The sequence below is a fragment of the Flavobacterium sp. KY-23415 genome (assembly GCF_055384985.1).
Genome location: NZ_AP044001.1, coordinates 2,595,217 through 2,652,887 on the forward strand (window position 1 = coordinate 2,595,217; position 57,671 = coordinate 2,652,887).

Below are 57,671 nucleotides of genomic sequence, written 5' to 3' on the forward strand. Positions count from 1 at the left end.
GTATGTTATTCTGGATGATTTCTTATATTTTGACAATACTACAAACGATATTACATACTTAAATGTCAAACCGTTTCAACTTGATAAAACAATCACCTATGCGTCTGTAAAAGCTTCAAAAGAGATTAAGTTTTGGAAATTCGCCTTAGACAATACAATTTTATATCAAAATGTTGAAAACTCAGATAAAAAATTAAATGTTCCTCAAATTGTAACAAGGAATTCATTTTATTTTTCTGAATATGTATTTAAAAAAGCTATGTTTCTTCAAACGGGAATAATTTTTAATTATTTTACAGCATATCATGCCAATGATTACAACCCCTTATTGGGCGAATTTTACACACAAAGCGAACGAAAAATTGGTGGCTTTCCTTTAATAGATTTTTTTGTGAATGCTAAAGTGAAGCAGGCTAGACTTTTTTTAAAAGCGGAACATTTTAATTCGTCAATGACAGGCTATAATTTTTATGCAGCTCCTAACTATCCTTATAGAGATTTTATTGTTCGTTTTGGAATCGTTTGGAACTTTTTTAAATAATTCTATTTTCTTCAAAAAAGTAACATAAAATAAATAGGTAATTATTTGAAACGATTGTAAGAGCCTTTCGGCTATTCATGTACTTGTTGTTCGTTATAGTTTCTGAAACAAGTTCTGAAAGGGACTACTTCCATTTGGTGTATAGAGTTGTTTATTTTCTTTTTTGTATTCATAATATTCAACCTATCTTTGCACTTAATATTCTGATTTTTAAATTCTGATTTATAAAATGAAATACGCAAAAAACATATTGGAAACTATTGGGAATACACCTTTAGTGAAAATAAATAAGTTGACTAAAGATATAGATAGCTTAGTCTTAGCAAAAGTAGAAACATTTAATCCAGGTAATTCTGTAAAAGACAGAATGGCTGTTAAAATGATTGAAGATGCTGAAGCAGATGGAAGATTAAAGCCTGGTGGTACAATTATTGAAGGAACTTCTGGAAATACAGGAATGGGTCTCGCTTTAGCCGCAATTGTTAAAGGATATAAGTTAATTTGTGTAATTTCAGACAAACAATCTAAAGAAAAAATGGATATTCTTCGCGCTGTTGGTGCAAGAGTAGTTGTTTGTCCTACAGATGTAGAGCCTACAGATCCAAGATCTTATTACTCTGTCTCTAAACGATTAGCTGAAGAAACCGAAAACTCTTGGTATGTTAATCAATACGATAATCCGAGTAATGCACTCGCTCATTATGAACAAACAGGTCCTGAGCTTTGGGAACAAACAGAAGGAAAGATTACACATTTTGTAGTTGGTGTTGGTACAGGAGGGACTATCTCAGGTGTTGCGAAATACCTAAAAGAAAAGAATCCTAATGTAAAAGTGTGGGGGATAGACACCTATGGATCTGTTTTTAAAAAATATCATGAAACAGGTATTTTCGATGAAAATGAAATCTATTCTTATATCACAGAAGGAATTGGGGAAGATATTTTACCTAAAAATGTAGATTTCTCTTTAATAGATGGTTTTACAAAAGTAACAGATAAAGATGCGGCAGTTTATACTAGAAAATTAGCCTTAGAAGAAGGTATTTTTGTGGGGAATTCTGCTGGTGCTGCAATAAAAGGACTATTGCAATTAAAAGATAACTTTAAACCAGACGACGTAGTAGTAGTTTTATTTCATGATTCAGGGAGTAGATATGTTGGTAAAATGTTTAATGATGACTGGATGCGTGAAAGAGGGTTTTTAGACGAAGAAGTTGCTAAAGCAGTAGATTTGATCAAAGATCATCAAGACAAACCATTAATTGTTGTTAGGACTGAAGAGTTAGTTTCTCATGCAATTGAAAGATTAAAAAAATACAAAATCTCTCAGATACCTGTAATAGACACTTCTGGTTTTGTAGGTAGTATCGATGAAACAGACTTATTTAGAAGTTATGTTGAGGATAAAAATATCGCAGAAAAACCTATAAAAGATATTATGGGGAAACCATATCCAGTTGTTAAATCAACAGCTTCATTAGAAGATATTTCTAAATTAATAACGAAAGATAATCAAGCAGTGTTGGTAGAATTAGAAAATGGCAAACACCATATTATTACAAAACACGATGTGATTAGTTCTATAAAATAAAAAAAAACATTTTTTTAACAAAAGTCGTAACACCCTAAGTTATGACTTTTGTTTTTTTGTATATATTTGTATTCTATTATAAGCCAATTAATTATTACAAGCCATAAAATGAAAGAAGATTTTTTACACCATGTTTGGTTGCATAAAAAACTTGATGTAACCCAATTGTTTACTACAAAAAACGAAAAAATTGAAATTTTAAATTTCGGAGAATACTTGCAAAAAGCAGGTCCAGATTTTTTTAATGCACAACTCATAATTGCAAATCAAAAATGGGCTGGGAATATAGAAATTCATGTTAAATCTTCAGATTGGTATTTGCATAATCATGAAAAAGATTCAAATTATAACAATGTGATTTTACATGTAGTTTGGGAACATGACATTGAAATCTATAGAAGTAACAATACAGAAATACCTGTTCTAGAATTAAAGCGCTATTTAAAACATTCCGAAGTCAATAAATACTTAAGTTTATTTAAAACGAAGAGATGGATAAATTGTGAAAATCAAATTCATCAAGTGGATAGTTTTAAATGGTCTAATTGGAAAGAAAGGTTGTTTTTGGAAAGATTAGAGCGAAAAGCTGAATTTATTTCTAAATTACTACACGAAACAAAGAACGATTGGGAAGCAACCCTTTTTTGTTTATTAGCTAAAAATTTTGGATTAAATATTAATGGAGAATGTTTTCTCGAAATAGCTCAAAATATTCCTTTCTCTATAATAAGGAAAGAAAAAGACAAAATTGAAAATTTAGAAGCAATCCTTTTCGGAATGGCAAATTTATTACATTCAGAATTTCAAGAAGAGCATTGTAATAATTTAAAAAAGAATTGGGAGTACTTAAAATCTAAGTATGGATTGGATAGAAAACCTTTACAAAATGTCCAGTTTTTTAAGCTTAGACCAGATAATTTTCCAACGATTCGCCTGTCTCAATTAGCAATGTTGTATCACCTAAAGGAGAACCTTTTTTTTAAATGTATTGAAGCGAAAACTGTGGAAGATATATATACTTTATTTACGGTTAATGCTTCAAGTTATTGGGATTATCATTACAATTTGGATAAAGAAAGTACTTTTAAAACAAAAAAGATATCAAAATCTTTCGTCGATTTAATAATTCTAAATACTATTATGCCTTTAAAATTTATGTATGCTAATTTTCTTGGAAATGAAAATTTTGAAGAACTTATAGAATTATCAAAAGAAATTCAACCAGAATCAAACACAATAATAAAAACATTTAAAAGAATGAGTTTGAATATAGAAAATGCTTTCGATTCACAAAGTTTAATACAATTGAAAAATGAATACTGTGATAAAAATAAATGTTTAAATTGTGCAATTGGGATAAGCTTAATGAAAAATTAATTATTTTTGAAAATAATAAGATATAGAAATGTATAGAATACTTCATTTTTTCGATAAACATGGTTTTTTTGTTGCTTCTAGATTAGCAGATAAACTTGGAATGAGAGCTACCAATGTGAGATTGTTTTTTATTTACATATCATTTGTGACTGCAGGCTTGGGCTTTGGAGTTTATTTGACACTTGCTTTTCTTTTGAAGTTGAAAGACATGATTTACACAAAACGATCTTCTGTTTTTGATTTGTAATGTTGAATTTCAATGTATTAACTTTTCTTTGTTTTTTCGATAGTTTTCTTATCTTTGGGAAATTAACAACCAATAAATTAATATGTCAACAAAAACAGAATCTTGGGGTTCTAGGGTAGGACTCATCTTGGCAATGGCTGGAAATGCTGTTGGACTAGGTAATTTTCTTCGCTTTCCCGTTCAAGCAGTTCAAAATGGAGGTGGAGCTTTTATAATTCCATATTTAATATGTTTCTTAGTAATGGGGATACCATTATTATTTATAGAATGGTCCTCAGGGCGTTTTGGTGGTCGATCAGGTAATCATAGTACACCTTATATTTTAGATTCTATGGCAAAAGGAAGATTGTGGAAATACATTGGTGTTTTCGGGATTTTTACAAATATTGCAGTTGCTGCATATTATTGTTATATAGAATCATGGACAATGTCTTATGTTTATCATTCAGTTGTTGGAACTTTTAACAACATGAGTCAGGCACAAGTCGCAGGATTTTTTGAATCCTATACTAATATTTCAGAAACAACTACTGGTATTCCTTATGAAGCAGTAATTTTTTATATAATTTGTTTGCTTTTAAACACATTCATTTTATCTAAAGGTTTAGGAGGTATAGAAAAAGTGGCAAAAATAGGTATGCCATTGTTGATAACATTTGGTGTGATACTCGCAATTAGAGGTTTAACACTTGGTACAACAGGTGCTTCAGATATTTTTCCAGATGCAAATGCTTGGGATGGATTAAACTTTTTGTGGACTCCACAGTTTGATTCTTTAACAAATCCGAAAGTATGGTTGGCAGCAGCAGGACAAATTTTCTTCACACTTTCTGTAGGTATGGGAACAATTCATTGCTATGCAGCTTACTTAAAATCTAAAGATGATATTGCATTAAACGCTGTATCTGCTGGTTTTATGAATGAATTCGTAGAAGTTGTTCTAGGAAGTTTAATTGTAGTGCCAATTGCAGCAGGTTATTTAGGATTGGATTGGGTAATCCAAAACGCTGGGTTTGGTATGGCTTTCCAAACAATGCCTTATTTGTTTCAACAATGGGGAAGTGCCTTGGCTATTGTAGCTGGTGTATGTTGGTTTGGTCTATTGTTTTTTGCAGGAATTACTTCTTCTTTAGCTATGGGAACTCCTTGGATGGGATTCATGAAAGATGAATTTAATTGGTCTAAAAATAAAGGTGCATGGTCGTTTGGAGGACTGGTATTAATAATGGGGCTTCCAACTGTAATTTTCTACAAAGAAGGATTGTTCGATCAATATGATTATTGGGCAGGAACAGTGAGTTTAGTAGTTTTTGCATTTTTAGAAACCGTCTTGTTTTCCTATATTTTTGGAATTAAGAAAGGTTGGGCAGAAATTAATAGTGGAGCAGATATTAAAATTCCAGGTTTTTATAAATATATTATTTTAATTGTAACGCCATTATTATTAGCATGCGTCTTAGTGTCAAGCGTTCCAGATTGGATAGAAAAAGTGAAAGATAGTGATACTAATAATAAAGAGTGGTTTAGTAATGAGTTTCATGCTGAAAACTTTGATTCCGAAGGGTTGAAAGCAGGGACTGTTGAAGAAGTAGGGGTAAATTCAGTTAAGTTTTCTTTTGAAGATACAAAGAAAGTGTTTGATAGAGAAACAGAAACTGTAAAAATAGTTACATTTACTAATTATAAAGAATACAGCTTTAAAGCTGATAAAAACCAAGTGGTAATTGTTGAAAAAGGAGATGTAGTAAAGCCGAACGATGTTATTGCTACAGGAGATTTTACGAATAATACATTATATAAATTCATAGGTAGAATGCTGTTGTTTTCACTGTTTGCTTTGATATGTTTAATCGTGTATTTTGCATATAAGAAAAGAGTAAAAGAAGGAAGAGCAACATTATAATCTTTAATAAAAACTAAAAATGAACACATCAGCCTTAATAACAATGCTAATAGCTCAAGGAATAGTGGTTTCTTTTGCAAGTTATTTTTTCTATAAAGTATTAACCACTCCACCAAAACAAGAACCAGATTCTTACAGTGAGAATGATGATGAAATGGTTAGACAAAATGATTGATTTATTATATATAACATCTGCTGTAGAATAATATTTTGAAAAAACAGATGAAAAATGTAAAATCCTACTTTCTATTTTCGAGAGAACATAGAAGTGGGATTTTTTTGTTGATAGGTATAATTTTGTTAGTACAGCTCATGGTTTTTATTTATAAAAGTAATGCGCATGAAGATGCTATGAAGCTTGATGAAGACATGAATTGGTTAGCAATGCAAAATGAAATTGATAGTTTAAAAAGTATTTCTCAAGATAAAAAATATGTAATTCAGCCATTTAACCCAAATTATATTTCTGATTATAAAGGATATATGTTAGGAATGTCAATTGAGGAAATAGATAGATTGCATAAATTTCGAGAAGAGAATAACTTTGTGAATTCAGCAAATGAGTTTCAAAAAATAACAATGGTTTCAAATGAACTATTAGCGAAAATAGAACCTTATTTTAAATTCCCTGACTGGATTAATAATAAAAAAACAAAAAGCAATTTTGTTAGTTTTGAAAAAAAAACAACCGAAAAAATTATTGCGATAGATCTAAACCAAGCTTCTAAAGAAGATTTAATGAAAGTTTATGGAGTAGGTGATAAGATTTCAGATATTATTATTAACGAAAAAAATAAATTTGGTGTTTTCGCAAGTATTGATCAATTGCAATTTATTTGGGGTATATCTCCAGATGTTTTTGAAAATTGTAAAAAGAGATTTTTTGTAGTAGAAAATCAAGAAATAAAAAAGATAAAAATCAATCAAGCTTCTATAAAGGAGCTCATTAAGTTTCCTTATTTTAACTATAGTTTTGCAAAAGAAATTGTTACTCATCGGAGTATGAATGGCGATTTTAGAAGTATTGATGATTTAGCAAAAATTAACAATTGTCCTTTAGAAAAATTAAAAATAATAGCCTTATATTTGAGCTTTGATTAGAAAAAATCAATATAAATATAAAAAATACAATTCAAAACTATATGAATTCATTATACTTCACAGAAGAGCATCAATTATTTAGAGAGAGCCTGCGAGATTTTTTAAACAAAGAAGTTGTTCCTCATATTGAAAAATGGGAAAAAACAGGTACAATAGAACGTTTTATATGGAGAAAATTTGGAGAAATGGGTTTTTTCGGAATCCGTTATCCTGAAGCATATGGAGGTCTAAATCTAGATTTGTTTTATACTGTTGTTTTTTTAGAAGAGTTACAAAAAATTAAATCTGCTGGTTTTGCGGCCGCTATGTGGGCACATTCCTATCTTGCAATGACACATCTTAATGCAGAAGGGGATGAAAGAATAAAACAAGATTATTTAGCACCAAGTATATTGGGAGAAAAAATTGGTGGTTTGTGTATTACAGAGCCTTTTGGAGGTAGCGATGTTGCAGGAATGAGAACAACAGCTATTAAAAAAGGAGATAAATATATAATTAACGGTTCCAAAACATTTATTACAAATGGAGTTTATGCAGATTATTATGTTGTGGCAGCGAAAACAAATCCAGAGCTTGGAAATAAAGGGATAAGCATCTTTCTAATGGATAGTAACTCAAAAGGGGTTTCTGCTACAAAATTAGATAAATTAGGGTGGAGAGCTTCGGATACTGCAGAAATTGCTTTTGATAACGTAGAAATTCCAGAAGAAAACTTGATGGGAGAGGAAGGTAAAGGATTTCCATACATTATGCAACATTTCGCATTGGAGCGTTTAATTATGGCAATTAATGCACATGCAAGAGCAGAATATGCTATTGAATACACAATAGAATACATGTCGCAAAGAGAGGCATTTGGTAAGACAATAAATAAATTTCAAGCCTTAAGGCATACTATAGTGGAGCACGCAACAGATGTTGAACATTGTAAATTGTTTAATTATGCTGCGGTAGCAAGGTTAGATAAAGGAGAGTATGTTGTTAAAGAAGCAACAATGGCTAAATTAAAATCAACAAAAGTAGCAGACGAAACAATTTATAGTTGTTTGCAAATGCTTGGAGGATACGGTTATATGGAGGAGTATCCATTGGCTAGACTTTTACGTGATAGTAGATTAGGCCCTATTGGTGGTGGAACTTCGGAAATTTTAAAAGAAATTTTATCAAAAATGATAATAGACAACAAAGATTATAAACCAGCTGTTACACATTAATTTTTTTTTTTTTTTGGAAGCTTTTCCAGCTATCGCCTTTATCTTTTAATTGTTTTCAATAGAACAATTAAAAGGATATCGTCTCTATCTGGGCTATAAAGCATATTACAAAAACCTGTAAAAAGAAATAAAAAGAAAATTTAGTTGGGATATAAATAAAAAAATACTACTTTTGCAGTCTAAATGAAAGGGGGTGCCTAAATTATGTTAATTATACCGATTAAAGACGGAGAAAATATCGATAAAGCGTTAAAGCGTTATAAAAGAAAATTTGATAAAACTGGAACTGTTCGTCAATTGAGATCACGTCAAGCTTTTCATAAGCCATCAATTGTTAAAAGAGCTCAGATTCAAAAAGCAGCTTATATTCAAAGATTGAAAGATTCATTAGAGTCTTAATAATTTTTAGAATTATATTATAGAACCGTTAGGTAATAAAGTGTAACTTTGTTCCTAGCGGTTTTTTTGTTTGATTATGGATGAGAATTTAAAAGCATATCAAGATTATTTGATAAAGGAGAAGAATTATTCTTTGCTTACTGTGAAAGCATATCTTGCTGATATTAATGAGTTTGGTGTTTTTTTGTCGGAGCATCATGAAAATATTGCGTTTGTTGCTGTTAATTATTCGTTAATAAGGTCTTGGGTTGTTGATTTAGTGGAGTCGGGTGTGGTAAATAAGACAGTTAACAGAAAGATTTCTTCACTAAAATCATTTTATTTGTTTTTGTTAAAGATTAAAGAAATTAGGGTTAATCCATTGTCGAAACATAAATCGCTTAAGGTTTCGAAGAAAATTCAAGTCCCTTTTTCTGAAAAAGAAATTAAAGATGTCTTTAAGGTTAATCATTTTTCAGAAGATTTTAATGGGCTTAGAGATCAATTAGTGTTAGAGTTGTTGTATGTGACAGGGATTCGGCGAGCTGAATTGATAAATTTAAAGCTTAAAAACGTTGATTTTTATGCTAAAACAATTAAAGTTCTCGGAAAAAGGAATAAAGAGCGTGTTTTGCCGCTTTTAGAGTGTACGGAAGTGTTGTTGTTGAAATACATTGAGTTAAGGAAGGTTCGTGTTCAAGATGGTTTTGAAGACTTGTTAATTTTGTCAAAAAAAGGAAATAAAATAGGGGAATCATTTGTCTATCGTTTAATTAATGATTACTTTAGTAGTGTGTCTCTTAAGGTTAAAAAGAGTCCTCACGTTCTTAGGCACTCGTTTGCAACGCACTTGTTGAATAATGGGGCCGATTTAAATTCTGTAAAGGAATTATTAGGGCATGCTAGTTTGTCGTCTACGCAAATTTATACAAACAGTAGTTTGGGTGAATTGAAAAAAGTATATAAAAATGCACATCCTAGAGGTTTGTAATAATTCATTTGTCTAACCATAAAATAAATAATTTAGAGTATGAAGGTAAATGTTCAGGCAGTTAATTTTAATATTGACAAAAAATTAGTCAATTTTATTCAAGAGAAATTAGATAAACTTGAAAAATACTATGATAGGGTGGTTTCTTCTGATGTTTTCTTAAAATTAGAAAATACGAGTGATAAAGAAAATAAAACAGTGGAGGTAAAAATAAATGTTCCGGGTGATGAGTTTGTGGTAAAAAAGACTTGTAAGTCTTTTGAAGAGGCAGTTGATGTTTCTGTGGAATCCCTAGAAAGAGTGTTAGTTAAGTACAAGGAAAAAATAAGAGCGCATGTTTAATGAAAAAAAAAAGTGAAAAATAATTTTGATTAAAAAATAAATTTTATACATTTGCAGTCCGTTAGAAATAGCGGACTTTTTATTATCAAGTTGCCGGTGTAGCTCAGCTGGCTAGAGCAGCTGATTTGTAATCAGCAGGTCGTGGGTTCGAGTCCCTCCATCGGCTCAAAGTTTGAAGCAACTAAAAATAATGAAAATGGCTAGGGGAGATACTCAAGCGGCCAACGAGGGCAGACTGTAAATCTGCTGTGAAAACTTCGCAGGTTCGAATCCTGCTCTCCCCACAAAGAAAACAATCCTGCTATTGTAGGTCTTCGGCCGGTGTAGCTCAGGGGTAGAGTGCTTCCTTGGTAAGGAAGAGGTCACGGGTTCAAATCCCGTCATTGGCTCTCAGGTTGTTTTTTTAAATATTTGAACACTAATTAAATAACTAAGATTAAATTATTAAATCATGGCAAAAGGAAATTTTGATCGTTCCAAACCACACTTAAACATTGGTACTATTGGGCACGTAGATCACGGTAAAACAACTTTAACAGCAGCGATTACAAAAGTATTAGCTGATGCAGGTTTTTCTGAAGCGAAATCGTTTGATCAAATCGATAATGCACCAGAAGAAAAAGAAAGAGGTATTACTATTAATACTTCACACGTAGAATATGCAACTGCTAACCGTCACTACGCTCACGTTGACTGTCCAGGTCACGCGGATTACGTTAAGAACATGGTTACTGGAGCTGCGCAAATGGACGGAGCTATCTTAGTAGTTGCTGCTACAGATGGTCCAATGCCACAAACTCGTGAGCACATCCTTTTAGGTCGTCAAGTAGGTGTTCCAAGAATGGTTGTATTCATGAATAAAGTGGATATGGTTGATGATGCTGAGTTATTAGAGCTAGTTGAAATGGAAATCAGAGATTTGTTATCTTTCTATCAATATGATGGTGATAACGGACCAGTTGTTCAAGGTTCTGCTTTAGGGGCATTAAACGGAGAGCAAAAATGGGTTGATACAGTTTTGGCTTTAATGGAAGCTGTTGATAACTGGATTGAATTACCTGCTCGTGATATCGATAAGCCATTCTTAATGCCAGTAGAAGATGTGTTTACAATTACAGGTCGTGGAACTGTTGCTACAGGTCGTATCGAAACTGGTATTGCTAATACAGGAGATCCAGTTGAGATCGTTGGTATGGGTGCTGAAAAATTAACTTCAACTATTACAGGTATTGAGATGTTCCGTCAAATCCTTGATAGAGGTGAGGCTGGAGATAATGCAGGTATCTTATTAAGAGGTATAGCAAAAGAAGATATTAAAAGAGGAATGGTTATTGTTAAGCCAGGATCTGTAAAACCACACGCTCATTTCAAAGCAGAGGTTTATATCTTGAAAAAAGAAGAAGGTGGACGTCATACTCCATTCCATAATAACTATCGTCCACAGTTTTATGTTCGTACAACGGATGTAACAGGTACAATTACTTTACCTGCAGGAGTAGAGATGGTTATGCCAGGTGATAACTTAACTATTGAAGTTCAATTATTAAGTCCAATCGCATTATCAGTTGGTTTACGTTTCGCAGTTCGTGAAGGTGGTAGAACAGTTGGTGCTGGTCAGGTAACTGAAATATTAGACTAATTATTTAGTTTATTATAAATAAAAAAAAAACCAGTTCGGTTTTGTAAACTGAACTGGTTTGAATAAACGGGCGTAGTACAAGGGCTAGTATAGTGGTCTCCAAAACCATTGATGGGGGTTCGAATCCCTCCGCCCGTGCAAATTATATAAAGTAATGACAAAATTCGTTAATTATATTTCGGAAGCATTTCAAGAATTGAAAGCTAATGTGACTTGGCCTGAATGGCAAGAAGTTCAAAGATTAACAATAATAGTAGCTCTTTTTTCAGTTATTTTCGCGCTTTTGACATATGGTGTAGATCAATTATTTGTGAAAGCATTAGAGGGATTCTTTAATTTACTAAAATAATTCCCAATGGCAGATAGTAGTGTAAAGAAGTGGTATGTTGTAAGAGCTGTAAGTGGTCAGGAAAATAAAGTAAAAGCTTATATAGAAACTGAAACTGTAAGATTAGGAATGGAGGACTATGTTTCTCAGGTTCTTGTTCCTACAGAAAAAGTTGTGCAGGTAAAAGATGGAAAAAAAATAGCTAAGGAAAAAGTTTATTTCCCTGGCTATATTATGATTGAGGCTAATTTAACAGGTGAAGTTCCGCATATAATAAAGTCTATTCCAGGAGTTATTGGATTTCTAGGAGAAACCAAAGGAGGTGAACCTGTGCCTTTAAGGATGTCAGAGGTGAATAGAATGTTAGGGAAAGTAGATGAGTTATCTGTTAAGATAGACAATGTTGCTATTCCTTTTTCTGTAGGAGAAACAATCAAAGTTATTGATGGTCCTTTTAATGGCTTTAACGGAACTATAGAAAAAGTTAATGATGAGAAGCGTAAACTTGAAGTGATGGTGAAAATTTTTGGAAGAAAAACACCTTTAGAATTAAGTTTTATGCAGGTTGAAAAAGTATAATATTAGTTACATATAAAAACACATCAATCGCTTCCAATTGATAGATGTGCTAAATTTTTTTTAAAATGGCAAAAGAAGTTAGTAAAGTAGTTAAACTACAAGTTAAGGGAGGTGCAGCGAATCCATCGCCACCGGTTGGACCTGCTTTGGGGGCTGCTGGGGTTAACATCATGGAGTTCTGTAAGCAATTTAATGCAAGAACACAAGATAAACCTGGCAAAGTTTTACCAGTACAAATTACTGTGTACAAAGACAAATCATTTGACTTTGTTGTTAAAACTCCACCAGCTGCAATTCAAATTTTAGAAGCAGCTAAAGCTAAGTCTGGTTCAGGAGAACCAAATCGTAAAAAAGTAGCGAATGTTACTTGGGATCAAATCAGAACTATTGCTGAAGACAAGATGCCAGATTTAAATGCTTTTACAATTGAGAAAGCAATGAGTATGGTAGCGGGTACAGCTAGATCTATGGGTATAACAGTATCAGGAGACGCTCCTTTTTAATCGTTGAAAAGAATTAGACATGGCAAAATTGACAAAAAAGCAAAAAGAGGCTATTTCAAAAATTGAAAAGAATAGACAATATTCTTTAAGAGATGCAGCTGCATTAATTAAAGAAGTTTCTTCTGCAAAATTTGATGAGTCTGTAGATATCGCAGTTCGTCTTGGAGTAGATCCAAGAAAAGCGAATCAAATGGTAAGAGGTGTAGTAACGTTACCTCACGGAACAGGTAAAGATGTTCGTGTTTTAGCACTTGTAACTCCTGATAAAGAAGCAGAAGCTAAAGAAGCAGGTGCAGATTTCGTAGGGTTAGATGATTATTTACAAAAAATTAAAGACGGTTGGACAGACGTAGATGTAATCATCACGATGCCTGCTGTTATGGGTAAATTAGGACCATTAGGACGTATTTTAGGACCAAGAGGTTTGATGCCAAATCCTAAAACAGGTACTGTAACTATGGACGTTGCTAAAGCGGTACAAGAAGTAAAAGCTGGTAAAATTGACTTTAAAGTAGATAAAACTGGAATTGTACATGCAGGAATAGGTAAAGTATCTTTTGATGCTAATAAAATCTATGACAATGCTCACGAAATTATTCAAACATTAATAAAATTAAAACCAACTGCAGCTAAAGGTACTTATATTAAGTCTATACACTTATCTTGTACAATGAGTCCTGCTATTGCTTTAGATCCTAAGGCAGTATAATTTGGTAGTTAAAAATTTTTAGTATGACTAGAGAAGAAAAATCAATCGCTATTGAAGATTTAACTGCAAAGTTAGCGGGTGTGAATGTTATTTATTTAGCTGACACTTCAGGACTAGATGCAGATACTACTTCAAACTTAAGAAGAGCTTGCTTTAAAGCAGGTATTAAATTAGAAGTTGTTAAGAATACATTGCTAGAAAAAGCAATGGAAGCTTCTGATACTGATTTTGGTGATTTGCCATCTGTTTTAAAAGGTAATACTTCTGTAATGATTGCTGAAGTAGCTAATGCTCCAGCGAAAATTATTAAAGAATTTCGTAAAAAAGGGCAAAAACCAATCTTAAAAGGAGCATATATTACAGAGGATGTATATATTGGTGATGAAAACTTAGAAAAACTTGCAGCTATCAAATCTAGAGCTGAAGTTATTGGAGAAATCATCGGATTATTACAATCTCCAGCTCAAAGAGTTATTTCTGCACTTCAAAACCAAGAAGGTAAAGAAGAAGGAGCTGAATAATAGAACGCACTATAAAACAAATATATTTTTTTACAAAACATTTTAAAAGATAGAAAAAATGGCAGATTTGAAACAATTCGCAGAGCAATTAGTTAACTTAACAGTTAAAGAAGTTAACGAATTAGCAACAATATTAAAAGATGATTACGGTATCGAACCAGCTGCTGCTGCAGTTGTTGTTTCTGGTGACGGTGGTGGTGCTGCTGCTGCTGAGCAAACAGAATTTACAGTTGTATTAAAAGAAGCTGGTGCTTCTAAATTAGCAGTTGTGAAAGCAGTTAAAGAATTAACAGGTTTAGGTCTTAAAGAAGCTAAAGATATGGTTGATTCTGCTCCAACTAATGTAAAAGAAGGAGTATCTAAAGATGAGGCTGAAGGTCTTAAAAAATCTTTAGAAGAAGCTGGAGCTGTAGTTGAGCTTAAATAAGCTAAACTTAGTTTACAAAGCAGGTTTAGGTCTTGGGATTGTCTCTCAAAGACCTAAACCATTTTGCGTATATTATCGTTTATACGTTTTTAATTTTTTTCTAAATAAAAATTTGTCCATTGATGATTGCTAATCAGACTGAAAGATTAAATTTTGCTTCTACTAAAAACATACCTAATTATCCAGATTTCTTGGATATTCAGGTGAAGTCTTTTAAAGATTTTTTCCAATTGGAGACTAAATCTGATGAAAGAGGCAACGAAGGTCTCTATAATACCTTCATGGAAAATTTCCCAATAACGGATACGAGAAATCAATTCGTTTTAGAATTCCTTGATTATTTTATAGATCCACCAAGATATACCATTGAAGAATGTATTGATAGAGGGTTAACATATAGTGTGCCTTTAAAAGCTAGGTTGAAACTATATTGTACAGATCCAGAACATGAAGATTTTGAAACTATTGTTCAGGATGTGTATTTAGGTACTATACCTTATATGACACCAAGTGGAACGTTTGTTATTAATGGTGCTGAACGTGTTGTTGTATCTCAATTACACAGATCTCCTGGTGTGTTCTTTGGTCAATCTTTCCATGCTAATGGAACTAAGTTATATTCTGCAAGAGTAATTCCTTTTAAAGGATCTTGGATAGAATTCGCAACAGATATCAATAGCGTTATGTATGCTTATATTGATAGAAAGAAAAAGTTACCAGTTACTACTTTATTTAGAGCTATTGGATTTGAAAGAGATAAAGATATCTTAGAAATTTTCGACTTAGCTGAAGAAATTAAAGTATCAAAGACAGGTATAAAGAAATATATTGGAAGAAGACTTGCTGCACGTGTTTTGAATACATGGCATGAAGATTTCGTAGATGAAGATACAGGTGAAGTTGTATCAATTGAACGTAATGAAATTATTTTAGATCGTGATACAATATTAGATAAAGATAATGTAGAGGAAATTATTGATGCTGATGTAAAATTAATTCTTTTACATAAAGAAGATAATAATGCAGCTGATTACACGATTATTCATAATACGCTACAAAAAGACCCTACAAATTCTGAAAAAGAAGCTGTAGAGCATATATATCGTCAACTGCGTAATGCAGAACCGCCTGATGAAGAAACTGCTCGCGGTATTATAGATAAATTATTCTTCTCTGATCAACGTTATAACTTAGGTGAAGTTGGTCGTTATAGAATGAATAAAAAATTACAGTTAGATATCCCAATGGAAAAGCAAGTCTTGACTAAGGAGGATATTATAACTATTGTTAAATATTTGATTGAATTAATTAACTCTAAAGCTGAGATTGATGATATTGATCACTTATCAAATCGTCGTGTAAGAACAGTTGGTGAACAATTGTCTTCACAATTTGGGGTTGGTTTAGCTCGTATGGCAAGAACAATCCGAGAAAGAATGAACGTTAGAGATAACGAGGTGTTTACACCAATTGACTTGATTAATGCAAAAACATTATCATCTGTTATTAACTCTTTCTTTGGAACAAATCAGTTATCTCAGTTTATGGATCAAACAAATCCATTAGCAGAGATTACTCACAAACGTCGTTTATCTGCACTTGGACCTGGAGGTTTATCTAGAGAAAGAGCTGGTTTTGAGGTTCGAGATGTTCATTATACACATTACGGTCGTTTATGTCCAATTGAAACTCCAGAGGGACCAAATATTGGTTTGATTTCCTCTTTAGGGGTTTATGCAAAAGTAAATGGAATGGGATTCATCGAAACACCTTATCGTAAAGTTACAGATGGTGTTATAGATATTCATAGTGAGCCAATTTATTTAAGTGCAGAAGAGGAAGAAGGCAAATTGATCTCTCAAGCTAATATTGAGATTGACGAGAATGGAAAAATTCTTCCTGATAATGTAATTGCGAGAGAAGAGGGCGATTTCCCTGTAGTTGAGCCAAGTAAAATTGATTATGCCGATGTGGCACCAAATCAAATTGCTTCAATTTCAGCATCTTTAATTCCTTTCTTAGAACATGATGATGCGAACCGTGCGTTGATGGGATCAAACATGATGCGTCAAGCAGTTCCATTATTAAGACCAGAAGCTCCAATCGTAGGAACTGGATTAGAAAGACAAGTAGCATCAGATTCAAGAGTATTGATAAATGCTGAAGGAGATGGAGTTGTGGCTTATGTAGATTCTAATAAAATTACAATAAAATACGATAGAACTGAAGATGAAAGATTAGTGAGTTTTGATGATGACGACAAGACTTATCAATTAATTAAATTTAGAAAGACAAACCAAAGCACTTGTATTAATCTAAAACCTATCGTAAGAAAAGGTGATAGAGTAACTAAAGGTCAAGTTCTTTGTGAAGGATACGCAACTCAAAATGGAGAATTAGCAATCGGTAGAAACTTGAAAGTGGCCTTCATGCCATGGAAAGGATATAACTTCGAGGATGCAATTGTAATCTCTGAAAAAGTTGTGCGCGATGATATTTTTACATCTATCCATATTGATGATTATTCGTTAGAAGTTAGAGATACAAAATTAGGTAATGAAGAATTAACTAATGATATTCCTAATGTTTCTGAAGAAGCAACTAAAGATTTAGATGAAAACGGAATGATTAGAATTGGTGCAGAGGTTAAACCTGGCGATATTCTTATTGGTAAAATTACTCCAAAAGGAGAATCAGATCCAACTCCGGAAGAAAAATTATTACGTGCTATCTTTGGTGATAAAGCGGGAGATGTTAAAGATGCTTCTTTAAAGGCTTCTCCATCATTACATGGTGTTGTTTTAGATAAGAAATTATTTGCTAAAGCAGTAAAAGATAAGCGTAAGCGTTCAAAAGATAAAGAAGATATCGATAAATTAGACATTGAGTTTGAAGTGAAATTCAATGAGTTAAAAGATAAATTAATTGAGAAATTATTCTTAATCATTGATGGTAAAACATCTCAAGGTGTTATGAATGATTTAGGTGAAGAGGTCTTACCGAAAGGGAAAAAATTCACTAAAAAGATGTTACAATCTGTAGATGATTTTGCACACTTAACAAAAGGGCAATGGACTACAGATGAGGCAACTAATAAATTAGTAAATGACCTTGTTCATAATTATAAGATTAAATTAAATGACTTACAAGGATGGTTAAGAAGAGAAAAATTCACCATCACTGTAGGTGATGAACTTCCATCTGGAATTTTAAAATTAGCTAAAGTTTATATCGCTAAGAAACGTAAACTTAAAGTGGGTGATAAAATGGCAGGTCGTCACGGTAACAAAGGTATTGTGGCAAGAATTGTTCGTCATGAAGATATGCCATTCTTAGAAGATGGAACTCCAGTAGATATCGTGTTGAATCCACTTGGTGTACCTTCTCGTATGAATATTGGTCAGATTTATGAAACAGTATTAGGATGGGCAGGAATGAATTTAGGTAGAAAGTTTGCTACACCAATTTTTGATGGAGCAACTTTAGATCAAATCAATGAATTAACAGACGAAGCTGGAGTACCAAGATTTGGTCATACGCATTTATATGACGGTGGAACAGGAGAAAGATTCCATCAAGCAGCAACGGTAGGTGTGATCTATATGTTGAAACTTGGGCACATGGTTGATGATAAAATGCATGCTCGTTCTATAGGTCCTTACTCTTTAATTACACAACAACCATTAGGAGGTAAGGCTCAGTTTGGTGGTCAACGTTTTGGAGAGATGGAGGTTTGGGCTCTAGAAGCTTATGGTGCATCTAGTACTTTAAGAGAAATCTTAACAGTGAAATCGGATGACGTAATTGGAAGAGCTAAAACTTACGAAGCTATCGTAAAAGGAGAGACAATGCCAGAGCCAGGATTACCAGAATCGTTCAATGTATTAATGCATGAGCTTAAAGGTCTTGGTTTAGACATCAGATTAGAAGAATAAATAAACAGTAACAGTCTCAGTCGCAGTAATCAGTTTTGCGACTGAAAACTGGGACTGAAAGCTGTATAACTGTACAAAAGTTTTTTACAAAAATCGAGAGGAATCATATCATGACAAGATTAAAAGATAAAAACACCGTTAAAAGATTTAACAGAATTACGATAGGATTGGCATCTCCAGAGTCAATTCTGGCAGAGTCAAGAGGAGAGGTTTTAAAACCTGAAACTATCAACTATCGTACACACAAACCAGAAAGAGATGGTCTTTTCTGTGAGCGTATTTTCGGTCCAGTTAAAGATTATGAATGTGCTTGTGGAAAGTATAAAAGAATACGTTACAAAGGTATTGTTTGTGATCGATGTGGTGTTGAAGTAACAGAGAAAAAAGTACGTAGAGATAGAGTAGGACACATAAATCTTGTTGTTCCTATCGCTCATATATGGTATTTCCGTTCGTTACCAAATAAAATTGGTTACATTTTAGGGTTGCCGTCTAAGAAATTAGATATGATTATTTACTACGAAAGATATGTAGTAATTCAACCAGGTATAGCACAAGGTTTAGAAGGAGAAACACTTAATAAATTAGATTTCTTAACTGAAGAAGAGTATTTAAATATATTAGATACACTTCCTATGGAAAATCAATATTTAGATGATAATGACCCTAATAAATTTATCGCTAAAATGGGAGCTGAATGTATTATGGATTTATTATCTAGAATAGATTTAGATTCATTGTCATTCCAGTTACGTCATGCTGCTAATACAGAAACTTCAAAACAACGTAAAACAGAAGCTTTAAAACGCTTAAATGTTGTTGAATCTTTCCGCGAGGCTAACAATAACAGAGAAAATCTTCCTGAATGGATGATTTTAAAAGTAATTCCAGTTATTCCACCAGAATTACGTCCATTAGTTCCACTAGATGGAGGTCGTTTTGCAACATCAGATTTAAATGATTTATACAGAAGAGTAATCATTCGTAACAATCGTTTAAAAAGATTAATGGAAATTAAAGCTCCAGAAGTAATCTTACGTAATGAAAAACGTATGCTTCAAGAAGCAGTAGATTCATTATTTGATAACACAAGAAAAGCTTCTGCTGTTAAAACAGAATCAAACAGACCATTAAAATCGTTATCAGATTCATTAAAAGGAAAACAAGGACGTTTCCGTCAAAACTTATTAGGTAAACGTGTAGATTATTCTGCTCGTTCGGTAATTGTTGTTGGGCCTGAAATGAAATTATTCGAATGTGGTTTGCCAAAAGATATGGCTGCTGAACTATATAAACCATTCGTTATTCGTAAGTTAATCGAAAGAGGGATTGTTAAAACAGTTAAGTCGGCTAAGAAAATCATAGACAAAAAAGAACCAGTAGTATGGGATATTCTTGAAAATGTAATTAAAGGACATCCAGTATTATTGAATCGTGCTCCTACGCTTCATAGATTAGGAATTCAAGCGTTTCAGCCTAAGTTAATTGAGGGTAAAGCAATCCAATTACACCCATTAGTATGTACGGCCTTCAATGCCGATTTCGATGGTGACCAGATGGCTGTTCATTTACCTTTAGGACCAGAAGCTATTCTTGAAGCACAATTGTTGATGTTAGCGTCACATAATATCCTTAACCCTGCTAATGGTGCTCCGATTACTGTACCTTCTCAGGATATGGTTTTGGGTCTATATTATATGACCAAAGAACGTTTGTCTACTCCAGAAAAGAAAATTTTAGGAGAAGGATTGACTTTCTACTCTTCTGAAGAAGTGAATATCGCAATTAATGAAGGTAGAGTTGAGTTAAATGCTCGTATTAGAGTTAGAGCTAAAGATTTTAATGAAGAAGGAGAGTTAGTAACAAAAATTATCCAAACTACTGCGGGTAGAGTATTATTTAATGAAGTGGTTCCAGAAGCAGCAGGATTTATTAATGAGGTTTTAACTAAAAAATCACTTCGTGATATTATTGGTAGAATCTTAGGTGTAACTGATGTTCCAACAACAGCTGCTTTCTTAGATGATATGAAGAATATGGGATATAAATTTGCCTTCCAAGGTGGATTATCTTTCTCATTAGGTGATATTAGAATTCCAGATCAAAAAGAGAAGTTAATTGCTGATGCTCGTGTTCAAGTTGATGCAATATCATTGAATTATAACATGGGTCTTATTACTAATAATGAGCGTTATAATCAGGTTATTGATATCTGGACTTCTGCAAATGCTGAATTAACAGAGTTAGCAATGAAAAATATTAGAGAAGATCAACAAGGATTTAACTCTGTATTTATGATGCTTGATTCTGGAGCAAGGGGATCTAAAGAGCAAATTCGTCAGTTAACAGGAATGCGTGGTTTGATGGCTAAGCCTAAAAAATCGACTGCAGGTGGTGGAGAAATTATTGAAAACCCGATTCTTTCTAACTTTAAGGAAGGTCTTTCAATCTTAGAATATTTTATCTCTACGCACGGTGCTCGTAAAGGTCTTGCCGATACCGCTCTTAAAACTGCCGATGCAGGTTACTTAACAAGAAGGTTACATGATGTATCGCAAGATGTTATTGTAAACTCTGTTGACTGTGGAACATTGAGAGGAATTGAGGTTACAGCATTAAAGAAAAATGAAGAAATCGTTGAGTCTTTAGGAGAAAGAATTCTTGGTCGTGTAACGCTTCAAGATATTATTGATCCATTAACTTCTGATGTTATAGTGCATGCAGGAGAACAAATTACTGAAGCATTAGTTAAGAAGATAGACGCATCTCCTATTGAAAAAGTTGAAGTTCGTTCACCGTTAACATGTGAGGCAACTCAAGGTATTTGTGCAAAATGTTACGGAAGAAACTTGGCAACTGGTAAAATGACTCAAAAAGGAGAGGCTGTTGGTGTAATTGCTGCACAGTCGATTGGAGAGCCAGGTACACAGTTAACACTTCGTACTTTCCACGTTGGGGGGGTTGCAGGAGGACTATCTGAAGAATCTAGTATCATTACTAAATTCAAAGGACGTTTAGAAGTTGAAGATTTAAAAACTGTTAAAGGAGAAGATGCAGACGGAAATGCTGTCGATATTGTAATTTCTCGTTCTACAGAATTAAAATTAATTGACGAAAAAACAGGTATTGTTCTAAATACACATAACATTCCTTATGGTTCTACAATATATGTAAAAGATGGAGAAGTAGTAGATAGAGGAGCTTTAATCTGTAAATGGGATCCATATAATGGAGTAATTATTTCTGAATTTACAGGTAAAGTAGAATATGAAGATATTAAGCAGGGTGAAACTTTCTTAGTAGAAATTGATGAGCAAACAGGTTTCCAAGAAAAAGTAATTTCTGAAGCACGTAATAAAAAATTAATTCCAACTTTACACATTTATGGAAAAGACGGTGAATTAATACGTTCATATAACTTACCAGTAGGATCTCACCTTATGGTAGATGATGGAGAGAAAATTAAAGCAGGAAAAATTCTTGTAAAAATTCCTCGTCGTTCATCTAAAGCGGGTGATATTACAGGAGGTTTACCTAGAATTACAGAGTTGTTAGAGGCTCGTAATCCTTCAAACCCAGCTGTTGTGTCGGAGATTGATGGAGTTGTAACATTTGGAAAAATTAAAAGAGGTAACCGTGAGTTAGCTATTGAATCTAAATTTGGAGAAGTAAAGAAATATTTAGTTAAACTTTCAAATCAAATATTAGTTCAAGAAAATGACTACGTGAAAGCAGGTACGCCTCTTTCTGATGGAGCAATTACACCAGAAGATATATTAAGAATTAAAGGGCCATCTGCTGTACAACAGTACTTGGTAAATGAAATTCAGGAAGTATATCGTCTTCAAGGGGTGAAAATTAATGATAAGCACTTTGAAGTAGTAATTCGTCAAATGATGCGTAAAGTAAGAATTGTTGATCCAGGAGATACTTTATTCTTAGAAGATCAATTGGTTCATACAAGAGACTTTATCGTTGAAAATGATAAGCTGTATGGAATGAAAGTAGTGGAATCTGCTGGAGATTCTGTTAATATTAAAGAGGGACAAATAATTACTCCACGTCAATTACGTGATGAAAATTCATTGTTAAAACGTGAAGATAAGAATTTAGTTGAAGCAAGAGACATTGTTACTGCTACTGCTACACCAATCCTTCAAGGTATTACTAGAGCTTCGCTACAAACGAAATCATTTATTTCTGCGGCATCGTTCCAGGAAACAACTAAAGTATTAAATGAGGCTGCAGTTGCAGGTAAAATAGATACTTTAGAAGGTCTAAAAGAAAATGTTATTGTAGGACATAGAATTCCAGCTGGTACTGGTATGAGAGAGTACGATAATACAATAGTAGGATCTAAAGATGAATACAATGAGTTAATGGCTGCTAAAGAAGAATTTAATTATTAGTGGTTGATACTTTTTAAAAATAACCTAAAAACCTAACAGATTTATTCTGTTAGGTTTTTTTTAAATTAAAAAATATGGATAATAACAACAGTAACCAACAAGGACAAATTAATATTGAATTAGATGAGAAAACGGCAGAAGGAATCTATTCTAATTTAGCAATTATTAATCATTCTAACAGTGAATTTGTTTTAGATTTTATTGCTATTATGCCAGGTGTGCCTAAAGCAAAAGTGAAGTCGAGAATTGTTTTGACACCGCAGCATGCGAAAAGATTATTAAAAGCTTTAGCTGAAAATATTCAAAGGTTTGAAGCAGCACATGGAAAAATTGAAGAAGGGGAACAGCCACATATTCCTCTTAATTTTGGACCAACTGGTCAAGCTTAAAATGTAAAATCTCATTGAAAAATGAGATTTTTTTTCTTTTAGTCGAGTTATTTTGTTATTTATCGAATAAAAACCAAAGTATTCTGATTGTTATTTGTTTTTATTTAAATTGCATTGCTATTAAAAAATTTTCACTCTAAAATGTGTAGTTAAATAAAATGCTATTAGCCTTTTTTGTGTTTCTTCTTAGTAGATAAAACTATTAAGATTTATTTTTTAATATGCTTATTCTCGTAAAAAACAATTTGAATAAGTTTTTTTTGAGTTATTAGTATCTAATATTAAATGCATATTGTAAATTTACAGTATGCATTTTTTTTATTATGATTAGACAAATTAAAATATCCGAATTATCAATAATTCAAGATTTAGCCAAAACAATTTGGCCTGTAGCCTACAAAGCAATTTTATCTAAGGAACAACTTGATTACATGTTGAATCGTTTCTACTCTTTAGAAGCTTTGAAAGAACAGTTGGAAATAAAAAAACATAGCTTCTATATTGTTGAAGATGAAAACAAGAAACCACTAGGTTTTGTTTCATACGAATTAGATTGCGAACCACAGAAAACTAAAATTCATAAAATTTATGTATTGCCTGAAACGCAAGGAACTGGAATAGGAAAAAAACTATTTCAATTAGTGAAAAATCAGGCAAAAATAGCTAATCAAAGCGCTATTTTTCTTAACGTAAATAAGTATAATAATGCAAAAGAATTTTATCAAAAACTTAATTTCTCAATTGTTAGAGAAGAAGTGATTGATATTGGAAATGATTATGTTATGGACGATTACGTTATGGAAGTGTCTCTTTAAATAATTTTTATTTTTTTAGGAGTTTTTATAACCTACAAATGAAAATGTAATACAGAATTCCGAAAAAAATGAAAGTTAACAGTATAGGTATAATAATATTAAACAGGCGTTGTCTTCTATATTTTTTTCTAATTTGAGCTAATAATTCTGGTGTAGCCTTAATGTGATCTTCAGTTGGAACATCTTTAGCACCAACATAATCTCTCCAATCAGTTGGTTTGCGTTCCGTTCTGCGTTGTACTTTATTATTCTTCATCACCGAAGCAGGTGATCCATAATATCCTCCCATATTGTTAGGTTTAGTCGTTGTTATTAAAAAAAATATTTTGAAAAATAATGATTAAATATTGAGAAAATTATAACAATGGCGATTAAAAAAATAGTGGTTTTAATTATTTTTTTTCTAAGATATAATTTGTTCTCCGCTTGTAATTTTTCCCTTATTTCAGCTAGCATTTCTGGTGTTGCTGTATTATGATCAATAAATTCAGATTGACCATTAGTGGTAGTGTTTATAAACTTTTCTAGTCTTGACGACTTGTTTCTTTTGTTGTTTTTTAAGCTAGAATTTGCGCTCATCATAAAACCTTCACCTGCCATAACTGTAAATTTTCTTTACTTTTCTTTTGAAGTAAAATTTTTAAAAAAAAGTGTTTGTTTATAGTTGTACGTAAGAAATCTTGAAAAAGTTACAAAAAAGGCACATTTTATTCATTTATAATCATTTTATTATCAGAAATAATCTGCGTAAATTTGCATTCTCAATTTTTTGACAACGATTTCATTGATTGAGATAGAATATGGAAAACAAGAAAAAAGTAGCCTTTTATACTTTAGGCTGTAAATTGAATTTCTCTGAAACTTCTACAATTGCTAGAAATTTTCAAGACGAAGGGTTTGAACGTGTCGATTTTGAAGAAGTAGCAGACATGTATGTAATTAATACTTGTTCAGTAACCGAAAATGCCGACAAGCAATTCAAACAAATTGTAAAAAAAGCAATGAAGCTAAACGATAAAGCTTTTGTTGCGGCAGTTGGGTGCTATGCACAATTGAAACCAGAAGAATTGGCGGCTGTAGATGGAGTTGATTTGGTTTTAGGAGCTACTGAAAAATTTAAAATTACCGATTATATTAATGATTTGGCAAAAAATGACATGGGAGAGGTGCATTCTTGTGAAATTGAAGATGCCGATTTCTATGTGGGTAGTTATTCTATTGGAGACCGAACTCGCGCATTTTTGAAAGTGCAAGACGGTTGTGATTATAAATGTACCTATTGCACGATTCCATTAGCTAGAGGAATTTCTAGAAGTGATACTATGGAAGGGGTTTTAAAAAATGCAAAAGAAATTTCGGAGAGAGGTATTAAAGAAATTGTATTAACAGGAGTAAATATTGGAGATTATGGTAAAGGTGAATTTGGAAATAAAAAACACGAACACACCTTTCTAGACTTAGTTACAGAATTAGATAAAGTAGAAGGCATCGAACGTTTGCGTATCTCTTCTATAGAACCAAATTTATTAAAAAATGAGACTATAGATTTGGTTTCGAAATCTAGAGCATTTGTGCCTCATTTTCATATTCCATTGCAAAGTGGTAGCAACGATATTTTGAAGAAAATGAAACGACGCTATATGAAAGAACTTTATGTGGATAGAGTTACTAAAATTAGAGAAGTAATGCCACATGCTTGTATTGGTGTTGATGTAATTGTTGGTTTTCCTGGAGAAACAGACGAACATTTCCTAGAAACGTATAATTTCCTAAATGAGTTAGACATATCCTATTTGCATGTTTTTACCTATTCGGAAAGAGATAATACAGAAGCGGCAGAAATGGACGGAATTGTGCCTTCAAATGTGCGCTCTAAGCGAAGTAAAATGCTTAGAGGACTTTCGGTTAAGAAAAGAAGAGCGTTTTATGAAAACCAAATTGGAACTAAGAGAACGGTTTTGTTTGAAAGTGAAAACAAAGAAGGATACATTCATGGTTTTACCGAAAATTATGTGAAAGTAAAAACACCTTGGAATCCAGAATTTGTAAATACGCTACATGATGTTCAATTAACAAAAATTGATGAAGACGGAATGGTGCGTTTTGACTTTTTAGAGGTAACAGCTTAAAAAAAGATTATCAATAAAAAAATCCCTATGAATAAATACATTTTCAGAGGGATTTTTATTATTAATATTTATCTCAGTAAATATTAATTCACTGTTTCGGCCAGTCTAATAAATTCTGATCTATAACCATCTTGATCGTTAGCCAAACCAGATTTAGCTAGTTTTATTATTGCGTTAGTGGAAGAATTGCTAATCAATTTAGATTCTCTCAACTTTAATCCGAACCAAGCAACAGCAGTACAAAATTTGAAATCGGCAGAGCTAATGTCTAATGGGATTGATTTGTTTTCAACAGTTTTTACCATCTCGATACTCTTTTCTCCATCAGGTTTTTTATATCTAAATTTTATCGTTGCCAATTCATTCGCATAATTGGTTACTTCACTATTTGTTTTTGTATATTTTAAATTTGAAGCAACATAGTTACTTTCAATACCAGTTGGGATAATTTCATACAGAGCAGTTACAGCATGATTACTCCCTAATTCTCCCGCATCTATAGCATCATTTTTAAAATCTTCGGCTTTTAATTTTCTGTTTTCATAACCAATTAATCGATAAGCTTGAACATGTTTTGGATTAAATTCTACTTGAATTTTAACATCTTTTGCAATAGCAAACATGGAACCTTTGAATTCTTTGCCTAAAAAACGATTCGCTTCTTGAATATTGTCAATATAGGCATAATTTCCATTTCCTTTATTGGCTAAAATCTCCATTTTACTGTCTTTATAATTTCCCATGCCAAAACCTAAAACAGTTAAATAAACACCCGATTTTCTTTTCTCTTCAATTAAATCTTCCATTTCAGAATCGGAAGAAATTCCAACATTAAAATCGCCATCAGTTGCCAAAATGATGCGATTGTTTCCCTCTTTTATAAAGTTTTGTTCTGCTAATTTATAGGCTAATATAATTCCTTCTCCACCAGAGGTGCTTCCTCCTGCATTTAAATCATCAAAAGCATCCATGATTTTTTCTTTTTCATTTCCTGATGTCGGTTCTAGAACAACTCCTGCCGAACCAGCATAGACTACTATTGAAACTTTGTCTTTTTCACGAAGCTCTTTAACCAATATCTTCATCGATTCTTTTAAAAGAGGAAGTTTGTTAGCTTCGTTCATTGATCCAGAAACATCGATTAGGAACACAAAATTAGAATGCGGTAAATTGGTCATCGGAATATCTTTTCCTTGTAGTCCAATTTTTAATAATTTATGATTTTCATTCCACGGACTTTGGCTATATTCTGTGTTAATTGAAAAAGGATGAGCGTCTTTAGGTTGTGGATAGGAATATTTGAAAAAGTTCATCATTTCTTCCACTCTAACAGCATCTTTAGGGACTTTTTGACCCTCATTAATAAAACGTCTAATGTTAGTATAGGAAGCATTATCTACATCAATTGAGAAAGTGGAAAGCGGACTTTTATTTGGCGATTCAAATGGATTTTCTTCTAGTTCGGCATAACTTTCTGTGTTTGTTTCTGAAATTGTTTGCTCTTCTTCAAGAATCATGGGTTCATAGTTTTCTAGAGCTTCTACAGCTGCTTCAATGTTGTAATTCTTAGACTCAGAGTTGTTTTTGCAATTTGTTAGCAATAGAACTAGAAAGAGGTTGAGGATAAAATGATGTTTTTTCATGGAATAATTTTAAAATGGTTATTGAATTTTTTAGCGATTTAGCAGCTGTATTGCGATTTATAGGTTATATAAATTATCAAATAGCTACGCTCAATTTTAATGCCAATAACATTGTTAGTAGGAGGGTAACATTCTTTTTTAGAAAAATTTAACTAAAAAGTAAAATTATTATTTAAGAAAAGACATAAAAAAAGTCCACTAAAAGATTTAGCAGACTTTTTAATGTGTTCATGAAAAAACTTCCTTAATCACCTATTTTTTGTTTTATAACTTCCTGAAAATTTTCAACCGCACTAAGCCTTGTTTCTAGTTGATCAATTAATTTCATAAAAGGCTTGAATTCTTTTTCTTGAATTTCGATTTTTTGTTTTAAAGCTAGAATAATTTCATCTTTTAAAGCTACTGTTTCTTTCAAAGAAGCATAGTTTTCTGTTAATTTAATACTGGCTTCAGATTTATAGGCTTCACGAGAATCGCTTAGGTCTCTATTTTTTGCACTGCTAGCACGTAAATAGCTATCATCACCAGTAAGAAGCCAATGAATATTAATATCCTCAAATCTTTTAGAAATATCCAACAAAATTTCTACAGAAGGTTTGTTTTTATCGTCCTTTAAACGGTTCAATTTACTCGAACTTTCATATTTTAAGCCATTCAATGCAAAATCATTGATGTTTTTAAATCCTTGAGATTCAACAATATGTAATAATCTTTTGAAAAAAGTTTGCATTTTTATAAAAATAGGGTTGTATAATCAAAACTTGTTTGTATATTAGCTACATCAAAACGAATCAAAAGCAACTTGAAAGCGAATTGATATTAAAAGCGAATATAGTAAAAAAAAAACTATAGGAGTAAGACTATAGGATGAAAATATTTGTAAGACATAATCAATTTGATTAAAGTGATGTTTACTAAAGAGTTGTGAATTAAAAAAGAGGATTGTAATGCTCTTATTCGTTATCAAATAAACAAATAAATAAAACAAAATTAATGACAGCAACAATTCAAAAAATCCCCATTTAAGAGTTAGAACGTTTTTGAAAAAGATTCGTTTATTGAAACATGTTTGCAGGAATTAGTATAAGCAAGCAATTTAAATGAGCAAACAATTTAAATTTAATAATATAGAAAAAAATAAAAAATCAAAATTCGTTTGTGCATTATTTGTTTCTAAACATCAATCGCATCAAAAACCGTACTTTAATCCACTTCCGAAATTCAGTTCATATGTGTAAAAAAGCATTTGGTCGACTATTTACAGGGAATCATTGTGAAAGTGAAAAATATATGAAAAAAATAGAGTAAGTTAGTGTAATTAAAGCTTTATACATTTGTTCATAGTAGTTGAGCTATTCTATAAAAGAGTGGAAAATAGTAGTATAGCTTGAATTACTTTTATTAACACTTAATATTAATATTACTATGTATTCAACTCACGAAATTGGCAAAATATTAGATAGAGCATCAAGTATTGATGACTTTTTATCCATTCAAATTGAAATATTAGAAAATGTTGAAGGCTATTTGAAACAGTTCACCTCAGATTATTTTAATTTTATTGGTGAATTTTGTATGAAAGCTGTTCCTGCATTAATAAAAGAAGTTGTAAATCAAATGGATAAATTGGCTTCGTTTCACTTCATGACGATGCTTTTCTTTGATTTTGAAAAGTTTTATAAAAATGGAGGAGCTATATATTTTAAAAATAGTGTTGCAACAATTGAAGAAAAACTTAAAAAAACTGTGAAAACAGGTGAATAAGTTGTGTTTTTTGTTTGGTTATTAATTAATGAATTCTAGAGTGTTTGGTTTTGCTTTTTATAAAAATATAAACGATAAAAAGTGAGTTATGATTAAGCCATTAGAAAAAGAAATAATCGTTAAATACTTAGGAAAACAACCTAGTAAGAAGATTATCCCAATTTTAAACAAAAAAAGAATCTTAAATGCAAGAGGGAGATCGTTTTCACCAAAATCTATTCAAGATATTATTAATGGTAAAACCGAAAACCTTAGAGTAGAAACTCAAATTATTAAAATTGTTGAAGCTGCTAGAAGAAAAGAGAAAAGAATGGAAACATTAAAAAATCATGTCTTTAGCTAATTTTAATGTATTGGAGATTCATTGCTATTAACCCAAAAATATCTCATAATTTCTAATTTTATTTGGTTTTTTTAGAAATTAGACAATACTTCGTTTTCTTGTGAGGCAAATTCAGAAGTAACAAGATTTTTTGAAAAATACTTTAAATAAAAACCTCAATTCATATTAATATAATTGAGGTTTTTTATTTTGTAGTAAAAATTATATGTTTTTATGATTTTTAAATTTGATATTTCTCAACAAGACGCACTTTTCCTATAAAGTATTTTTTTGAATACTTTACGCTGCTAGTTGTGTTTGATTTTTGTAAATTCTTCTTCCTATTTCTTTAGCATTAGCTGTATGTATTCCGAAAAAAATCCAAAGCATTTCACTTTTCTTGGTTCTAGCTTTTATCTTTCGTAAATTATAGTGCTCTTTTTCTTTGCCAAAACTACCTTCTAATCGAGTAGCTCTTTCTTTTTTAATTTCTGAGGCTAGCTTCTTTCTATGCTCTTCGTGTTTTCCAGCTTTTCCTTTTCTAACAAAGTCTGTTTGTATGTTATTTGTGGACGAAAAAGTTCTGTTTTTATTTGTGGCATAAATAGCATCAGCTCCAGTAATTCTTACTTTAGTTTTAGTTAGATTTTGTGCGCAAAATATACTGTTTTGAAATCGAGTTCCTTCGTTAAAGGCACGGTATTCTATATGTTCTATAAAATTGATTCCATCAATTTGAATTTTATTTACTTTTGCTCCAAATTCTACTTGTTTTACTTCTTTACCACGCACAATTGGGCGAATATAACTTTTATTTATGCTAACAATTCTATCGGGAACGCTTTTTCCTGTTGCAAAAATTTTTGATTGTTGTTGGTAAATAAGACGGATTATTCTGCGTTGTTTGCTGTATTTTGTGGTTGGCTCAAAGGAATATTGATTTTCAATTTTACTCAATTCTCCATTAAGTTTATATAATAATTTCAGAAGACCACGAGTCATTTTTGTTCGTTGCTTTGCTGTTTTTTTTCTTTTTCTAGAATACTCATTGTAGCGTTTACACCAATCAATATATTTGGTTCTTGGAAGTTTTATTTTTAAAATGCCACATAATGATTTCATTTGATTATAATTCCACACAATACATTCCCAAAGTAGTTTCTCATTGGTAGGAAAACGCAACTCACTCTCATAACAAGTGGCATCTATCAAGACTTTGTCTAAATCATTCATATAAGGTAGCCAGCTTTTAGCTAATGTTTCTTGAACTTTTCGAACATCTAATTTTTTGGCTAATTCCATTCTTATTTGGCTAACTATTTTAAAATTTGTAAGCGGGGAATCTAGAGGTAATACAATATCACAAAAGTATTGCATGTAAACATTTCCGTTTAACAACTCGATTAGTTTAGCATCAGAACAACCATAATAGTTTTTTAGCATCATCAAGGCAATCTTACCTTTAGTACTAAAAATGCAATCTGGACCTTTTTTGCACGCTTTCAATTTAAAACTTTGAGAAAGTTCTGAAAAAGGTGTAGCTAGATGAATTTTACCTAAATCAGACTTTAGAAATTGCTCATAAAAAACATTAAAATCTTCATTGATAATATTTAAAGGCAATTTGTGCTGAAATTCACTTATTCGTATTATTTTTGACATACATATTTAAAAGAAAACCCCGTTTTTGACTCTTTTTGAGCATTCTCGGGGTTTGTTTCTTCTAAAATACAAATTAAATAACTGATAAGCAAGTATTTATTTAATTGTGAATGTGCCTTGTGAAACGAGGTATTGTTTTTTTTAGTCACAGTTTTATGTTTCAATTATTTTTCAAGAATATGCCTATAGGTCCAAGCTTTCATTGCTTTTAAAAGAGGTGCTAAAGATTTTCCTTTTTCAGTTAAACGATATTCAACTTTGGGCGGGATTACAGGGTAAGATTTTCTAGTAATTACGCCTAATTGTTCCAAATCTTTCAGTTGATTTGATAACATTTTCTGGCTAATTCCTTTTATTGTTTTGTCTAACTCGTTAAAACGCATCACTTCATGATCTAATAATAGCCAAACAATAACAGGCTTCCATTTACCACCAATTTTTTCCATAAAAATTGTAATGGGGCATTCTTCTGCATTGATGTATTTTTCTTTAATTTTTTTTATGTCAATTTCCATAAGAATTATAATATTCCGAATTAAAAGTCAGTTACTTACCTTTTGGTAAGTACTTGTTTCAAAGTTAGTAATAATCTAGTTTTGTTCAAAAATAAATATAAAATGAATAAAATAATTGTCATTACAGGAGGAACAAGCGGAATCGGATTGGCTTGTGCAAAATATTTAATTTCGAAAAACTATCAAGTAATTATTACTGGTAGAAATCGAGAAAATTTGCAAAAGGCACTAAATGAGCTGGGCGAAAAAGCAGCCGGATATATTTCGGATACAAGTATTTTAAGCGATATTGATATCTTGGTGAATCAGATTAGAGAAAAACATGGCACAATTGACGGTTTGTTTGTAAATGCAGGAATATTTAAATCGATTTCATTTGAAGATACTAATGAGGTATTGTTTGATGAAACCATGAATAGTAATTTTAAAGGTGCTTTCTTTACAGTGCAAAAGTTTATTCCGTTGCTTAAAAATCCTTCAAGTGTTGTTTTGAATACCTCTATAGCTGTTTTTAAAGCTTTTCCCAACGCAAGTATCTATTCGGCAAGCAAAGCTGCATTAGAAGCAATTGCAAAGGTGTTAAACCTTGAATTAGCTCAGAAAGGAATTCGGGTAAATGTCGTTAGTCCTGGAGTAACACATACGCCTATTCAGAAGAAATCGGGAATGACAGACGAAGCTATTGATGGATTATTACAACATTTTTCAGAAACATCTCCGATAGGTAGAGTAGTGCTGCCTGAAGATATTGCACCAGTAGTGGAATTTTTAGTTTCTGATAATTCTTTAGTGCTACGAAATGAAAAAATTGTAGTTGATGGAGGATCTACCTTGTAGGGTTTAGAAGTAAACTCTTCTTTGAAATTTTAAAAGAAGGGTTTGCTTTTATGAGATTTATTCTCTTTTATTATAGCCATACGTTCTTCTTTTGGGATTCATTGTCAAATAAAAGATTTGGTTTCTCTTGTAACCACAATTTAAAATCTCGTTTTCTATTTGATCTAAAAAAGCTTTTGGTGTGTTTTTATCGGTATGTAATAATACTTTTAATTTTTTGTCATAATGACTTCCATAGTCTAGAAAGCTTCTTATATCTTTCAAATTGCTGATGCGTTCGTTTAATTGTATATAATAATCTCTAATATTGTTTTCTTTATAAGAGTTTAGAGTGTCTTTTTTTAATTTTCCAATATAAATATGAATGTTATAGCTATGGTTGTAATCTTTATAATCATAATCAAATTCAGTAGTGTTAGTTTCAAAAGGATGAATGTTTACTAAAAGTCCCGCTGAAAAATCGGAAATAAATGTTTGTTCGTTATCTTCTTGTTTAATCCAATAGACGGAATCATTTACGATAAGTTTGTTGTTTTTTATTGAAAAATCATTAGTAAAAATAATTTACATCAATTGCAATTTCGTCTTTTTGTATCTCGACACCTCTTTTTATTGGATAACCTGCTCCATGAGTTTCTATGTCAATTGAATAGGAGCTATCAGTAATTTTATGGCAACTTATATAGTCTGGATTACCAACTTCATATTCATGCCAATGACCAATAAGTTGTTCTTCTTTGCTTTGGCAGGAAAACAAACTAATTGTAAGTAAAAATAAAAAGCTTCTTGTTGTTATAGTTTTTTCCATCCTGTTATTGTTTTTTTATAGAAATACGTTTGGTGTAAACCCGTTCCGCAATATAAGGGTGTTTTGTAAAAATAAACATCTAAGATGGCTACTTTTGAAGTAGCATTATAGATAGGATAAGAGACATTGTATAAAAAGTTGTCCTTAAAACGAGTTTGCCATTCCTTTTTTCTCTTATCAATTTCGTTCTGCTTACGATTTTCATTTGCAAAAAAATAATCATATTCTTTGCTATCAAAAGCGACTATATTTTTTAATTTCTCAGTTTTCCAATAGGCTTTAGTAAAAACAGGAAAAGGAAGCTCTTTATGATGAGGAATTACTGGGATTTCATCAAAACTCACCATTGTATATTCGATTGAAGAACCAACTAATTGGCTGTTGTTCCAAAGAACAGGTTTGTCTTTTTGGTCTGCAATAAAAGTGTTTACCACTGAGTAAGCATTGTCTTCGGTAAAGAGATTTGATTTTTCTTTGTGTTGACAACTTAAGGAAAAATTCAGTAAAAGTAATGATAGAGCTATTTTCTTCAAGGTTTGTTTTTTATTTAAAGCATAAAAATAAGAAGATAAATGGTGTTTTCTATGAAGATTGAGTAGAAACAAAAAAACGTTAAGCGAACTTAACGTTTTTTTAGTGACCTCGACAGGATTCAAACCTGTAACCTTCTGAGCCGTAATCAGATGCGCTATTCAGTTGCGCCACGAGGCCGATTTTTTAACAAGTATAAAGATTATACCTTTGTTATTGAGGGTGCAAATATAGTTATAATTGTATTAAATGCAAATAGAAATATAAAAAAATTAGCTTAAAAAAATAAGTAGTAAATTATCTCTATGATTTTCAGTGTTTTCCAATGAGTTTTTTTGTTTTATTTTTTGAAAAAAAAATAAAACAAATATTCATTAGTGTTGCTATTGTTAGTATTTATGTAGATTCTTGTATAAGAAAGTAGAGATTAAAAAGATAAAAATCAGGTATAAAGGGAGGTTTCTTCAATTTTTTTAAAGAATTGTAATAGAAAAAAATGTAAAGAGATTTTTACGCTATAACTAATCTAATGATTTAATGGTAATATAATAACGATATGCTAAAATAGCCTTCTGCCATTTTTTAGCTTTGGTAATGTCTAATCGTTGTTTTGTAAAACTTGGTAATAACAGTTTGTTGAGTTTTGCAAGAAATTTATACATCACTTATTTTTTTGACAAATATAGATAAAAAAACATCTCGAAATTTCGAGATGTTTTTGTGTTATTCTTTTTTTTGTTTTTCAATTTCTTTTAGTCTATGCTTTTCTGCTTTTTCTTCGGCTAATTGTCTTCTCTGTTCTTCCTTCTTCATTTCTAAAATTTGTTTCCTTTTTTCAATTGCTTCTCTCTCTTTGTTTTTTCTTTCTTCAATGAATGCTTTTCTTTCCTCGATTAAGGCTTTCACTTTTTCTTTTTTTATATCGTTTTCAGGAGTGATATTCTTTTCAGATTCTTTATAACTAATAATTTTAACGATATTTCTATCATTATTGAAATAGATGTCTTTAATGAAGTTGAGGTTTTTTTGTTCGAAGAATTGGGCTTTATTAGTAATCTTTTTACCGTCTAATTCAATATCTAAATCTTCTAAATCTAAAGCAGGATAGCTAGGAATTTTTATGAGACCATTTATAATATAGATTTTTTTATCATTATCTAGGGTGATTATTGTGGATTCAGATTTTTTAACTTCTTGACTCACTTCAATGGTTTCTTGATTGTTCCATTCGGCAGCATTTTCAACTACATCTCCAGTAATATAAATAATTCCGTCTTTTTCTTCAATTTTGTTATTTCCGTCGTTGTATAGCCACCAATTTTTGTTTTTTAGAGTAGTATAGTCATATTTCTTATTGTTTATGATATATGTTTTGTCTTCCTCGAATTCTAGTTTGATATTTTTTGGTTCTACATTTGTCACTGCTTTAGATATAACATGAATTACATCTTTTTTGCCTTCAGAAATTGTTGCTTTGCCTTTAAAAAGTATTACACCATTTTTTCCTTTGTCTCCATATTTTTGTTGTGCTTCTTCATTAGAGTAGTGAATAATTGTTCCGTCTAGAGTTACTTTTTTTTCTTTTAAATCACTACTGCTGTATTCTTTTCCATTAATAATATATAGCTGATTAACTGGGTCGCGTTTCACAACGGTAAATTCGTAAGCTCCATTTTTTCCAATGGCTCCATATTTCTTAACAGCTTCTCTTTCGTTCAGTTCTCTAGAATTTGTTACTTCTACCGTATAATCAAATTTAATGTTTGAGCCTGTGCTTTGTTTGACATTGTTAACCACAAAGAGTACAGGGGTTTTGTCTAATTTATTTTGTTCGATTTTCCAACCGTGATAATTAACCGTATTGATTTCATTGTTGATTATGCTTGTGCTTGTTGGTGTTTTTTGGGCGTTTATATCGTTTGGTCTAATAAAGTTAACGGTTTTTTCGTTATTGTCGTTTTCATTAGCGATAATTGTAAATGGAGTGATGCCTTCATTTTCGTCTATTTCAATGACCGAATTATAAGTTTCACCTGTGCTGGCTGTTGCTTTAATGCGAACTATTTCATTTTGTTTGTTTCTTTTTATATTGTCGAACTCTAATTGAATACCAAATGTTTTTTGTAATGAGTTACTAATTTTTTGCAGTTCTTCATCGGAAGTGTTTTTATTAATTGTAATCTCTGTTTTTGTTGTGGTTCGCGTGGAAGAAATGGTGTTAGTGTTTTCTTCTGTTTCTTTTATTTGTGCAATAGTTTCGTGTTGGAAAAAGAAAATAAAAGCGACTAAAAAAGGAACTACTATGGAATATTTCCATAACTTTTTTTTCTGGGATTGATTTGTGTTTAACATAACGATTCGTTTTTTGATTAATGATTGATAAAACTGATTAGTGATTGATAATTGATTCTTATTGATGATTGCTTTTAATAATGTTTTTTGATATTGATATAAATTAGTGGTGTTTTTAGCGGTTTTTGCATCTGCAATAAACTCTAAATTTTCTAACATTGCTTTTTTATAGAGCCAAACAATAGGGTTAATCCAGAATAAAACACAAAGTATTTTGGCAATTAAAACATCAAGACTGTGTTTTTCTTTAATGTGTATTGTTTCGTGTATGAAAATGTATTTTAATTCTTCTTCGGTGAAATTGGATTTGTTATAGACAAGGTAATTGAAAAAGGAAAAAGGACTTTGGTTTTCTTTTAAAGCGATCAATTTTATTTTGTTTTCAATGCTTTTTCCCCCTTGGTTTATTATTCTAAAGAGCGAAAAGAATTCTAGAACTAACTTTAATAAAAAGTAGGAACTAATAAGAATATAGAGGATGCCGAAAAATAAACTCCAGTTAAAAGACTCTTCCATAACTTTAACGCTACTAGTTATTGGAGTATTTGTAGGAACTATTACAGAAGAATATGTTATAACAGGTTGTGGTGCAATCCAAACAATTGTTGTAAATAGTAAAGACGGAATGATGAATGCACTTGCTATTCCTAGTAATAAAAACCAGCGATTACCTTGAAAAAAAGTTTCTTTGCGAAGTAAAAAATGATAAGCTAAAAAGAAGACTATCAATATACTATTTACTTTTAACAGATAGAGAAGAAAATTTTCCATGACTATTTCTTTTTTTCGATGATGTCTAAAATTTCTCGAAGTTCCGCTGCTGATATTTTTTCTTCTTCTGCAAAAAAGGAAACTAAATTTTTGTAGGAGCTATTAAAATAATTATCAATAGCAATGTTCATGAATTTTTTTCGATACTCCTCTATGGTAACAATCGGGAAGTATTGGTGCGTTTTTCCGTAGGCGGTATAGCCAACATATTTTTTTTCCTCTAAGTTTCTTACAATTGTAGATAAAGTATTATAGTGAGGTCTATCTTCTGTAATCTCTTCAAGAATATCTTTTATGAAAGCTTTCTTTAACTTCCATAAAATTTGCATAATTTCTTCTTCTTTATTCGTGAGCTTTTGCATAACTTTTAATTTGTTATGACGAATGCATAACTATTTTTTTAGTTACACAACTATAAATATAGTTATTTAACTAGTTTTTAAGTTTTGACTTATTTTTCTGCTCATTTTTTACCATAATATAAACCCAAAAACTTAATAGTGCTCCAATTAATCCTAGTGTACCCATAAATGCCCAATTGAATTGATAACCAGTTAATGGATATTCAAAAAAATGAACACCTTTTGTTTGAATGTTTGACATTCCTGTTTTTGCAGAAAAAATATGGGCTAAGCTATAGCTCATTGTAAAAATAGCCATGTAACGACCTTGATGACCTTTCGGAGCACGACTCATAGCAAAAGAGTTTGCAAAAGGAAAAACAAGCATTTCGCCAAATGTTATAATAAACATCATTAACCATAAAATACCTTCCCATTTGTCGAACAATAATAAAAACATACAGCAACCCATAATGAGTGTTCCTATAGCGACTACTTTTGCTTTATTAAATTGTCTTTTTTCAATGTAACTCACAATTGGCATTTCCATTATAAAGATGATAACCCCATTAAATGTCAATAGAAGGCCTGTTCTAAACTCGGTCAAGTTGAATTGTTCTTTATGATAGAGTGGAAGCGTGGTAAAAAGTTGAAAAAAGAGTATTCCAGTAATTAAACAAGTAGTTAGAAAAACCCAAAAAGGAAGGTCTTTAAAAACAGAAGCATTGAGTATTTCTCCTGGGTTTTTAGCATCTAGATAGCTCGATTTTTGTTTTTCTTTAACTAGTTTCCAAAATATAAGGATAGCTAAAACACAAGTAGCTCCATCTACCCAGAACAAACCTTTATAGCCAATATTCATAATGATTAGGCCTCCCAAGGCTGGTCCTGCAGCAAACCCCAAATTAATAGCTAAACGCACTAAAGTAAGTGCTCTTGTTCTGTTTTCTGGTTTAGCATAAGCAGCTAAAGAAACAAACATGGCTGGTCTAAACATGTCGGCGATTACCATGATCAAGAAAATAGCAACCATTAAACCTTCAAAAGTAGTAATGTGTTGTAGTCCAAAAAACATGAGTCCGCTGGTAAGTAAACTAAAAACCATGATCTTATAGAAACCAATTTTGTCTGATAATTTACCTCCAAGCCAAGAGCCTACCATGGAACCGCAACCAAAGCTTACCATTATCCAACCCACTTGGTCATAACTAAATCCTAAATCTTCTTTTAAGTATTTAGAAAGAAACGGGAGAACCATTGTTCCAGCTCGGTTAATAAAGGTGATAAGGGTTAAAATCCAAATTTCTTTAGAAAATCCTTTAAAGTTGTTGATGTAATTTTGAAAGGCTCTTTTTAACATGATTTCGCTTAAATTCCAAAGGTACGAAATCGAATAGTCTAAATTAGGAAGTTGCGAAATAAAAATATCTTAAAGAGCCATAATTTTATTGCCTATTATAAGAACTATTCAGTAAAATAAACACTTTTCATCGCTTTTAAAATAGATCTAATTAATGTAACTTGCAGGTCTATATAAATGAGAAAATAATGGGAGATAATAAAACGCTAAACTATATAAAAGATGTAATAAATAACAGTCCAGCAGATTGGTTAAATTTAACAACACATCGTTTAGATATATATGAAGAGAAATTAGCGAAAACTCAATTCTTAGAACAGTTTGAAAGCCTTTTTAAAACCAATAATTTTCAAACATCTGCATTAAAAGAATTACCAACAGCATACGATTATATTCGATTAGGACATCCATTGTCTTGTGTGTTAGAATGGACAATTGCTAAATTGAACAATTTAAAACCAGAAAATGTAGTTAGTTTTTCCTCTAAGACAACACCAATTTTAGCTATTTTAAGAAAAAATCTATTCGAGAAGAAACACACACAAATCCTATATTCTGATGCATTGCCAAAATATTTTGATGTTGAGGTGCTACAATCCGTTTATGGTTATCAGTTTGAATTGAAGAAGGTAGCAAGTTTAGAAGAAGTGCAGGATTTTGATGGAAGTACGGTTTTTGTTTCAGAAAAAGAACAAATTACTAATATAAACGTATCATCTGCTGTAGATTTTTTTATTCATCTTCATGCAAATTTAGGAAGTGTTTTAGTTGTAAATGGAGAAGAAAATGAAAGCTATGTTTCAGAAATTCAACATGTGCGAAGAAGAGAAACAATTGCGATGACGCCTTCTAACTGTCTTAAAGTTTTAAAAACTTTAGTCGAGAAGTCTCCATTAAATAAAGCCGAAAGTAATCTTGAAAACAATAAAAAAGAAGTGTTGCAATCTATTGCTACCATTACCAATGCCCCCACAAAAGCACTGGTAGGTTCTAGTGGATTATCAATTCAATATGCTATCATGATGGGTTTAATTGATTATGCACAAGAAAATCATCATGGAAAAGCAATTAAGTTTGTTGTTCCTCCCAATTGTTATGGTGGAACAAATGATCAAGCAAGACGTGTAGCAGCTTGTTTAGAGAATGTAGAAGTGGTAGATTTACCAGTAGATGGTGGTAATGATATGGTGAAAAGTATTGATGTGGTCTTGACTAAAATTGCTGAAGAGGATGCAATTCCTTATATTATTGCTGAAATTCCAACCAATCCAAGAGTGGAAGTGCCAGATTTGCTACAATTAAAAGATGCTTTAAGTCAAGAACGTAAAACAGCAACTGGAGAAATAGCAATTGATCCTGTTTTTATTTTAGATCAAACATTTTGTCCTAATGTGCACTTTTTAGGGGAAGAAGATATACTTTCTACCGTTAGAACTATTTCATTTGCAAGCGGATCTAAATTTCCAAGTGGAGGGCTTTGTACTGCGGGTTATTGTGTTGGAAATAAAAAAACAGAAGCTTTAATGGAAAAAATTGAAAAGCACCTATTACTTTGTGATAATGAAGCTACTGATTTTCAATATGAAATATTGGCTAAACAATTACCGTCAATGAATCAAAGAATTATTGATGCCTATAAAAACACACGTGAGTTTGTGAACTTTATTCATGAAGTATTGCCAACAGCAAAAATCAATTTTGTTTCAGAATCTCTGGCAGCACAAGGATTTACACCTTCTGTTTTTTCGTTAGATCTTCCAACAAAAGGAAATACAGACGAAGAAAGAGAAACCTATAAAAGAGCATTAAACCTCAAGTTAATTAACTTAATGATTACTGAAATTCCAAATGAAAGTAAATATTGCGTGAGTTACGGACAGTTGAAAGGGTGCTATTGGACAATCCCAGCAACTTCTACACAAGGAACTACGAAAGAAGGCGATAAAGATTATATTGCTCGTGTGGCACTTTCTGCTAATATGGATTTAGAACGCCACAAAAAGGTGTTTTTAGATTTTGTAGCAGCTATTTAAATGTATTAGGAGGTGAAAGCCTCCTAAATTTTTTATTGTGATTAATTTATTTTTTTTTTAATATTATTTTTGCTTATTTGTTGATTTGTTGTTAAGTAAATGAATGTTTAGATTTGTCTAGAGAATCGAAATAAGTTATTATATAAAATAGGAAGACTATAAATGTCTTTTATTAATGTTAATGAATTTTAAAATTAAACAAAAAACAGCACTTGTATAAATGATTTTAGATACGAATACAAATTCAATATTTAAAGAAATTACAATTACAGAAAATTTTTTACAAAGAAAAATTGTGAAAAATTTTGCTTTATTATTTCCAGAGTACAAAATAATTTCTAATGAATACAAATTACAAGGTGATGTTAGGAAATTTGGAATAAGTGGAAGGATTGATATTTTTGCATTAAACTTAAATGAAAGTAGATTAGCTGTTTTTGAATTAAAAAGAGAGAACAATAAAAATATTCTTTTTCAAGCAATAGATTATACTGATTTTATAAGTGAAAATTATAATCTTATTGTCTTAAGTTCTGAAAATTTAAGTTTAGAAGAAAAAGATTTACTTTTAAAAAACAAAAAGAAGCCAGAAATAATTCTGATAGCTAAAAATTTTAATCACCCAACTATTAGAAGAATTGAAAAAATTGAAAATAAAATAAAACTTTTTGAATACAAAGCTTTTGAAAATAATTTAATTTATTTAGAAGTGGTATGCAGTAAAAAAGATGATAGACTTGTGTTTTATAAAGAGGAGGAATACAATGTAAAAGAAATTGACTCTACAAATGTTAATCTTTTAATTAAAGAAATTATTAGAAATCTCGATGAATCATTTTACTTAATTGAATCAAATATTTTAGTTGTAAATCCAACAGTTTTATATAATTCTTTTAAAGAAATTGCACCAAGTTTTAATTTGGTGCATCTAACAAAAGGAAAGTTTTTAAAACTAATTCGACAATCCAATTATTATGTCGAAGAAAGGAAAACAATGAGGTTTAAAAAGTTTAATACAAGTGTAATAATTGTAAATTTATAAGTGAAACTAATTTCTAGCTCATTCAAAAAAGATTATAGTAATCAGACTTACTTAAAGATTAAATTAAATGATTAAATCTTTCAAGTGATTTTAGGAAGAACCATTCAAAATAACTCAAGAATAAGTTAGAAATTCTTTTTATCTGTCAGATGGCTTAGTAGCTCTTATTGTGTTTTCTACAAATAATTTTCAAGATTTAGCAGTTGTTGTTAGCAGTATTCAGAAAACTGTTTTTAATAGTCCAAAACTTGTTTGTGGGTATAAATGATTTAAGATGAGACTGTCTAAAAGATAAGTATTTTGTCATTTTAAACCCAAGGGAGAAAATCATTTCGACTTCGTAGTGTGACTTCTCTTGTTGTTGAATTTGCCTCGCTAAATATTAAGTCATAACTTTTGGACAGACTCCTAATTGGTTGATTTAGTTTTTTATAAATAGGAAATATTGCCTAAATAGTTTTGTATTTGCTTGTTTGTTTTCTTTTTCTAAAAGAGAGAATAATTAAGCTAATGAATAAAAGAAAAGTAACAATAGTAGCTATCCCGAAACCAATTTTCAAATTGATGTCTTTTGGTATGGTTGAGTTGTCGCTTTATATTGATAAGCTTTAGAAATAAAATAGGAAGGAAGTAAAATAACACTAAACACTATAGCTAAATAGTTAGGATTAGTATATTTTGTAACCATTGCATTTACAGTTGGTGCAATTAATGTTTCTGCTAAACTTAAAAACATGAAATTTAGGGAAATAAAATATATTTTGTCTTCATTTGGAATTTTTGGAAAAAATAAAAATAACCCAATTCCAATTTTTGTGAGTAGAAATCCTACTGTAATTTTTGTTATTTGTTTTATGTTGAAAAAATACCATAAGACGGATAATAAAATACAGCATAAGCCAATAAAAATTGCGTTGTATTTGTTAAAGGTTTCAAATAAACTATTTTCTGTTAATTGTGTTATTTGGTCATAGAATAAAGTCATGTTTTGTTCATAGATGAACCAATAAATACTTGCTAGTGTGGTAGCAATAATGACTATCAGTACTCTTTTAGGTAATTGAAAAGTCCGATTTTTGATAATTGCTATTTTTTTATCATTAGAGGAAAGCAACGATAGGAACCCGGCTAAAAAAAAGAGTATAGAGGTTAAAACTAAAGCATATTTGAAATTTATTTCTGAAATATAGCCAAGGGCTAATATTCCAATAAATGAACCTAGATTTGTAAGCGCATATAAAAATGTAAACGCACTGTCTATTATGGATGGTTGGTTGGTGAATTCTTTACCAAAACTAGCAGTTAAATTTGTGGAATACAAACCACCACCAATTAATATCAAAAGAGTACCAATCAATAGAAAGTATAAAGAATCATTCCAAAAAAATAAAACCCCTAAAGCCTGAAGGAAAGCACCAATTATTATAGCTTTTTTATTTCCAATTGCCAAATCACCAATACATGCACCAATAATTTTTGAGAATAGAAGCGCAATAGAAAACACTCCTAGGTATTCATATATTTTCACTAGTGTTAGGTCAGCAATGAGGCTTTCAGATAAATGAAGAATAATTATAGCTCTAAACCCATAATAGGCTGCTTTTTCAAAAAGTAAAGAAAAGCCATAGAGAATAGCATTTTTTGTGTAGGTGGTGTTTTGTTTTGTCTTCATTGCTTTTGTATTAGTACTTTGTAAAACTAAAAAAAAAACCGTTTAACTAATGTGTTGTTAAACGATTTTTTGTAATTTTTATTTTACGTTTTAATACATTGCATTAATTGCTGCTTTGTCACCAGCAGATAAATAAGAGCGTTGGGCATTCCATGTAGTACCATCTTTTTTAGTCATAGCAGGAATACTAGTGTTGTAAACAACAGAACTTCCAGCTCTAGCTCCGTAAAGCATAATAGAATTAAAATCGAAAGAGCCATTTGCAGTACAACCCGAACATTTGTCATATTGCGATTTCCAATTTGGTCTAATGTTAGAATAATTTACAGTAATATAAGTGTCTCTATCGGGTCTTTTTTGTTCGTGGATTAAGCCAACAGCATGTCCAATTTCATGAATAACACTACCTGTGCTATAGGAATTGGGATCCACGCTAATAATTTGTTGTCCACCGTTTCTACCAATACTGGTGCTATACGCAGAGCCATTACTGTTTTCTTGGACTAAAATGTAATCTCCAGATGTTCCTGTAATTTGTGTAAAGGTAAAACCTAACTCGTTCTTCCAAGAGTTTGTTGCAGCTGCCCATTTGTTTTTTAGATTTTGAGATACTCCATTGTCATATTTCCAACGAACAGTTCGGTTGGGCCAAATACCACCATCATAAACGCCTTTGTTTGTAGCTGCTTCGTTAGGAAGTAAAAAGTCGTTTCTATTGAGAAGAACGTCTCCATCATAAAGATATTTTCCATTTTCAATCTCTAGAAGTTGCACCATTTTTCCTCGATAGACAGCGTCTATTAAATCTCCACTAGATTTAGCGTTGTAAATTTCATCAGTTACAAAACTTAATTCTTGTGTTGAATAGCTACTTTCTTCGTTTTTTTCACACGAAGCCATGCCCAATGCGAAAATCGCTATTACTGCGAATTTTCTAAAATTGTTTTTTGTCATAAAAATTGATAGTTAAATGTTTGTTGCAAACATATACTTTAAATTAACAATTTGATTACATTAAAATAACGTATTTTGTTAAATTTTGTATATTAAGTTTTTAAGGTGAACGCTATAACGTGATTTGGAGATAAAGGAGCATAAAAAAACCGCTTACAAATTAATGTATGCGGTTGGTTTAAGATGTTTTTGTTTTTTTAATACTTAGCGTTAATAGCTGCTTTGTCTCCAGAAGACAAGTAAGAACGTTGTGCATTCCACGTAGAACCGTTCTTTTTGGTCATGGCAGGAATACTAGTGTTATATACAACAGAACTACTAGCTCTTGCACCGTAAAGCATAATAGAATTAAAATCGAAAGTACCATTAGAAGTACAACCCGAACATTTGTCATATTGCGATTTCCAATTCGGTCTAATGTTAGCGTAATTCACAGTAATATAATTATCTCTGTCTCGTCTTTTTTGTTCGTGAATTAATCCAACAGCATGTCCAATTTCATGAATCATACTTCCAGTGCTAAAATATCTTGGATCCATACTAATAATTTGTTGACCACCTCTTCTTCCAATACTAGTACTATAGGCAGAACCATTACTGTTTTCTTGTACTAAAATATAATCTCCAGAACTACCCGAAATTTGTACAAAAGTAAAACCTAATTCATTTCTCCAAGTGTTGGTTGCAGATGCCCATTTGTCTTTTAAACTTTGAGAAACTCCACTAGCATATTTCCACCTGACGGTTCTGTTTGGCCATGTTCCACCGCCATAAACTCCTTTTTCGGTAGCTATTTCACCAGGTAATAAGAAATCGCTTCTTTCAAGAACCACATCTCCATCAAAAAGATACTTTCCGTTTTCAATTTCTAGTAATTGAACAGTGTTTCCTTGATAAATAGCTTCAATTAGGTCTCCTGTTGTTTTGGTGTTGTAAATCTCATCAGTAAGAATACTTAATTCTTGTGCAGAATTGTTGTTTTCTTCGTTTTTTTCACACGAAGTTAAACCTAAAGCGAAAACTGCTAAGAAAGCAAATTTTCCAAAATTGATTTTTTTCATAATTAAAAGTTAAGTGTTTGATGTTTACAAACTTATAATTATAATTTACAATTTCTTTACATTAAATTTACCTTTTTTGTTAAAATTTAAATTATTGTATTCTTTTTGGTTTTTTTTAGTGTTTTTTTTGCGTTAAATGCAATAAAAAAATCTTTGTTTAACTCTTTATAATATCGAAAATTTCAAACTTTTTTTTGTATTCTAATTTGATGTAAGATGCGGTATTGTTCTTAATCACATCGATGTTACTATTGGTAATATCAAATGAAATATCAGTAATCCATCGATTGGAAACATTAGAAAAATTAGACTCAATTTCTCTTGTATCAGAATGTAATTGTAATGCTATGATGTCATTATTCATGAAGTTTAAAATACAGCCATTAAAATTTTTCATATTATTAGCACCAATAACAGTAATGTTCATATACTCATAGCCTGCTAATTCTTGAAAACTGATCCAAATTCCACCATTATTTTTAGAACTTGCAATTTTTGTTCCTTCTGTAGTGTTTATTTTTTCTTCAGTATATGTGTCGATATGGTTTGATTCAGAAGTATCAATACCTCCTAATTTTGTAACGATAGTTTTAAATAGATTTAACATTTTTAGTTTTTTGTCAAGTTTAAAATTCAAAAATATAAAAAAAACCTGCAAATTTTAACTTGCAGGTTTATGTCTATTCTCTATTCTCTATTTTCTTTCTTCTTAGCGAAGCGTTTCAAAACTACGTTTTACGAAAGAAGTTAGTTCTTCTCCTTTTAGTAGTCCTTGAGAAAGTTTTGCTAAGTCTAAGGCTTGTTTTACTAGTGCTTTTTTAGCGTCTTCGTTTTCTGTACTCAAAATAGAAGTAGCCAAATCAGAATTAGTGTTAACCACTAAATTATACATTTCTGGCATATTGCCCATTCCGAACATTCCACCACCACCAGACTGACTCATTTCTTTCATTCTTCTCATGAATTCTGGTTGAGTAATCATGAATGGAGATAATTTACTATCCATTGCTTCCAATTGAACCGTGTAAGTTTCTTTTGGAACAATAGTTTCTAAAACACCTTTTAATGTTTCTTTTTCTTCGTCTGAAAGTTTTGAAATTTGAGTTTCTTCTTTTGCAATCAATTTGTCTAAATGATCGGCATCTACACGGGCAAAAGTTAGATTTTCATTGTCTGCTTCTAATTTTTGAATTAAATGCGAAACAATTGGAGAATCTAATAAAAGTACTTCATAGCCTCTTTCTTTTGCAATGTCAATATAACTGTGCTGTGCGTCTTTGTTAGAAGCATAAAGAACAACTAGTTTACCATCTTTATCAGTTTGGTTAGCGGCTAATGCTTCTTTTAGTTCTGTTAAGGTGAAGAATTTTCCATCTGTAGTTGGATACAACATGAAATCTCCAGCTTTTTCATAGAATTTAGCTTCAGAAAGCATTCCGTATTCTAAAACAATTTTAATATCGTTCCATTTCTTTTCAAATTCTTCGCGATTTTCGTTGAATAACGATTTTAATTTATCAGAAACTTTACGCGTAATATAGTTAGAAATTTTCTTAACATTTCCATCAGCTTGTAAGTAAGAACGCGAAACATTTAAAGGAATATCTGGAGAATCAATTACTCCTTTTAGCATTGTTAAAAACTCAGGTACAATTCCCTCTACATTATCTGTAACAAATACTTGATTTTGATATAATTGAATCTTATCTTTTTGAATTTGTAAATCGGCAGCCAATTTTGGGAAATATAAAATGCCTGTTAGGTTGAAAGGGTAATCTACATTTAAATGAATATTGAATAAAGGCTCTTCGAATTGCATTGGATATAATTCTCTATAAAAGCTTTTGTAATCTTCATCTTTTAAATCGGCAGGTTGTTTTGTCCAAGCAGGGTTTGGATTGTTAATGATGTTATCAACCTCTTTATATTCTGTTTTGTAGTCTTCTGGAGCGTCTTCTGGTTTTGGTAAGGCTTCTTGCTTTGTTCCAAATTTAATTGGAATAGGCATGAATTTATTATACTTAATTAGCAAGCCTTTAATTTTGCTTTCTTCTAAAAATTCTAGAGAATCTTCTGCAATATGAAGAATGATTTCTGTTCCACGATCTGTTTTATCATGAGCAACTAATGTGAATTCTGGGCTTCCATCACATGTCCAATGAGCAGCTGGTTCGTCTTTGAAAGATTTTGTGATAATTTCTACTTTTGAAGCCACCATAAAAGCAGAATAAAAACCTAAACCAAAATGACCAATAACACCTGAATCTTTGGCAGAGTCTTTGTATTTTTCTAAAAATTCTTCTGCACCTGAAAATGCAATTTGATTGATGTATTTTTCAACTTCTTCTGTAGTCATTCCTAGACCTTGGTCAATAATGTGAAGTTGTTTGTTTTCTTTATCTATTTTAATCTCAATTTTTGGATCACCATAGGCTATATTAGCCTCTCCAATACTGGTTAAATGCTTTAATTTTAAGGTAGCATCGGTTGCATTTGAAATTAATTCACGAAGGAAAATTTCGTGATCACTATATAAAAACTTTTTAATTAAAGGAAAGATGTTTTCTACTGATACATTAATTTTTCCACTTGACATATTTTAAAACTATTTTAAGATTAAACATTTTAGAATCTAATAGTCAAAAGGAGTACCAATGTTTAAAAACTGACAAATTGACGTTTTGTCGTTGTTTTAGAGAATGTGAAAAATATTTCATTTTCTAATGTTGTAAAAAGAACCAAATATGATTTAACTTTGTACTATAAAAACACTTAAATTATGAAGAAAATCGTTTTACTATTTGCAGCAATGGTAATGCTTTTTGCATGCAAATCTCAATCTGTTACAGGTACTAAGTTAGACATGAAAAAAGAAATCGCTCTCAAAGGTGATTGGGTAATTGCATCTGTGAATTATCCTGGTTCAGAATATATTAAAGTAACTTCTTTTAATATTGAAGACTCTAATTGTTTTGTTGGTAGCGAATGGCGTTTTATTTCCAACAATAATAAAGGAGAAATGAAATTAACAAAGGAGAAATGTAGTGGTTATAGTACACCAATTACTTGGTACATAAACAAAGAAGAGAAATTTGTGATTAAATTTCTAGAAGGTGTGAAAGCAAAAAACATGAATGCAGGTTATGTTTTGAATATCGATAATATTACTGAAAATACATTTCAATTGGTTGATTATGTTAACGTTGGTGGGAAAAGCACAAAAGTAGTATATCAATTTAATAGAAAATAAAAGACAATTCAATAAAGAAAAAAAATATCATGAAAAAATCATTTGTAAAAATAGTTTTGGCTTCTTTTTTATTAGGAACCACATTAAATAGTTGTAATGCAGTAAAAAACACAAATAATACCCAAAGAGGAGCTGCAATAGGAGCAGTAGGAGGGGCAATTATTGGAGGTGTTTTAGGTAATAATTTAGGAAAAGGAGGCAACGGAGCATTGGGTGCTGTTATTGGAGGTGTTGTTGGAGGTGTTGCTGGTGGTGTTATTGGTAATAAAATGGACAAGCAAGCACGAGAAATTAGAGAAGCATTGCCTGGAGCAGAAGTGGAAAGAGTAGGAGAAGGGATTAAGTTAGTATTAGGAGAGAATTCAGTGAATTTCGATTTTAATAAAGCAACTTTAACTGCAAAAGCCAAGCAAAATTTAGATAAGTTAGTTCCTGTATTTAAAGAGTATGCAGACACTAATATTAAAATTTATGGTTATACAGATAGTAAAGGAGCAGATGAGTATAATTTAAATTTATCTAATCAGAGGGCAATGGCAGTTAAAACCTATTTGGCAAGTAAAGGATTGGTAAATGCTCGTTTTGTTACTGAAGGAATGGGTGAAGCAGACCCAATTGCAGATAATGAGACCGATGCAGGAAGAAGTAAAAATAGACGTGTAGAATTTGCGATTGTTGCAAATGAAAAAATGATTCAAGACGCTCAAAAAGAAGCAGGGAAATAAAAGAAATAACAAAAATGCAAAGGAGGCTGCCTAAAAGGGCAGTCTCCTTTGTTTATAAGTAAGGCTGATTTATTGTATTAACAATAGACAAAAAAATAATTGTTTTGTAAATTTGTTTAAATTAAAAATAAAAAAATGCTAACAGTTTTCAAAAGTAATTTTTCATATAAAGATGAACCAACTTTGAAAAATATAAGTTTTAAGGTTGCAAAGGGAACAAATTTGGCTCTAATAGGTGAAAGTGGATGCGGGAAAAGTACACTTTTGAAAATAATTTATGGGTTGTATGATCTAGATGAAGGAGAGATTTTTTGGAATAATGAGCAAGTACTTGGTCCAAAACATCATTTGGTTCCTGGAATGCCTTTTATGAAATATTTAGCTCAAGATTTTGACTTGATGCCTTTTATTACCGTTGCGGAAAATGTAGGGAAGTATTTGTCTAACTTCTATCCAGAAGAGAAAAAACAACGAATTATTGAATTACTAGAAGTTGTTGAGATGACAGATTTTGCCAATGAAAAAGTGAAATATTTGAGTGGCGGACAAATGCAACGTGTTGCTTTGGCAAAAGCTTTGGCATTAGCTCCAGAGTTACTCTTGTTAGATGAGCCGTTTAGTCATATAGATAATTTTTTAAAAAATAGTTTACGACGAAAAATATTTAAGTATTTAAAGGAAAAAGAAATTACATGCATAATAGCCACTCATGATGCAAATGATGTGTTATCATTTAGTGATGAGGTTTTGGTTTTGCGAAACGGAGAAATATTGGATATAGGAAACACTAAGGAAATTTATTCGTATCCAGGCTCGTTTTATGTGGCATCTTTGTTTGGAGAGGTTAATGAAATTAAATGGGAAGACAACGTGCTTTATGTGTATCCACATCAATTGGAAGTTGCTGAAAATTCAACTTTTGAAGTAGAGGTGAAAGAGACCTATTTTAGAGGGAGTAATTATTTAGTTGAAGCCATTTTTAACAATCAAACTGTTTTTTTTGAAAGTAGATATGATATTCCTCTACAAAGCAGTGTCGGACTTCAAATAAAGTTAGATTTATAAAGTTATTAGTGATACCCAAATAATAAAAATAAAAGAGTTTGTCCTAAAAGTAAAAATCGATACCTATTTATCACTCCGACGAAAGGAGGAGTCTCATAATCAGTGTTATGTGATTTCTTCCTTTGGCCGAAATGACAAGATGACTTTTAGGACAGCTTCTTTATCATATATACAAATATTGCATATAGCCATGCTATTTGAGTTAAAAAACAATTGTTTCAACAGTGCAAAATTTAACCCGCTTTAGACACTAATAAATTTAACTGATAAAAAATGTTATAGTAATACGATATAGGTAACTGCACCAGCAAGATAACCAATCAATGCAAAAAAACTAATTTTCTTTAAATACCAAAAGAAATTAATGTTTTCTAGTCCCATTGCCGCTACACCAGCAGCAGAACCAATAATTAAAATACTACCGCCAGTTCCTGCACAATAAGCGATAAGTTCCCAAAAATAATGATCAGTAGGGAAGGTTTGTAAATCATACATTCCCATTGTAGCAGCCACTAAAGGCACATTATCTATTATTGATGACAAAACACCTAATGAAATTGCAATGACTTTCAAGTTGCCTACATTCTCACTTAGGGAAGTGGCTAAAGATGAAAGAATGTTTGTGGATTGAAGTGCTGCGACAGCCATTAATATTCCTAAAAAAAACAAGATACTTGGTGTGTCAATTTTTTTTAGCGCTGTTGTTACAGATATTTTTTCTTCTACCTCTTTTTTTCTATGTAAATATTCAGTGACAATCCATAGAACAGATAATCCAATTAAAATCCCCATAAAAGGAGGTAAATGAGTTAAAGTTTTGAAAATAGGTACAAAGACAAGTGCACCAATACCCAAATAAAAGACAATGTTTTTTTCTTTATTTGAAATTCCAGAGGCAAATTCTACTGTTGTTTTTTCAAATTTTCCTTTTACCATTGCCGCAATAAAAAACATAGGAATTAACATGCTTATTAAACTAGGTAAGAATAATTTTTGAATAATGTTTATAGAAGTAATTTGTCCGCCAATCCATAGCATTGTTGTAGTTACATCTCCAATGGGCGTCCAAGCACCACCAGAATTTGCTGCAATAATTACCATTCCAGAAAATAACCATCGATCATTCTTGTCGTGTATTAATTTTTTGATTAAAGTAATCATTACAATAGTAGTCGTTAGATTGTCTAACACGGCAGAGAGGAAAAAAGTAGTAAAACTCAATATAATGAGCAACTTCTTTTTGTCGTTTGTTTTAATCTGTTTGTTAATAACATCGAAACCGTGATAGGAGTCAATGAGTTCAACAATCGTCATTGCACCAATTAGGAAAAAGATAATTTGAGAAATATCACCAATGTGTTCAATTAATTCATGGTTAATAATCTCAGGATTTGTTGGAGAAAATGTATAGGTTGTCCAACAAATAACCCCCGTAAAAAGAGCTATTGCCGCTTTGTTGATGTGGGTCTTGTGTTCTAGTGTTATTAGTATGTAACCTAGAATAAAAACAATAATTAAAGTAGTATTCATTGTGTTGTATTTTTACAACAAATTTTGTACTTTTTTTGTTTTAAAAAAGAGCGTTTTATATAATTTTATTTTAAAAACAAAACTATTTTTTTTGTATATGCATTTTTATGTGAAAATGTCTTTTTAGTGCGAATTTTCATTAAAAAAATACCATCTGTTACAATCATTTATGGTAAATGAAAGCGACAAATGGTATTGCATTGTGTTTCTTTTTGATAAAACTAAATTGAGATGCTTTTATCTAAATCTGTTTTCTCAATGGTTTTGTTAATTATTTAATTTTTTAAATGTTTTTCTAAGAATTGATCTTGTTCCCATAATAAATGAAGAATGTTCTCTTCGGCAACATAACCATGGCTTTCTTTTGGAAGAAGCACCATTCTAACAGGAGCTCCTAAACCTTTTAAAGCTTGAAAGTAACGTTCTGTTTGCAGTGTAAATGTTCCAGGATTATTGTCTGCTTCTCCATGTACCAAAAGTAATGGTGTTTTCATTTTTGATGCGTTCATAAATGGAGACATGGTGTTGTATATTTCTGGAACATCCCAATAATTTCTTTGCTCACTTTGAAAACCAAAAGGAGTTAACGTCCTATTATAAGCTCCACTTCTTGCAATTCCACAGGCAAACAAGTTAGAATGCGTCAATAAATTAGCAGTCATAAAAGCACCATAGGAATGACCTCCAACAGCCACTTTATTTTTGTTAATATAGCCTAAATTGTCAACTGCATTTATTGCAGCCTCAGCATTAGCAACCAATTGAGGAATGAATGTGTCGTTTGGTTCTGTTGTTCCTTCTCCAATAATAGGGAAAGAAGCATCGTCTAAGACAGCATAACCTCTCGTTACCCAATACACAAAAGAACCATAATATGGAAACGTAAATTCATTAGGGTTTTGAGTAGTCTGACCTGCACTGTTTTTGTCTTTAAACTCTTCTGGATATGCCCAAATTAATAAAGGAAGTTTTTGGTCTTTTTTATTTCGATCATAATTTGCAGGAAGGTATAATGTTCCAGAAAGTGTTACGCCATCATTTCTTTTATAGGTAATCACTTCTTTATAAACATTATTTAAACTTTCAAAAGGATTCTTAAACGCAGTGATTGGAGTGATTTTTTTACTTTTTAAGTTTCTAAAATAATAATTTGGATACTCATTTTTAGACTGAATCATAACCAGTAAATCCCCTTTCTTAATGTCTTCAATAGAAAGTAAATCTTCTTTTTTATCGGTCAATTTAGATTCATATAAACGTTTTGTTTTTAATGTCTTTAAACTAAACTCGTCTATAAAAGGAAACTGACCGTCTTTAGTGAAACCGTCTCCTAACAGATACATTTTGTCTTTTTCGATAGCTAAAACATAACTACCAAAAGCGTTTTTCTTAGTTTCAAAATTTCCAGGATCGCTATATTTATCTTGATAATTTCTGTCCCAAATTAATTGTGGAGCAGCACCTTCAACAGAAGGGTTAATTAAAAAAGTTTTACTATTTCTTGTGTCATACCAATAATCGCTTAGAATTGCTGTAGTTTCATTACCCCATTGAATCCCAGCGAAACGTTGTTTTGTTTTTACTAACGATGTAGGGTTTTTTGTAAAAGGAGCTTCCCAAAGAAAAACTTCATCTCTAAAGGCAACTTCTGTAGCAGGATCTCCTTCATCTAAAGCCTCTACAAAATATAGCGTAGCAGGTACATCTCTTCTCCAAGACATATTTCTCTTCCCTTTTCTAGTAGCCATAAACCCTTTTGGCATAATTTCGTTTAAAGGAACTTCATTAACGGTTTTAATAGCTTTTCCAGTTGCATCATATATAATTGTGGTTTGAGGAAAACGATTCAAAGGAACAATATAGGAGTAAGGTTTTTCAATAGTGGTAATCATAATGTAATTTCCATCAGGAGAAAAAGACTCGTTTGAATATAAAGCAGCCGATTTGAAAAGTTTTTTCGTGCCAGACAAATTAACAGTATATAGTTCAGAGGTTACTAACGATTCAAAGTTCGCTTCATCTGTTTTGTTTTTTAACAAATCTTGATACGTTCTGTTTTGAGAAACCTTCCCTTCACTTTCAGAAACAGTTGGACCAGTCGGAATGTCTTTTTTAGCATCTATCAGTGATGGTCTGTTGCTTGGAAGTGTTCTAATTAGTAAGGTTTGACTATCTTTAAACCAACTAGTAGGATTTCCCATGTTTGCATTTAAGTTGTCTTCGGTTATTTTTTTAGCGCTGGCATTAGCAACATCTAAAAGCCATAATTCAACACCTTTATTTGTAGTGTGTGTAAAAGAAATGTATTTTTCATCTGGTGACCAAGAAAGATTTGCGATTTTTGGATTTTTTGGCAAACCACTCACTTGAATTTCTTCTGTTTCCTTAATCTTTCTAATTTTTAAATTATTCAAATAAGTAATAGTACTTGAAATATTCGTAATAGGGTTAATGCGAAGTCCACCCAAACGCATTTCTTCTTGGTTTAAATCGTCAAGACTTTTGTAAGTATTTCTATAGCTTAAAAGCATGTACTCTTTTTTGGTGTCCATAGAAACACTCGGAGCTCTTTCATAATCTGCTAAATCTAAAATTTCTTTGGGTGGTTTTTGATACCCTAAATTTTCTTGAGCGTTTAAGTGAAAACTTAACAAAAGTAGACCTAAACAAGTAAAGATATTTTTCATTGATGGTGTTTGTTAAAAAATTTGCTACCAAAAATATCGATTTAAAAATGGTAATTTCTGTAAATTTTGTTAAAATGTTTGCTAAAAATGTTTAGTTTTGAGAGTAATGAAAATAATAGGTTTTGCAATGAGTATAAAATGAGAATTTATTAAATTTGCCCACCTTAAAATATAAATATAGCAAGATGTATCATTCAAAAATAACAGGATTAGGATATTATGTTCCAGAGAACATTGTAACAAATGACGATTTATCAAAAGTAATGGATACAAATGATGAATGGATTCAGGAACGTACAGGTATTAAAGAGAGAAGACATGTCGTTAGAGGAGAAGACACCACAACGTCCATGGGGGTTAAAGCTGCTGAAATAGCTATTGAAAGAGCAAAAATTGACAAAGCCGATATTGATTTTGTAATTTTTGCTACCTTGAGTCCCGATTATTATTTTCCTGGACCAGGAGTTTTAGTGCAACGAGATTTAGGTTTGAAGACGGTAGGTGCTTTAGATGTTCGTAATCAATGTTCTGGATTTGTATATGCTATTTCAATTGCTGATCAATATATTAAAACAGGAATGTATAAAAATATTTTAGTTATTGGTTCAGAATTACATTCTACAGGACTAGATATGACAACTCGTGGAAGAGGTGTTTCAGTAATTTTTGGAGATGGAGCTGGAGCAGCAATTTTAAGTAGAGAAGAAGACACAACAAAAGGGATATTGTCAACACATTTGCATTCCGAAGGGCAACACGCAGAAGAATTATCATTAATTGCTCCAGGAATGGGGAAAAGGTGGGTGACCGATATTATTGCAGACAATGATCCAGAGGATGAAAGCTATTTCCCATACATGAACGGACAATTTGTGTTTAAAAATGCAGTAGTGCGTTTTAGTGAAGTTATCAATGAAGGTTTACAAGCTAATAATTTGCAGGTTTCCGATATTAATATGCTAGTGCCTCATCAAGCAAATTTAAGAATCTCTCAGTTCATTCAGCAGAAATTTAGACTAACAGACGATCAAGTATATAATAATATTCAAAAGTATGGTAATACTACAGCTGCTTCTATTCCTATTGCTTTAACAGAAGCTTGGGAACAAGGAAAAATTAAAGAAGGAGATTTGGTAGTGTTGGCAGCTTTTGGAAGTGGATTCACTTGGGGAAGTGTTATTATTCGTTGGTAATAAAAAGGTGATAAATAATTTTAAGAATAAAACTGTTTTGTCTGGATTGATGAAGCAGTTTCTTTTTGGAATAAGTGGCATTCTTTGTTTTTTTTCAATAAGCTGCAAAAACGATAGTCAAAAAGAAATAATAGAGGTAAATGATGTAGCGAAAGATACTATTGATATAGTAGAAACGAAACAAGTTATAGAAGCAGAACGAGTAGAAGAAGATTTTTTAACTTTCCTAGAAAAATTTAGTAAGAATCATTTGTTTCAAGAAGAGAGAGTCGATTTTCCATTAACTATTCAGCATTTGGAAGTAAATGGAGATTTTGAATTAGTCAAATTAGAAATTAAAAGGGAGGACTATTCTTTTCTGAATTTTATGCGACCCGAAGAACATTTAGATTATAAACAAAATTTTGTAATTAACGATAATGAAGCAATCGTCGAAAACAGAGGTGTTGGAAACGGAATAATGATTGATTATTATTTTAAAAAAGAGCATGGAATTTGGAAGTTGAAGACATGGATAGATAGATCAACATAAAAAGAGCGATTCCTTAGAATCGCTCTTTTTTATACCCATAAATTCAAGTTATAAATGGAGTTGTTATAGAATTCCACCATTGTTTTTGGTTTCATTCTTATCTCTTTCTTTACGCTGTAGTGCTTTGTTTTTTCCACCACCAAAACGATAATTAAAACCTAAATAAACGGTTTGACTTTCCCAATGAAATGCTCCAACTTGTCTGTATGGAAGATTTCCTTCAAAACTAAACTTCATTGCCTTAAACATGTCGCTAAAACGTGCACTAACAGTACCTTTTCCTTTTAATACACTATAGCTAGCACCAATGTCTGCTCTCCACATAGGTTTTCTTAAAAATTGTAAATTAAGATCTTCTCCTCTATACATTCCAAAAAGTTGAAAGCGTAAATCTTTTGTGGCTTTAAAACTATTGTTTAATCGTGCATTAAAAATAGTAGTATTCACTTCAACAGCATCTGTAGCAACAATACCTCTAAGTTTTCTGAAATAGGCATCTACTCCAAAATTAGCACTCCACCATTTTGTGAAATTTAGGTTACCCGATATTTCTAGTCCAAAAGCGTCATTATCTTTAAAGTTGTCATAGGTTAAAATGTTTTTATTTGGGTCGGTTGGACTTTCATAAATATATCGGTTAATTTCATCATATATTTTTCTATAAAACAAACCCGATGTAATAGAACCAATCTTTGTTCTTCTGGTATAGTTTAATTCAAACGAATTCGTAAATTGCGGATCCAAATCAGGATTACCTTTAGAGTCTATTGTTGGAGTGGACCACTCTCTAATAGGGTTCAATTGTTGAATACTAGCTCTGTCCACGCGTCTTGCAATGCTGAAATTGAAAGAGTTATTGTCGTTTGGATTATAGCTCACAAAACCAGAAGGATAAAACGTTACAAAATTATCCGAAAAGGAAGCATTGTCTTCTCCAATTTTTTTGAAATTGG

54 protein-coding genes and 5 tRNA genes (2 of these 59 only partly in view) are annotated in these 57,671 nt (G+C 31.4%); 37 read left to right on the forward strand and 22 right to left on the reverse strand.

What is annotated here, in order from left to right:
* The 26 genes from ACZ49Z_RS11170 to ACZ49Z_RS11295 form a co-directional block, all read left to right on the forward strand.
* On the forward strand, nt 1–541 hold the end of the coding sequence (locus ACZ49Z_RS11170) for a putative porin (RefSeq protein ID WP_464304402.1). 1,394 nt of this gene lie to the left of the window's left edge; only the last 541 of its 1,935 coding nucleotides appear in the window; the start codon falls outside the window, past its left edge; its stop codon occupies nt 539–541.
* A 229-nt stretch (nt 542–770) separates the two neighbouring features.
* Nucleotides 771–2,132, forward strand: coding sequence for a pyridoxal-phosphate dependent enzyme (locus ACZ49Z_RS11175; RefSeq protein WP_464304403.1), 1,362 nt, complete (start codon nt 771–773; stop codon nt 2,130–2,132).
* 108 nt (nt 2,133–2,240) lie between these two features.
* The gene (locus ACZ49Z_RS11180; RefSeq protein WP_464304404.1) at nt 2,241–3,509 is read left to right on the forward strand and encodes a DUF2851 family protein; all 1,269 of its coding nucleotides are present in this window, start codon (nt 2,241–2,243) and stop codon (nt 3,507–3,509) included.
* 28 nt (nt 3,510–3,537) lie between these two features.
* Nucleotides 3,538–3,756 (forward strand): PspC domain-containing protein, encoded by a 219-nt coding sequence (locus ACZ49Z_RS11185; protein ID WP_464304405.1) that lies wholly within the window; start codon nt 3,538–3,540, stop codon nt 3,754–3,756.
* Between the two features lie 82 nt (nt 3,757–3,838).
* The gene (locus ACZ49Z_RS11190; RefSeq protein WP_464304406.1) at nt 3,839–5,659 is read left to right on the forward strand and encodes a sodium-dependent transporter; all 1,821 of its coding nucleotides are present in this window, start codon (nt 3,839–3,841) and stop codon (nt 5,657–5,659) included.
* Between the two features lie 19 nt (nt 5,660–5,678).
* On the forward strand, nt 5,679–5,834 hold the full coding sequence (locus ACZ49Z_RS11195) for a hypothetical protein (protein WP_464304407.1): 156 nt from the start codon (nt 5,679–5,681) through the stop codon (nt 5,832–5,834).
* 47 nt (nt 5,835–5,881) lie between these two features.
* Nucleotides 5,882–6,760 carry a helix-hairpin-helix domain-containing protein gene (locus ACZ49Z_RS11200; RefSeq protein WP_464304408.1) on the forward strand — a complete coding sequence of 293 codons (879 nt, stop codon included), beginning with the start codon at nt 5,882–5,884 and terminating at the stop codon, nt 6,758–6,760.
* Nucleotides 6,761–6,801: 41 nt separating this feature from the next.
* Nucleotides 6,802–7,974 (forward strand): acyl-CoA dehydrogenase family protein, encoded by a 1,173-nt coding sequence (locus ACZ49Z_RS11205; RefSeq protein WP_464304409.1) that lies wholly within the window; start codon nt 6,802–6,804, stop codon nt 7,972–7,974.
* A 204-nt stretch (nt 7,975–8,178) separates the two neighbouring features.
* A complete protein-coding gene (rpsU, locus tag ACZ49Z_RS11210) occupies nt 8,179–8,373 on the forward strand; it encodes a 30S ribosomal protein S21 (protein ID WP_464304410.1) in 195 nt (64 codons plus the stop codon).
* A 76-nt stretch (nt 8,374–8,449) separates the two neighbouring features.
* Nucleotides 8,450–9,343: a tyrosine-type recombinase/integrase gene (locus ACZ49Z_RS11215; protein WP_464304411.1), complete on the forward strand. Its 894-nt coding sequence runs from the start codon at nt 8,450–8,452 to the stop codon at nt 9,341–9,343.
* Nucleotides 9,344–9,382: 39 nt separating this feature from the next.
* Nucleotides 9,383–9,685 (forward strand): ribosome hibernation-promoting factor, HPF/YfiA family, encoded by a 303-nt coding sequence (hpf, locus tag ACZ49Z_RS11220; protein WP_464304412.1) that lies wholly within the window; start codon nt 9,383–9,385, stop codon nt 9,683–9,685.
* Nucleotides 9,686–9,777: 92 nt separating this feature from the next.
* A tRNA-Thr gene (locus ACZ49Z_RS11225) sits at nt 9,778–9,851 on the forward strand.
* Between the two features lie 37 nt (nt 9,852–9,888).
* Nucleotides 9,889–9,969 (forward strand) — tRNA-Tyr (locus ACZ49Z_RS11230).
* Between the two features lie 33 nt (nt 9,970–10,002).
* A tRNA-Thr gene (locus tag ACZ49Z_RS11235) sits at nt 10,003–10,074 on the forward strand.
* A gap of 62 nt (nt 10,075–10,136) precedes the next feature.
* Nucleotides 10,137–11,324 carry an elongation factor Tu gene (gene tuf / locus ACZ49Z_RS11240; protein WP_464304413.1) on the forward strand — a complete coding sequence of 396 codons (1,188 nt, stop codon included), beginning with the start codon at nt 10,137–10,139 and terminating at the stop codon, nt 11,322–11,324.
* Nucleotides 11,325–11,390: 66 nt separating this feature from the next.
* A tRNA-Trp gene (locus ACZ49Z_RS11245) sits at nt 11,391–11,462 on the forward strand.
* Nucleotides 11,463–11,478: 16 nt separating this feature from the next.
* Entirely contained in the window at nt 11,479–11,673 is a 195-nt protein-coding gene (gene secE, locus ACZ49Z_RS11250; RefSeq protein ID WP_464304414.1) for a preprotein translocase subunit SecE, read from the forward strand.
* 6 nt (nt 11,674–11,679) lie between these two features.
* The gene (nusG, locus tag ACZ49Z_RS11255; RefSeq protein ID WP_464304415.1) at nt 11,680–12,231 is read left to right on the forward strand and encodes a transcription termination/antitermination protein NusG; all 552 of its coding nucleotides are present in this window, start codon (nt 11,680–11,682) and stop codon (nt 12,229–12,231) included.
* A gap of 65 nt (nt 12,232–12,296) precedes the next feature.
* Nucleotides 12,297–12,734 carry a 50S ribosomal protein L11 gene (gene rplK, locus ACZ49Z_RS11260; RefSeq protein WP_045967699.1) on the forward strand — a complete coding sequence of 146 codons (438 nt, stop codon included), beginning with the start codon at nt 12,297–12,299 and terminating at the stop codon, nt 12,732–12,734.
* 19 nt (nt 12,735–12,753) lie between these two features.
* The gene (gene rplA, locus ACZ49Z_RS11265; protein ID WP_464304416.1) at nt 12,754–13,443 is read left to right on the forward strand and encodes a 50S ribosomal protein L1; all 690 of its coding nucleotides are present in this window, start codon (nt 12,754–12,756) and stop codon (nt 13,441–13,443) included.
* A gap of 23 nt (nt 13,444–13,466) precedes the next feature.
* Nucleotides 13,467–13,964, forward strand: a complete 498-nt coding sequence (rplJ, locus tag ACZ49Z_RS11270; RefSeq protein WP_464304417.1) for a 50S ribosomal protein L10 — start codon at nt 13,467–13,469, stop codon at nt 13,962–13,964.
* 58 nt (nt 13,965–14,022) lie between these two features.
* Nucleotides 14,023–14,391, forward strand: coding sequence for a 50S ribosomal protein L7/L12 (gene rplL / locus ACZ49Z_RS11275; RefSeq protein ID WP_464304418.1), 369 nt, complete (start codon nt 14,023–14,025; stop codon nt 14,389–14,391).
* A gap of 122 nt (nt 14,392–14,513) precedes the next feature.
* Nucleotides 14,514–18,326 carry a DNA-directed RNA polymerase subunit beta gene (gene rpoB, locus ACZ49Z_RS11280; RefSeq protein ID WP_464304419.1) on the forward strand — a complete coding sequence of 1,271 codons (3,813 nt, stop codon included), beginning with the start codon at nt 14,514–14,516 and terminating at the stop codon, nt 18,324–18,326.
* Nucleotides 18,327–18,436: 110 nt separating this feature from the next.
* Nucleotides 18,437–22,735 (forward strand): DNA-directed RNA polymerase subunit beta', encoded by a 4,299-nt coding sequence (gene rpoC, locus ACZ49Z_RS11285; protein ID WP_464304420.1) that lies wholly within the window; start codon nt 18,437–18,439, stop codon nt 22,733–22,735.
* A 74-nt stretch (nt 22,736–22,809) separates the two neighbouring features.
* Nucleotides 22,810–23,124, forward strand: a complete 315-nt coding sequence (locus ACZ49Z_RS11290) for a DUF3467 domain-containing protein (RefSeq protein WP_464304421.1) — start codon at nt 22,810–22,812, stop codon at nt 23,122–23,124.
* A 323-nt stretch (nt 23,125–23,447) separates the two neighbouring features.
* Nucleotides 23,448–23,939 (forward strand): GNAT family N-acetyltransferase, encoded by a 492-nt coding sequence (locus tag ACZ49Z_RS11295; protein ID WP_464304422.1) that lies wholly within the window; start codon nt 23,448–23,450, stop codon nt 23,937–23,939.
* Between the two features lie 25 nt (nt 23,940–23,964).
* Here the strand turns inward: ACZ49Z_RS11295 and ACZ49Z_RS11300 are convergent, their stop codons facing one another.
* Nucleotides 23,965–24,228: a hypothetical protein gene (locus tag ACZ49Z_RS11300; protein WP_464304423.1), complete on the reverse strand. Its 264-nt coding sequence runs from the start codon at nt 24,226–24,228 to the stop codon at nt 23,965–23,967.
* A 23-nt stretch (nt 24,229–24,251) separates the two neighbouring features.
* Nucleotides 24,252–24,539 carry a hypothetical protein gene (locus tag ACZ49Z_RS11305; protein ID WP_464304424.1) on the reverse strand — a complete coding sequence of 96 codons (288 nt, stop codon included), beginning with the start codon at nt 24,537–24,539 and terminating at the stop codon, nt 24,252–24,254.
* A 200-nt stretch (nt 24,540–24,739) separates the two neighbouring features.
* Between ACZ49Z_RS11305 and mtaB the strand changes: the two genes are divergently transcribed.
* Entirely contained in the window at nt 24,740–26,068 is a 1,329-nt protein-coding gene (mtaB, locus tag ACZ49Z_RS11310) for a tRNA (N(6)-L-threonylcarbamoyladenosine(37)-C(2))-methylthiotransferase MtaB (protein WP_464304425.1), read from the forward strand.
* Between the two features lie 83 nt (nt 26,069–26,151).
* Here the strand turns inward: mtaB and ACZ49Z_RS11315 are convergent, their stop codons facing one another.
* Nucleotides 26,152–27,711, reverse strand: a complete 1,560-nt coding sequence (locus tag ACZ49Z_RS11315; protein ID WP_464304426.1) for a vWA domain-containing protein — start codon at nt 27,709–27,711, stop codon at nt 26,152–26,154.
* Nucleotides 27,712–27,955: 244 nt separating this feature from the next.
* Nucleotides 27,956–28,441 carry a hypothetical protein gene (locus ACZ49Z_RS11320; RefSeq protein WP_464304427.1) on the reverse strand — a complete coding sequence of 162 codons (486 nt, stop codon included), beginning with the start codon at nt 28,439–28,441 and terminating at the stop codon, nt 27,956–27,958.
* Between the two features lie 695 nt (nt 28,442–29,136).
* On the opposite strand from ACZ49Z_RS11320, the gene ACZ49Z_RS11325 reads away from it, so the two are divergent.
* On the forward strand, nt 29,137–29,475 hold the full coding sequence (locus ACZ49Z_RS11325) for a hypothetical protein (protein ID WP_464304428.1): 339 nt from the start codon (nt 29,137–29,139) through the stop codon (nt 29,473–29,475).
* 88 nt (nt 29,476–29,563) lie between these two features.
* Entirely contained in the window at nt 29,564–29,818 is a 255-nt protein-coding gene (locus ACZ49Z_RS11330; RefSeq protein ID WP_464304429.1) for a hypothetical protein, read from the forward strand.
* A 279-nt stretch (nt 29,819–30,097) separates the two neighbouring features.
* Here the strand turns inward: ACZ49Z_RS11330 and ACZ49Z_RS11335 are convergent, their stop codons facing one another.
* Both ACZ49Z_RS11335 and ACZ49Z_RS11340 read right to left on the reverse strand, forming a co-directional pair.
* On the reverse strand, nt 30,098–31,459 hold the full coding sequence (locus ACZ49Z_RS11335) for a transposase family protein (protein WP_464304430.1): 1,362 nt from the start codon (nt 31,457–31,459) through the stop codon (nt 30,098–30,100).
* Between the two features lie 164 nt (nt 31,460–31,623).
* Nucleotides 31,624–31,974 (reverse strand): winged helix-turn-helix transcriptional regulator, encoded by a 351-nt coding sequence (locus tag ACZ49Z_RS11340; protein WP_464304431.1) that lies wholly within the window; start codon nt 31,972–31,974, stop codon nt 31,624–31,626.
* Between the two features lie 102 nt (nt 31,975–32,076).
* Here ACZ49Z_RS11340 and ACZ49Z_RS11345 point away from each other — a divergent pair, with 102 nt between their 5' ends.
* Nucleotides 32,077–32,811, forward strand: a complete 735-nt coding sequence (locus ACZ49Z_RS11345) for an SDR family oxidoreductase (protein WP_464304432.1) — start codon at nt 32,077–32,079, stop codon at nt 32,809–32,811.
* Between the two features lie 57 nt (nt 32,812–32,868).
* Here ACZ49Z_RS11345 and ACZ49Z_RS11350 read toward each other — a convergent pair whose 3' ends face one another.
* From ACZ49Z_RS11350 to ACZ49Z_RS11385, 8 genes are all read right to left on the reverse strand, one after another.
* Nucleotides 32,869–33,075 carry a hypothetical protein gene (locus ACZ49Z_RS11350; RefSeq protein ID WP_464304433.1) on the reverse strand — a complete coding sequence of 69 codons (207 nt, stop codon included), beginning with the start codon at nt 33,073–33,075 and terminating at the stop codon, nt 32,869–32,871.
* A 286-nt stretch (nt 33,076–33,361) separates the two neighbouring features.
* Nucleotides 33,362–33,619, reverse strand: coding sequence for a hypothetical protein (locus tag ACZ49Z_RS11355; RefSeq protein WP_464304434.1), 258 nt, complete (start codon nt 33,617–33,619; stop codon nt 33,362–33,364).
* Nucleotides 33,604–34,152, reverse strand: a complete 549-nt coding sequence (locus tag ACZ49Z_RS11360) for a hypothetical protein (protein WP_464304435.1) — start codon at nt 34,150–34,152, stop codon at nt 33,604–33,606. Before ACZ49Z_RS11360 ends, ACZ49Z_RS11355 begins: the two co-directional genes overlap by 16 nt.
* Nucleotides 34,153–34,256: 104 nt before the next feature.
* Nucleotides 34,257–34,330: transfer RNA gene (locus tag ACZ49Z_RS11365), tRNA-Arg, on the reverse strand.
* Nucleotides 34,331–34,671: 341 nt separating this feature from the next.
* Entirely contained in the window at nt 34,672–34,812 is a 141-nt protein-coding gene (locus ACZ49Z_RS11370; RefSeq protein WP_464304436.1) for an SsrA-binding protein, read from the reverse strand.
* Between the two features lie 61 nt (nt 34,813–34,873).
* Complete coding sequence (locus tag ACZ49Z_RS11375; protein ID WP_464304437.1) at nt 34,874–37,273, reverse strand: M56 family metallopeptidase; 2,400 nt, start codon at nt 37,271–37,273, stop codon at nt 34,874–34,876.
* Between the two features lie 2 nt (nt 37,274–37,275).
* Nucleotides 37,276–37,635, reverse strand: coding sequence for a BlaI/MecI/CopY family transcriptional regulator (locus ACZ49Z_RS11380; protein WP_464304438.1), 360 nt, complete (start codon nt 37,633–37,635; stop codon nt 37,276–37,278).
* A 70-nt stretch (nt 37,636–37,705) separates the two neighbouring features.
* Nucleotides 37,706–38,974 carry an MDR family MFS transporter gene (locus tag ACZ49Z_RS11385; RefSeq protein WP_464304439.1) on the reverse strand — a complete coding sequence of 423 codons (1,269 nt, stop codon included), beginning with the start codon at nt 38,972–38,974 and terminating at the stop codon, nt 37,706–37,708.
* 188 nt (nt 38,975–39,162) lie between these two features.
* Between ACZ49Z_RS11385 and ACZ49Z_RS11390 the strand changes: the two genes are divergently transcribed.
* Both ACZ49Z_RS11390 and ACZ49Z_RS11395 read left to right on the forward strand, forming a co-directional pair.
* Nucleotides 39,163–41,007: a PLP-dependent aminotransferase family protein gene (locus ACZ49Z_RS11390; RefSeq protein WP_464304440.1), complete on the forward strand. Its 1,845-nt coding sequence runs from the start codon at nt 39,163–39,165 to the stop codon at nt 41,005–41,007.
* A gap of 220 nt (nt 41,008–41,227) precedes the next feature.
* The gene (locus tag ACZ49Z_RS11395; RefSeq protein WP_464304441.1) at nt 41,228–42,049 is read left to right on the forward strand and encodes a hypothetical protein; all 822 of its coding nucleotides are present in this window, start codon (nt 41,228–41,230) and stop codon (nt 42,047–42,049) included.
* 556 nt (nt 42,050–42,605) lie between these two features.
* Here the strand turns inward: ACZ49Z_RS11395 and ACZ49Z_RS11400 are convergent.
* The 5 genes from ACZ49Z_RS11400 to htpG all read right to left on the reverse strand — a co-directional run bounded on the left by ACZ49Z_RS11400 (nt 42,606) and on the right by htpG (nt 48,332).
* A complete protein-coding gene (locus ACZ49Z_RS11400; protein WP_464304442.1) occupies nt 42,606–43,721 on the reverse strand; it encodes an MFS transporter in 1,116 nt (371 codons plus the stop codon).
* Between the two features lie 90 nt (nt 43,722–43,811).
* Nucleotides 43,812–44,675, reverse strand: a complete 864-nt coding sequence (locus ACZ49Z_RS11405) for a M12 family metallopeptidase (protein WP_464304443.1) — start codon at nt 44,673–44,675, stop codon at nt 43,812–43,814.
* Between the two features lie 197 nt (nt 44,676–44,872).
* On the reverse strand, nt 44,873–45,736 hold the full coding sequence (locus ACZ49Z_RS11410) for a M12 family metallopeptidase (RefSeq protein WP_464304444.1): 864 nt from the start codon (nt 45,734–45,736) through the stop codon (nt 44,873–44,875).
* Between the two features lie 157 nt (nt 45,737–45,893).
* A complete protein-coding gene (locus ACZ49Z_RS11415) occupies nt 45,894–46,343 on the reverse strand; it encodes a hypothetical protein (RefSeq protein WP_464304445.1) in 450 nt (149 codons plus the stop codon).
* A gap of 102 nt (nt 46,344–46,445) precedes the next feature.
* Complete coding sequence (gene htpG, locus ACZ49Z_RS11420) at nt 46,446–48,332, reverse strand: molecular chaperone HtpG (RefSeq protein WP_464304446.1); 1,887 nt, start codon at nt 48,330–48,332, stop codon at nt 46,446–46,448.
* 183 nt (nt 48,333–48,515) lie between these two features.
* Between htpG and ACZ49Z_RS11425 the strand changes: the two genes are divergently transcribed.
* The 3 genes from ACZ49Z_RS11425 (at nt 48,516) to ACZ49Z_RS11435 (ending at nt 50,776) form a co-directional block, all read left to right on the forward strand.
* Entirely contained in the window at nt 48,516–48,986 is a 471-nt protein-coding gene (locus ACZ49Z_RS11425) for a hypothetical protein (protein WP_464304447.1), read from the forward strand.
* Nucleotides 48,987–49,015: 29 nt separating this feature from the next.
* Entirely contained in the window at nt 49,016–49,711 is a 696-nt protein-coding gene (locus ACZ49Z_RS11430; protein ID WP_464304448.1) for a YiaD family glycine zipper/OmpA-like lipoprotein, read from the forward strand.
* Nucleotides 49,712–49,846: 135 nt separating this feature from the next.
* Complete coding sequence (locus ACZ49Z_RS11435; RefSeq protein ID WP_464304449.1) at nt 49,847–50,776, forward strand: ABC transporter ATP-binding protein; 930 nt, start codon at nt 49,847–49,849, stop codon at nt 50,774–50,776.
* Between the two features lie 276 nt (nt 50,777–51,052).
* Here ACZ49Z_RS11435 and nhaD read toward each other — a convergent pair whose 3' ends face one another.
* Nucleotides 51,053–52,306 (reverse strand): sodium:proton antiporter NhaD, encoded by a 1,254-nt coding sequence (nhaD, locus tag ACZ49Z_RS11440; RefSeq protein WP_464304450.1) that lies wholly within the window; start codon nt 52,304–52,306, stop codon nt 51,053–51,055.
* Nucleotides 52,307–52,581: 275 nt separating this feature from the next.
* A complete protein-coding gene (locus ACZ49Z_RS11445; protein ID WP_464304451.1) occupies nt 52,582–54,993 on the reverse strand; it encodes an alpha/beta hydrolase family protein in 2,412 nt (803 codons plus the stop codon).
* A gap of 185 nt (nt 54,994–55,178) precedes the next feature.
* On the opposite strand from ACZ49Z_RS11445, the gene ACZ49Z_RS11450 reads away from it, so the two are divergent.
* Together ACZ49Z_RS11450 and ACZ49Z_RS11455 are read left to right on the forward strand one after the other, a co-directional pair.
* Nucleotides 55,179–56,186: a 3-oxoacyl-ACP synthase III family protein gene (locus ACZ49Z_RS11450; protein WP_464304452.1), complete on the forward strand. Its 1,008-nt coding sequence runs from the start codon at nt 55,179–55,181 to the stop codon at nt 56,184–56,186.
* 7 nt (nt 56,187–56,193) lie between these two features.
* Nucleotides 56,194–56,718: a DUF4348 domain-containing protein gene (locus ACZ49Z_RS11455; RefSeq protein WP_464304453.1), complete on the forward strand. Its 525-nt coding sequence runs from the start codon at nt 56,194–56,196 to the stop codon at nt 56,716–56,718.
* Between the two features lie 63 nt (nt 56,719–56,781).
* On the opposite strand, the gene ACZ49Z_RS11460 is transcribed toward ACZ49Z_RS11455, so the two are convergent.
* Nucleotides 56,782–57,671 carry the 3' portion of a TonB-dependent receptor gene (locus ACZ49Z_RS11460; protein ID WP_464304454.1) on the reverse strand. It continues 1,462 nt past the right edge of the window, so only the last 890 of its 2,352 coding nucleotides appear in the window; the start codon falls outside the window, past its right edge; the stop codon is at nt 56,782–56,784.

Coding starts and splice junctions, on each gene's coding strand:
- ACZ49Z_RS11175 (WP_464304403.1), top strand. CDS start 771: ATGAAATACGCAAAAAACATATTGGAAACTATTGGGAATACACCTTTA.
- ACZ49Z_RS11180 (WP_464304404.1), top strand. CDS start 2,241: ATGAAAGAAGATTTTTTACACCATGTTTGGTTGCATAAAAAACTTGAT.
- ACZ49Z_RS11185 (WP_464304405.1), top strand. CDS start 3,538: ATGTATAGAATACTTCATTTTTTCGATAAACATGGTTTTTTTGTTGCT.
- ACZ49Z_RS11190 (WP_464304406.1), top strand. CDS start 3,839: ATGTCAACAAAAACAGAATCTTGGGGTTCTAGGGTAGGACTCATCTTG.
- ACZ49Z_RS11195 (WP_464304407.1), top strand. CDS start 5,679: ATGAACACATCAGCCTTAATAACAATGCTAATAGCTCAAGGAATAGTG.
- ACZ49Z_RS11200 (WP_464304408.1), top strand. CDS start 5,882: ATGAAAAATGTAAAATCCTACTTTCTATTTTCGAGAGAACATAGAAGT.
- ACZ49Z_RS11205 (WP_464304409.1), top strand. CDS start 6,802: ATGAATTCATTATACTTCACAGAAGAGCATCAATTATTTAGAGAGAGC.
- rpsU (WP_464304410.1), top strand. CDS start 8,179: ATGTTAATTATACCGATTAAAGACGGAGAAAATATCGATAAAGCGTTA.
- ACZ49Z_RS11215 (WP_464304411.1), top strand. CDS start 8,450: ATGGATGAGAATTTAAAAGCATATCAAGATTATTTGATAAAGGAGAAG.
- hpf (WP_464304412.1), top strand. CDS start 9,383: ATGAAGGTAAATGTTCAGGCAGTTAATTTTAATATTGACAAAAAATTA.
- tuf (WP_464304413.1), top strand. CDS start 10,137: ATGGCAAAAGGAAATTTTGATCGTTCCAAACCACACTTAAACATTGGT.
- secE (WP_464304414.1), top strand. CDS start 11,479: ATGACAAAATTCGTTAATTATATTTCGGAAGCATTTCAAGAATTGAAA.
- nusG (WP_464304415.1), top strand. CDS start 11,680: ATGGCAGATAGTAGTGTAAAGAAGTGGTATGTTGTAAGAGCTGTAAGT.
- rplK (WP_045967699.1), top strand. CDS start 12,297: ATGGCAAAAGAAGTTAGTAAAGTAGTTAAACTACAAGTTAAGGGAGGT.
- rplA (WP_464304416.1), top strand. CDS start 12,754: ATGGCAAAATTGACAAAAAAGCAAAAAGAGGCTATTTCAAAAATTGAA.
- rplJ (WP_464304417.1), top strand. CDS start 13,467: ATGACTAGAGAAGAAAAATCAATCGCTATTGAAGATTTAACTGCAAAG.
- rplL (WP_464304418.1), top strand. CDS start 14,023: ATGGCAGATTTGAAACAATTCGCAGAGCAATTAGTTAACTTAACAGTT.
- rpoB (WP_464304419.1), top strand. CDS start 14,514: ATGATTGCTAATCAGACTGAAAGATTAAATTTTGCTTCTACTAAAAAC.
- rpoC (WP_464304420.1), top strand. CDS start 18,437: ATGACAAGATTAAAAGATAAAAACACCGTTAAAAGATTTAACAGAATT.
- ACZ49Z_RS11290 (WP_464304421.1), top strand. CDS start 22,810: ATGGATAATAACAACAGTAACCAACAAGGACAAATTAATATTGAATTA.
- ACZ49Z_RS11295 (WP_464304422.1), top strand. CDS start 23,448: ATGATTAGACAAATTAAAATATCCGAATTATCAATAATTCAAGATTTA.
- ACZ49Z_RS11300 (WP_464304423.1), bottom strand. CDS start 24,228: ATGGGAGGATATTATGGATCACCTGCTTCGGTGATGAAGAATAATAAA.
- ACZ49Z_RS11305 (WP_464304424.1), bottom strand. CDS start 24,539: ATGGCAGGTGAAGGTTTTATGATGAGCGCAAATTCTAGCTTAAAAAAC.
- mtaB (WP_464304425.1), top strand. CDS start 24,740: ATGGAAAACAAGAAAAAAGTAGCCTTTTATACTTTAGGCTGTAAATTG.
- ACZ49Z_RS11315 (WP_464304426.1), bottom strand. CDS start 27,711: ATGAAAAAACATCATTTTATCCTCAACCTCTTTCTAGTTCTATTGCTA.
- ACZ49Z_RS11320 (WP_464304427.1), bottom strand. CDS start 28,441: ATGCAAACTTTTTTCAAAAGATTATTACATATTGTTGAATCTCAAGGA.
- ACZ49Z_RS11325 (WP_464304428.1), top strand. CDS start 29,137: ATGTATTCAACTCACGAAATTGGCAAAATATTAGATAGAGCATCAAGT.
- ACZ49Z_RS11330 (WP_464304429.1), top strand. CDS start 29,564: ATGATTAAGCCATTAGAAAAAGAAATAATCGTTAAATACTTAGGAAAA.
- ACZ49Z_RS11335 (WP_464304430.1), bottom strand. CDS start 31,459: ATGTCAAAAATAATACGAATAAGTGAATTTCAGCACAAATTGCCTTTA.
- ACZ49Z_RS11340 (WP_464304431.1), bottom strand. CDS start 31,974: ATGGAAATTGACATAAAAAAAATTAAAGAAAAATACATCAATGCAGAA.
- ACZ49Z_RS11345 (WP_464304432.1), top strand. CDS start 32,077: ATGAATAAAATAATTGTCATTACAGGAGGAACAAGCGGAATCGGATTG.
- ACZ49Z_RS11355 (WP_464304434.1), bottom strand. CDS start 33,619: ATGGAAAAAACTATAACAACAAGAAGCTTTTTATTTTTACTTACAATT.
- ACZ49Z_RS11370 (WP_464304436.1), bottom strand. CDS start 34,812: ATGTATAAATTTCTTGCAAAACTCAACAAACTGTTATTACCAAGTTTT.
- ACZ49Z_RS11375 (WP_464304437.1), bottom strand. CDS start 37,273: ATGGAAAATTTTCTTCTCTATCTGTTAAAAGTAAATAGTATATTGATA.
- ACZ49Z_RS11380 (WP_464304438.1), bottom strand. CDS start 37,635: ATGCAAAAGCTCACGAATAAAGAAGAAGAAATTATGCAAATTTTATGG.
- ACZ49Z_RS11385 (WP_464304439.1), bottom strand. CDS start 38,974: ATGTTAAAAAGAGCCTTTCAAAATTACATCAACAACTTTAAAGGATTT.
- ACZ49Z_RS11390 (WP_464304440.1), top strand. CDS start 39,163: ATGGGAGATAATAAAACGCTAAACTATATAAAAGATGTAATAAATAAC.
- ACZ49Z_RS11395 (WP_464304441.1), top strand. CDS start 41,228: ATGATTTTAGATACGAATACAAATTCAATATTTAAAGAAATTACAATT.
- ACZ49Z_RS11400 (WP_464304442.1), bottom strand. CDS start 43,721: ATGAAGACAAAACAAAACACCACCTACACAAAAAATGCTATTCTCTAT.
- ACZ49Z_RS11405 (WP_464304443.1), bottom strand. CDS start 44,675: ATGACAAAAAACAATTTTAGAAAATTCGCAGTAATAGCGATTTTCGCA.
- ACZ49Z_RS11410 (WP_464304444.1), bottom strand. CDS start 45,736: ATGAAAAAAATCAATTTTGGAAAATTTGCTTTCTTAGCAGTTTTCGCT.
- ACZ49Z_RS11415 (WP_464304445.1), bottom strand. CDS start 46,343: ATGTTAAATCTATTTAAAACTATCGTTACAAAATTAGGAGGTATTGAT.
- htpG (WP_464304446.1), bottom strand. CDS start 48,332: ATGTCAAGTGGAAAAATTAATGTATCAGTAGAAAACATCTTTCCTTTA.
- ACZ49Z_RS11425 (WP_464304447.1), top strand. CDS start 48,516: ATGAAGAAAATCGTTTTACTATTTGCAGCAATGGTAATGCTTTTTGCA.
- ACZ49Z_RS11430 (WP_464304448.1), top strand. CDS start 49,016: ATGAAAAAATCATTTGTAAAAATAGTTTTGGCTTCTTTTTTATTAGGA.
- ACZ49Z_RS11435 (WP_464304449.1), top strand. CDS start 49,847: ATGCTAACAGTTTTCAAAAGTAATTTTTCATATAAAGATGAACCAACT.
- nhaD (WP_464304450.1), bottom strand. CDS start 52,306: ATGAATACTACTTTAATTATTGTTTTTATTCTAGGTTACATACTAATA.
- ACZ49Z_RS11445 (WP_464304451.1), bottom strand. CDS start 54,993: ATGAAAAATATCTTTACTTGTTTAGGTCTACTTTTGTTAAGTTTTCAC.
- ACZ49Z_RS11450 (WP_464304452.1), top strand. CDS start 55,179: ATGTATCATTCAAAAATAACAGGATTAGGATATTATGTTCCAGAGAAC.